Origin of the sequence: Microcystis sp. LE19-8.1F (assembly GCF_027531715.1) — a bacterium.
GTDB lineage: Bacteria > Cyanobacteriota > Cyanobacteriia > Cyanobacteriales > Microcystaceae > Microcystis > Microcystis wesenbergii_A.
The window spans coordinates 1-41,395 of sequence record NZ_JAPZSO010000018.1 but is presented as its reverse complement, the minus strand read 5'-3'; the positions used below and the strand labels follow the sequence as shown (position 1 = coordinate 41,395).

At 44.9% G+C, this 41,395-nt stretch carries 49 protein-coding genes and 3 pseudogenes; 24 read left to right on the top strand and 28 right to left on the bottom strand.

Annotated features, from left to right (window positions below; genetic code table 11):
- A pseudogene (locus O9334_RS02535) lies at positions 1 to 140 on the top strand (IS4 family transposase); the annotation flags it as partial.
- A 312-nt stretch (positions 141 to 452) separates the two neighbouring features.
- Here O9334_RS02535 and O9334_RS02530 read toward each other — a convergent pair.
- Positions 453 to 641, bottom strand: a pseudogene (locus O9334_RS02530) (hypothetical protein).
- 114 nt (positions 642 to 755) lie between these two features.
- Here O9334_RS02530 and O9334_RS02525 point away from each other — a divergent pair.
- The 8 genes from O9334_RS02525 to O9334_RS02490 all read left to right on the top strand — a co-directional run bounded on the left by O9334_RS02525 (position 756) and on the right by O9334_RS02490 (position 5,806).
- Positions 756 to 1,205 carry a DUF6933 domain-containing protein gene (locus O9334_RS02525; RefSeq protein ID WP_287999137.1) on the top strand — a complete coding sequence of 150 codons (450 nt, stop codon included), beginning with the start codon at positions 756 to 758 and terminating at the stop codon, positions 1,203 to 1,205.
- A gap of 19 nt (positions 1,206 to 1,224) precedes the next feature.
- A complete protein-coding gene (locus O9334_RS02520; RefSeq protein ID WP_287999134.1) occupies positions 1,225 to 2,415 on the top strand; it encodes a tyrosine-type recombinase/integrase in 1,191 nt (396 codons plus the stop codon).
- A 107-nt stretch (positions 2,416 to 2,522) separates the two neighbouring features.
- Positions 2,523 to 2,762 carry a YlcI/YnfO family protein gene (locus O9334_RS02515; RefSeq protein WP_287999131.1) on the top strand — a complete coding sequence of 80 codons (240 nt, stop codon included), beginning with the start codon at positions 2,523 to 2,525 and terminating at the stop codon, positions 2,760 to 2,762.
- Entirely contained in the window at positions 2,755 to 3,192 is a 438-nt protein-coding gene (locus tag O9334_RS02510; RefSeq protein ID WP_186814402.1) for a type II toxin-antitoxin system VapC family toxin, read from the top strand. Before O9334_RS02515 ends, O9334_RS02510 begins: the two co-directional genes overlap by 8 nt.
- Positions 3,176 to 4,081, top strand: a complete 906-nt coding sequence (locus O9334_RS02505; RefSeq protein ID WP_287999128.1) for a hypothetical protein — start codon at positions 3,176 to 3,178, stop codon at positions 4,079 to 4,081. Before O9334_RS02510 ends, O9334_RS02505 begins: the two co-directional genes overlap by 17 nt.
- Before the next feature lie 396 nt (positions 4,082 to 4,477).
- Positions 4,478 to 4,786 (top strand): nucleotidyltransferase family protein, encoded by a 309-nt coding sequence (locus tag O9334_RS02500; protein WP_024968661.1) that lies wholly within the window; start codon positions 4,478 to 4,480, stop codon positions 4,784 to 4,786.
- A complete protein-coding gene (locus O9334_RS02495) occupies positions 4,773 to 5,120 on the top strand; it encodes a HepT-like ribonuclease domain-containing protein (RefSeq protein WP_024968660.1) in 348 nt (115 codons plus the stop codon). The genes O9334_RS02500 and O9334_RS02495 overlap by 14 nt, the downstream gene beginning before the upstream one ends.
- A gap of 275 nt (positions 5,121 to 5,395) precedes the next feature.
- Positions 5,396 to 5,806: a helix-turn-helix domain-containing protein gene (locus tag O9334_RS02490; RefSeq protein WP_228020755.1), complete on the top strand. Its 411-nt coding sequence runs from the start codon at positions 5,396 to 5,398 to the stop codon at positions 5,804 to 5,806.
- A 158-nt stretch (positions 5,807 to 5,964) separates the two neighbouring features.
- Here the strand turns inward: O9334_RS02490 and O9334_RS02485 are convergent, their stop codons facing one another.
- Positions 5,965 to 8,778 carry a DEAD/DEAH box helicase gene (locus O9334_RS02485; RefSeq protein WP_287999123.1) on the bottom strand — a complete coding sequence of 938 codons (2,814 nt, stop codon included), beginning with the start codon at positions 8,776 to 8,778 and terminating at the stop codon, positions 5,965 to 5,967.
- Between the two features lie 670 nt (positions 8,779 to 9,448).
- Here O9334_RS02485 and O9334_RS02480 point away from each other — a divergent pair.
- The 4 genes from O9334_RS02480 to O9334_RS02470 all read left to right on the top strand — a co-directional run bounded on the left by O9334_RS02480 (position 9,449) and on the right by O9334_RS02470 (position 11,808).
- The gene (locus O9334_RS02480) at positions 9,449 to 9,733 is read left to right on the top strand and encodes an AbrB/MazE/SpoVT family DNA-binding domain-containing protein (RefSeq protein ID WP_103672855.1); all 285 of its coding nucleotides are present in this window, start codon (positions 9,449 to 9,451) and stop codon (positions 9,731 to 9,733) included.
- Positions 9,730 to 10,167 carry a type II toxin-antitoxin system VapC family toxin gene (locus O9334_RS02475; protein ID WP_287999118.1) on the top strand — a complete coding sequence of 146 codons (438 nt, stop codon included), beginning with the start codon at positions 9,730 to 9,732 and terminating at the stop codon, positions 10,165 to 10,167. The genes O9334_RS02480 and O9334_RS02475 overlap by 4 nt, the downstream gene beginning before the upstream one ends.
- Positions 10,168 to 10,482: 315 nt before the next feature.
- Positions 10,483 to 10,902, top strand: a complete 420-nt coding sequence (locus O9334_RS22760) for a VHL beta domain-containing protein (protein ID WP_353737875.1) — start codon at positions 10,483 to 10,485, stop codon at positions 10,900 to 10,902.
- Positions 10,903 to 11,205: 303 nt separating this feature from the next.
- Positions 11,206 to 11,808, top strand: coding sequence for a heme-binding protein (locus O9334_RS02470; RefSeq protein WP_287999116.1), 603 nt, complete (start codon positions 11,206 to 11,208; stop codon positions 11,806 to 11,808).
- A 2-nt stretch (positions 11,809 to 11,810) separates the two neighbouring features.
- On the opposite strand, the gene O9334_RS02465 is transcribed toward O9334_RS02470, so the two are convergent.
- From O9334_RS02465 to O9334_RS02355, 23 genes are all read right to left on the bottom strand, one after another.
- On the bottom strand, positions 11,811 to 12,284 hold the full coding sequence (locus O9334_RS02465; protein ID WP_287999113.1) for a DUF29 domain-containing protein: 474 nt from the start codon (positions 12,282 to 12,284) through the stop codon (positions 11,811 to 11,813).
- A 98-nt stretch (positions 12,285 to 12,382) separates the two neighbouring features.
- Positions 12,383 to 12,646 carry a hypothetical protein gene (locus O9334_RS02460; protein ID WP_287999110.1) on the bottom strand — a complete coding sequence of 88 codons (264 nt, stop codon included), beginning with the start codon at positions 12,644 to 12,646 and terminating at the stop codon, positions 12,383 to 12,385.
- Between the two features lie 67 nt (positions 12,647 to 12,713).
- Positions 12,714 to 13,235 carry a prepilin-type N-terminal cleavage/methylation domain-containing protein gene (locus O9334_RS02455; RefSeq protein WP_287999107.1) on the bottom strand — a complete coding sequence of 174 codons (522 nt, stop codon included), beginning with the start codon at positions 13,233 to 13,235 and terminating at the stop codon, positions 12,714 to 12,716.
- 200 nt (positions 13,236 to 13,435) lie between these two features.
- Entirely contained in the window at positions 13,436 to 13,615 is a 180-nt protein-coding gene (locus O9334_RS02450; RefSeq protein WP_287999104.1) for a hypothetical protein, read from the bottom strand.
- A 100-nt stretch (positions 13,616 to 13,715) separates the two neighbouring features.
- The gene (locus O9334_RS02445) at positions 13,716 to 14,075 is read right to left on the bottom strand and encodes a DUF6876 family protein (protein ID WP_287999101.1); all 360 of its coding nucleotides are present in this window, start codon (positions 14,073 to 14,075) and stop codon (positions 13,716 to 13,718) included.
- 454 nt (positions 14,076 to 14,529) lie between these two features.
- Entirely contained in the window at positions 14,530 to 15,126 is a 597-nt protein-coding gene (locus O9334_RS02440; RefSeq protein WP_287999098.1) for a hypothetical protein, read from the bottom strand.
- 88 nt (positions 15,127 to 15,214) lie between these two features.
- Positions 15,215 to 15,349 carry a hypothetical protein gene (locus O9334_RS02435; RefSeq protein ID WP_287999096.1) on the bottom strand — a complete coding sequence of 45 codons (135 nt, stop codon included), beginning with the start codon at positions 15,347 to 15,349 and terminating at the stop codon, positions 15,215 to 15,217.
- A gap of 183 nt (positions 15,350 to 15,532) precedes the next feature.
- The gene (locus O9334_RS02430) at positions 15,533 to 15,751 is read right to left on the bottom strand and encodes a hypothetical protein (RefSeq protein WP_287999093.1); all 219 of its coding nucleotides are present in this window, start codon (positions 15,749 to 15,751) and stop codon (positions 15,533 to 15,535) included.
- Positions 15,752 to 15,871: 120 nt separating this feature from the next.
- Positions 15,872 to 16,246 carry a hypothetical protein gene (locus O9334_RS02425; protein ID WP_287999090.1) on the bottom strand — a complete coding sequence of 125 codons (375 nt, stop codon included), beginning with the start codon at positions 16,244 to 16,246 and terminating at the stop codon, positions 15,872 to 15,874.
- Between the two features lie 413 nt (positions 16,247 to 16,659).
- On the bottom strand, positions 16,660 to 16,989 hold the full coding sequence (locus O9334_RS02420) for a hypothetical protein (protein WP_287999087.1): 330 nt from the start codon (positions 16,987 to 16,989) through the stop codon (positions 16,660 to 16,662).
- A gap of 6 nt (positions 16,990 to 16,995) precedes the next feature.
- The gene (locus O9334_RS02415) at positions 16,996 to 17,124 is read right to left on the bottom strand and encodes a hypothetical protein (protein WP_287999085.1); all 129 of its coding nucleotides are present in this window, start codon (positions 17,122 to 17,124) and stop codon (positions 16,996 to 16,998) included.
- 6 nt (positions 17,125 to 17,130) lie between these two features.
- Complete coding sequence (locus O9334_RS02410) at positions 17,131 to 18,171, bottom strand: DNA methyltransferase family protein (protein WP_287999082.1); 1,041 nt, start codon at positions 18,169 to 18,171, stop codon at positions 17,131 to 17,133.
- Between the two features lie 128 nt (positions 18,172 to 18,299).
- Positions 18,300 to 18,617, bottom strand: coding sequence for a hypothetical protein (locus O9334_RS02405; protein WP_287999079.1), 318 nt, complete (start codon positions 18,615 to 18,617; stop codon positions 18,300 to 18,302).
- 63 nt (positions 18,618 to 18,680) lie between these two features.
- Positions 18,681 to 19,046, bottom strand: coding sequence for a GIY-YIG nuclease family protein (locus O9334_RS02400; protein ID WP_287999076.1), 366 nt, complete (start codon positions 19,044 to 19,046; stop codon positions 18,681 to 18,683).
- A gap of 47 nt (positions 19,047 to 19,093) precedes the next feature.
- Positions 19,094 to 19,765: a hypothetical protein gene (locus O9334_RS02395; protein ID WP_287999074.1), complete on the bottom strand. Its 672-nt coding sequence runs from the start codon at positions 19,763 to 19,765 to the stop codon at positions 19,094 to 19,096.
- 123 nt (positions 19,766 to 19,888) lie between these two features.
- On the bottom strand, positions 19,889 to 20,788 hold the full coding sequence (locus O9334_RS02390) for an ArdC family protein (protein ID WP_287999071.1): 900 nt from the start codon (positions 20,786 to 20,788) through the stop codon (positions 19,889 to 19,891).
- 496 nt (positions 20,789 to 21,284) lie between these two features.
- Complete coding sequence (locus O9334_RS02385) at positions 21,285 to 21,953, bottom strand: hypothetical protein (protein WP_287999068.1); 669 nt, start codon at positions 21,951 to 21,953, stop codon at positions 21,285 to 21,287.
- 177 nt (positions 21,954 to 22,130) lie between these two features.
- Positions 22,131 to 22,604, bottom strand: coding sequence for a hypothetical protein (locus tag O9334_RS02380; RefSeq protein ID WP_287999065.1), 474 nt, complete (start codon positions 22,602 to 22,604; stop codon positions 22,131 to 22,133).
- 225 nt (positions 22,605 to 22,829) lie between these two features.
- Positions 22,830 to 23,201 carry a hypothetical protein gene (locus tag O9334_RS02375; protein WP_287999062.1) on the bottom strand — a complete coding sequence of 124 codons (372 nt, stop codon included), beginning with the start codon at positions 23,199 to 23,201 and terminating at the stop codon, positions 22,830 to 22,832.
- A gap of 62 nt (positions 23,202 to 23,263) precedes the next feature.
- Positions 23,264 to 24,346 carry a hypothetical protein gene (locus O9334_RS02370; protein ID WP_287999059.1) on the bottom strand — a complete coding sequence of 361 codons (1,083 nt, stop codon included), beginning with the start codon at positions 24,344 to 24,346 and terminating at the stop codon, positions 23,264 to 23,266.
- Between the two features lie 64 nt (positions 24,347 to 24,410).
- Positions 24,411 to 24,752 (bottom strand): DUF4326 domain-containing protein, encoded by a 342-nt coding sequence (locus O9334_RS02365; protein WP_287999056.1) that lies wholly within the window; start codon positions 24,750 to 24,752, stop codon positions 24,411 to 24,413.
- A gap of 1,488 nt (positions 24,753 to 26,240) precedes the next feature.
- On the bottom strand, positions 26,241 to 27,161 hold the full coding sequence (locus O9334_RS02360; protein ID WP_287999054.1) for a hypothetical protein: 921 nt from the start codon (positions 27,159 to 27,161) through the stop codon (positions 26,241 to 26,243).
- A 311-nt stretch (positions 27,162 to 27,472) separates the two neighbouring features.
- Positions 27,473 to 27,691 (bottom strand): hypothetical protein, encoded by a 219-nt coding sequence (locus O9334_RS02355; RefSeq protein ID WP_287999052.1) that lies wholly within the window; start codon positions 27,689 to 27,691, stop codon positions 27,473 to 27,475.
- Positions 27,692 to 27,821: 130 nt separating this feature from the next.
- Here O9334_RS02355 and O9334_RS02350 point away from each other — a divergent pair, with 130 nt between their 5' ends.
- The 7 genes from O9334_RS02350 (at position 27,822) to O9334_RS02320 (ending at position 36,494) form a co-directional block, all read left to right on the top strand.
- The gene (locus O9334_RS02350; RefSeq protein WP_287999050.1) at positions 27,822 to 28,418 is read left to right on the top strand and encodes a VOC family protein; all 597 of its coding nucleotides are present in this window, start codon (positions 27,822 to 27,824) and stop codon (positions 28,416 to 28,418) included.
- 607 nt (positions 28,419 to 29,025) lie between these two features.
- On the top strand, positions 29,026 to 30,342 hold the full coding sequence (locus tag O9334_RS02345; protein WP_287999048.1) for a radical SAM protein: 1,317 nt from the start codon (positions 29,026 to 29,028) through the stop codon (positions 30,340 to 30,342).
- A gap of 8 nt (positions 30,343 to 30,350) precedes the next feature.
- A complete protein-coding gene (locus tag O9334_RS02340) occupies positions 30,351 to 31,706 on the top strand; it encodes a Dyp-type peroxidase (RefSeq protein ID WP_287999045.1) in 1,356 nt (451 codons plus the stop codon).
- 4 nt (positions 31,707 to 31,710) lie between these two features.
- Positions 31,711 to 32,922 (top strand): hypothetical protein, encoded by a 1,212-nt coding sequence (locus O9334_RS02335; RefSeq protein ID WP_287999042.1) that lies wholly within the window; start codon positions 31,711 to 31,713, stop codon positions 32,920 to 32,922.
- Positions 32,923 to 33,249: 327 nt separating this feature from the next.
- Complete coding sequence (locus O9334_RS02330) at positions 33,250 to 33,618, top strand: hypothetical protein (protein ID WP_287999039.1); 369 nt, start codon at positions 33,250 to 33,252, stop codon at positions 33,616 to 33,618.
- A 199-nt stretch (positions 33,619 to 33,817) separates the two neighbouring features.
- The gene (locus tag O9334_RS02325) at positions 33,818 to 34,573 is read left to right on the top strand and encodes a hypothetical protein (RefSeq protein ID WP_287999036.1); all 756 of its coding nucleotides are present in this window, start codon (positions 33,818 to 33,820) and stop codon (positions 34,571 to 34,573) included.
- Between the two features lie 4 nt (positions 34,574 to 34,577).
- Entirely contained in the window at positions 34,578 to 36,494 is a 1,917-nt protein-coding gene (locus O9334_RS02320) for a GMC oxidoreductase (RefSeq protein WP_287999033.1), read from the top strand.
- 398 nt (positions 36,495 to 36,892) lie between these two features.
- Here the strand turns inward: O9334_RS02320 and O9334_RS02315 are convergent, their stop codons facing one another.
- Complete coding sequence (locus tag O9334_RS02315) at positions 36,893 to 38,566, bottom strand: GMC oxidoreductase (RefSeq protein ID WP_287999030.1); 1,674 nt, start codon at positions 38,564 to 38,566, stop codon at positions 36,893 to 36,895.
- Positions 38,567 to 38,772: 206 nt separating this feature from the next.
- On the opposite strand from O9334_RS02315, the gene O9334_RS02310 reads away from it, so the two are divergent.
- Complete coding sequence (locus tag O9334_RS02310; protein ID WP_287999027.1) at positions 38,773 to 38,958, top strand: hypothetical protein; 186 nt, start codon at positions 38,773 to 38,775, stop codon at positions 38,956 to 38,958.
- Positions 38,959 to 39,027: 69 nt separating this feature from the next.
- Positions 39,028 to 39,267 (top strand): DUF1830 domain-containing protein, encoded by a 240-nt coding sequence (locus O9334_RS22755; RefSeq protein WP_353737874.1) that lies wholly within the window; start codon positions 39,028 to 39,030, stop codon positions 39,265 to 39,267.
- Here O9334_RS22755 and O9334_RS02305 read toward each other — a convergent pair.
- A complete protein-coding gene (locus O9334_RS02305) occupies positions 39,201 to 39,431 on the bottom strand; it encodes a hypothetical protein (protein WP_162496093.1) in 231 nt (76 codons plus the stop codon). The two genes, O9334_RS22755 and O9334_RS02305, sit on opposite strands and share 67 nt — an antisense overlap.
- Positions 39,432 to 39,543: 112 nt before the next feature.
- On the opposite strand from O9334_RS02305, the gene O9334_RS02300 reads away from it, so the two are divergent.
- The gene (locus O9334_RS02300; protein WP_287999022.1) at positions 39,544 to 40,311 is read left to right on the top strand and encodes a cysteine dioxygenase; all 768 of its coding nucleotides are present in this window, start codon (positions 39,544 to 39,546) and stop codon (positions 40,309 to 40,311) included.
- A 16-nt stretch (positions 40,312 to 40,327) separates the two neighbouring features.
- Positions 40,328 to 40,927, top strand: coding sequence for a sigma-70 RNA polymerase sigma factor region 4 domain-containing protein (locus O9334_RS02295; RefSeq protein WP_287999020.1), 600 nt, complete (start codon positions 40,328 to 40,330; stop codon positions 40,925 to 40,927).
- Between the two features lie 94 nt (positions 40,928 to 41,021).
- On the opposite strand, the pseudogene O9334_RS02290 reads toward O9334_RS02295, so the two are convergent.
- Positions 41,022 to 41,258: pseudogene (locus tag O9334_RS02290) on the bottom strand (steroid 5-alpha reductase); the annotation flags it as partial.
- Between the last annotated feature and the right edge of the window lie 137 nt (positions 41,259 to 41,395).

Sequence of the window (41,395 nt, the reverse complement as noted above, 5' to 3'; positions counted from 1 at the left end):
TTCCTATCAAGAAACATGGTCGCCGAGCAAAAAGCCTCTTTCGGCTAGGTTTAGACCACCTTCGTCATCTTATTCTCAATCCTTCATTACCTAACTTTTCTCTTTTTCTCCAGTCCTTACATTTTTTGTCCTGTACTTAGAAAACGCTATTGACAATTAGCCAATTTTGTGAGCAGTATGGGCATTTCAAGTGAAGAAGGTTTTTGTTGATACGGCAGCTTGGTTCGTTAAGTGAGGGGAGAATCACTCGGACCGTGGACAAGACCTTATCGTTAGGCAGCGATCAATGACGAAAGATTAACGGAAACGTAAGAAAGTATCGAGAACGGCCAACTTTAATCAAGGTCAATATTCTGTTTAGATGTTAGTCACGACGATTGAAAATTGGTATATAATTCAACTAATTACAAATCGTTATCTTGAGGGGCTTTGCCATCGGGAGTGCAGATGACTTACCTATCCCAAAAACCTCTGATATTCGAGGATTTTTGACTCTTCGGGACTTGGTATGGTTCGATAGGGGAGCATAAATCGACTAAATCCTTATCTGGCAAGAGACTTAATTGATTAGTTTGTTCTAGATCAAAAACAATTGACAAAAATCGCTAAATGTTTTTCTCTATAAGGGTTCCATCCTTTATAGCCCCGTCCCTTGCATAATATAAACCGAAGAACCGTTAATCACGACTATTGAAAATTGGTATAATTTATTGATCCATTACTACTTTAGCTGATAATTAACTTTATTTTTAGAGATGAATCTAATTTTATCAAGTAAAGCGGCCGCAAGAATCCAAGCGGAAGTGAGGTCAAGAGAAGATTTTATCGCCGATATTAATACTTGGCGAATTGATGTCCTCGATCTCAGGAAGCGAGGTATTTTTTTCATTACTCAGGAAAAGAGTTTATACACCTTAATTTCTTCGTACAAGCAGGGAATTAAGGGAATTATCGCTCAAATTACCACCATTGACCTGCAAGAGGGCGATTCCCCTGAAATTCATTATCTCAAATCCGAGAATAGGAGTCTGGTAAGCTCCATGAATAACATAAAGAATTTAATCGCTAAATTAGATCAGTACAATGCGGTTGATAACGAAAGATTTGCAGAAATAATTAATCAGACTCCCTTTAAATATTTATCTTACCGTACCCCGACCGAATGTTACCAAAATCTCTTGAATCAATCGAAGGGAGTACAATAAAAAGGTCGTGTTTTAATCTGTGGAAGCCCGTTTAAATAGCATACCCGATCGTTCATCACGTCAAATGTTTTTCCTCTATTTTCTGATGCTATTTGACCCCGTTCGTCGTCATTCCCCGACCGTCGAGCGTCTGCGACCCCGTTTTCTGACAACGGGACGTTGTCGGGATGTCGAACATGATAATCTAGGTATCGTAAATCTACATTATCGCAACCCTAAATTCGTGTCAGCCACCGATCTAACCAGACGCGAGGATATCGCCCCCCTTCGACCTAGCTCAGGGCAAGCCCTCGACAACCCGGACGTATTAGCCCAACTGCTTGCGGCCAAGCGTTCGCCCCGGACGCGACACGCTTATGCGGGGGATTTAAAGGATTTCTTTGTCTTCGCCTTCGGTTGCGAGGAACCGACCCCGGGGGTAACGCAAGAATTCCTCTCCCTCGATCGGTTCGCTGCGCTCTCTTTGGTACTGCGCTATAAGGCTCACCTGCGGGACGAGCGGGGACTAGCGGAGGCGACGAGAAACCGGCGCTTATCGGCGATCAAGTCCCTGGTGAGATTGGCCAATCAACTGGGGCAATGCGATTTCAATCTGTCCGAGCTATCGGGGGACAAGGTGGTGCGTTACCGGGACACCACCGGGGTAAGCAAGGAAGTGTACCGCGACCTGTTGGCCGTTCCCGACCGCTCAACTCTCAAGGGGAAACGGGACTACGCCATCCTACGATTGCTCTGGGATAACGCCCTCCGGCGGGGGGAGATCGAGAGTGCGGATATTAAGGATCTCGATACCGAGGGTCGAACGTTGGCCATCTTCGGTAAGGGTCGGGGTCAACAGAAAGAAACCGTCAGTCTGTCGCGTCCGACCCTTGATGCGATCTTGGATTGGTTACGGGAGCGGCGGGAACTCGATATCCGTCAACCTCTTTTTATCGCCCTCGATCGCTGTAGTCGCGGTCATCGACTGACCGGCTCGGCGATCCATAAATTGGTGGCGAAAATCGCCGCTGCGGCCGGGGTGAACAAGAAAATGTCGCCCCACCGGGTGCGTCATTCGGGAATAACCGCCGCTCTCGACGCGACGGGCGGTGACGTGCGGCGGGTGCAGAAATTGAGCCGTCACGCTGATCTCAATACTTTAATGATCTACGATGACAACCGCAAAAACGTGCAGGGGGAAATCTCCGACCTGTTAGCGGGGTTGGTCTGAGCTTGGAGCAAAGCGCTGGTAGCCATATCTATCCTATAGGGCTGGCAAAATTCGCGTAAAATGTAACTAAACGGTGGTTATTGGAAATGGTTATGGAAAAGGAAGCGGTGACGATCCGATTCCCGTCTGAGTTGATGCGGCAGGCCAAGCGGCTCAAGTCTGGGAAAGAATCGTTTAACGAGCTAGTAGTGGAAGCCGTGGAGCGAGAGGTGAGGCGGCGTAAAGCCCTAGAAGCTCACGATACTATCCAGCGATTACGGGAACAGGTCAAACGGAGAACGGGAGTACACCCTGACCCGATCCCCCTGCTCCGTCAGTTGAGAGAGGGGGAATCGGAGCTTGAGTAGTTACTGTATCGATACCAGTGTTTTCATCAAATATTTGTGTCCCGACGAACAGGAAGGAGCGGCGACGGAATTGGTCGGCCGGGCGCTATCGGGTCGGATCGTCCTCCCCTGTTTCGCATGGGCCGAAATCGCTTCGGTTTTGCGGAAAAAAATCAGGAGTGGTCTGCTAACGGAAGGGGAGGCGGGTCAACTCTATAGTGCCTTCGGGGAATTACCGATCGATTATGTCGATGGGGAAGATATTCGAGAGAGGGCGTGGGAGATGGCCCGGATGTACGGTTTACTGACGTTGTACGATGCGGTTTTTCTGGCTGTAGCCGAGAGAGAGAGAGCCAATTACTGGACGGCTGACACGGTATTCTTGAAGGCTCTAGTTCCCAAACCGTCCTATGTGTTCGTTCTGGGTGGGGAGAATGAACGCGATGGCTAAAAGACGGTCGGAATGGACAGAAGACGAACTCGATGAAATGTTAGCTTCTGCGGGGCGCGGGGTAGAAGCGATCTCGCGTAGCGAGCGCTTTGCGATCGAGGTGGAGGTAATTCAATCCTCGCGACCGTTGAGCGAGGAGGAGGTCAGGGACAGGGAGCGGTTAGAGCGGACGGTAGAACGGGCTTTCTACCAGGCCGGTTCCGCCCTGCAAGAACTGCGAGATCGACGGTTGTACCGGGACGGGTACGACTCCTTCGAGGATTACTGTCGGGGGCGATTCGGTCACAGTCGTCAGAAGGCCAACTATTTAATTACGGGGGCGGCGATCTACCGAACCCTGAGTGCCGCTAACTGCCCGCTCCTACCATCGAGCGAGTATCAGGTGCGCCCCCTGGCCGTCCTTGCCCCGCAACAACAACCCACCGTCTGGAATGAGGCCGTAGCGGAAGCTGGGGGCAAAACTCCCGACCACCGAGTCGTTCGCGAGACGGTGGGTAAATACCGGGACAAAGGGAAAGCGAATGTTTTCGAGGTGGGGGAAGTGGTCGGTATCCTTGCCAAAGATAACCCGCGCCTGAAAGGGAAAAACAACTGTTGGGCGATCGTTACTGCCGTTCACCCGCGCTCCTGCGACCTGCGACTTCACGATGGGGCGATCGATCTGGTTAAAATCGAGTACCTCAAGGAGTTGGGCTACACCGAAGGGGACTGTCAGACGGTGCGGCGATTATGCGATCGATTGTCGAGACTGAGGGAAGGGGAAGAACTGGAAGATACCGCCCTTGCTTTCTTAGGAATCTTGGGGAAATTACAGCGACCTTACTTGAGCGAGTTGGAGGAAGGGATGCTGACCATGTTAGAGAAGTATTACGGGGTAGTGACCGATTGATTTTCGTCCTTGACTGGCGATCGTTCCCTCCGAATTACCGCGACCCCAGATCGAGGGACTACGAGCGGACGCGGGATCTAGGGGTGTTAGAATTGATAGACCGACCGCGTACCGGATCGCCATCTCTCTCTGCCCGCCATGAGTCAAAAGCCACCCTTCCCGCGACCCGAACTGGATTCCGCCCCGATTACCTTCGACCAATACGAAGCCTATACACCCGAAAAATTAGAGTTGTGGGAAGGTTTTAACCCCCCCTTTGCCTCTTGCCTCTTGCATGAGTGCCTTTCTTCACTAGGAAATTTATTTTGCACGACTACTTATTAATTAAGGCGATGGAGTTTTAAGTCACCCCTCTTAAATCTGAGATTTAAAAATCATCAATTAGGAGTTTTAACCATGAAAAAAACAACTCTTCCTATTAATTTATCTCAAGAAGAAATTAAACAATTTTGTCAGCGTCACTCGATCTGCAAGTTATCTTTATTTGGTTCAGTATTAAGGGATGATTTTACAAGAGAAAGTGATGTTGATGTTTTAGTAGAATTTGAACAAGGGAAGACTCCTGGTTTAGCTATTATTACGATGGAAGATGAGTTATCAAATATAATAAATCGCCAGATAGATTTAAGAACATCGGCAGATTTAAGCCGTTATTTTCGTGAGCAAGTCTTGGCAGAAGCTATAGTTATTTATGAGCAAAATTGATAATTTAACTCGGCTAAAACACATCAGAGATTCAGCAAAAGAGGCATTATCTTTTGTAAATAATCGCACCAGACAAGATTTAGATGACGATAGGATGTTATCTTTAGCTCTCGTAAGATTAATTGAAATAATGGGCGAAGCTGCTAATAATGTTTCTGAACCTTGCCAAGTTAAGTATTTTAAAATCCCTTGGCGACAAATCATCGGCATGAGAAATCGTATTGTTCATGCTTATTTTGATATTGACTTAGATATTGTCTGGCAAGTAATCACTCAAGATTTAGGTTTACTTTTGATTGAAGTTGAAAAGGCAATTAAAGAATTGGAAGCGTAAATTATGGGAACAGGAAACAGTTTCGAGCCAATAGACCTCTTAGACCTCTTGCAAAAGTCTTAATTCGATCCTTGTACAGCAACATTTTTGAAGATTATCAACTACTAATAAATAATTAACTGAAAGTCCCTCCCATTATTGTTTCTATCGTTTGTTTTCGGATTTATGCAAGAGGTCTATTAAAGCGATATATCTTCAAGCTCGCAGGAAGTCTGATACAAAAGGCAGTTTAGCACTTGCCCGTATGTCAGATTTGACATATTATGGGATAATAAATGCAAAACAAAAATGATAAAGATATCGTTTGGTTGAGTGGAGAGGTGAAAACTCCTGGGAGATCGGACATGGATTTAGCTAAACGTCAACGTTTAGAAGCGGCGGGCTGGAAGGTGGGAACAGTAGAGGAATTTCTAGAGCTTACGCCCGTAGAATCCGAGCTTATCGAACTCAAACTAGCCCTCGGGAGAAAATTAAAAGAAATTAGAAAAAGTCAAAACATTTCTCAAAAAGAGTTAGCAAAAAGAATGGAATCGAGCCAGTCACGAGTGGCGAAAATTGAATCGGGTGATCCCTCGGTTTCACTTGACCTGATAACCCGCGCCCTTTGTTTATCGGGGGTCACACGTCGGCAGATTGCGGAGGCAATTATTAGCTCGGATGTTAGTTCCGAAGACGATTTCGTGTAGCGAGCGCTTTGCGTTCGCCCACAGTTACCGTGAACTGGTTTCTTCCCCATAAATTGAGTAATTGAACCGTTAGTCAATCGACACTTCGAGACGATACAGGAACGCTTAGGAAGTTGGCCACTCGTTGCCTTGTTCTTCAAACCTTGAGTGAGGAAACTTCACTCGATCGAGGACGCGCTTTCCCCGATCGCTTTCAATAAAAACAGTCCCAAATCCCGATTCAACCCCTCGTTTCGTTGGGGACAACCGTGTTGGGTCAGGCAACGGGGACACCCGTACTCACAATCACAGGCTTCAACCAGCGCCCGCGCTTTGTCTGCCAGTCGGGGTAGGTTCTGAAAAATCGCTTCCGTCGCCCCGTTGCCACCGTCGCAAGTATCGAAGAAATAACCGACGCTTCGTTTATCCTCCCGCTCGACCACGAAATTGACATCCGATCGCGAGGAAAGTACCAGTAGAGGGACGGCGAAGATCAGTTGATGCCCCATACTGTGTAGGGCTAACCAATCTGGTGCGCTCGTCCAGAGGTGTTTGAGGGTGTCGGGAATGTTATCACCGTAGCGATCGTTAAGGTTCTTTCTAAGACGGGCGACTTCCTCGCGGATAGCGGTCGTGACTCCAGGATTGAGTTCGATTTTTAAGACGGGAGCTTCGTAGCCGGTGCGGTACGGGGTCGGAAAAGTGATTTTCTGCTCCACATCGGTGATCTCGGCCGTTCGTAGAGAGCGGTGACATTGCGGGCAGCTTTTGCCCTTGAGGGGCAGATGATAGCCCGAACAGTGAGGATTGGTGCAAGTAAGACGGTACTGGCGTTTTAAGCGTTGATAACCCGTGACCGAGGAGGTGATTTCCCCCCAGTGCAGACGTATTCTGAGCCGTGCGTCGGGGAACGGGGTCGAGAGAATCTTCGGTTCTGCCAGTAGCGTTCTGGGGGCTACTGTTAGGTCGGTTTCTGGTTGGGTCGAGAGATCGCTATCGCAACCGAGAGGTTCTAACGATGCGGTGCGGTTCTCTTCGTTCAGTTCGCGGCACTGGTACACCACCCGTCGGCCGTCCCCGTCGATTGCGGTATAGAGTGCATCGGGGAAGACCTCACGGTGGGCTAACTCCAAACCCATCTCCTCGATCGTCTCCTTAGTGGTCAGGTCTATTAATTTGACCGCTTGCTGGGGGTTGCCGCGAAGGTTGACCGAGTGGTGGGGCATTCCGACGGCGTGCAAAAAACCGTTCGCTTTCAGAAAAAGCTTGTTCTGCCGTAATAATTCATCGGCCAGCCGTCCGCCTACCTCTCCGAAACGGGGTAGTACCTCACTTACCCCTAATCCGCTCTCGGCACAACAGCAGAGCAGGTGTTTGGCCAGCAGGGTCGGGTAGTCGGGATTGAAGGCGACATTTTCTACTCCGTCCGATAGTAATCGCTCCGGATAGGTTCCGTAGTAGTGATCGAGAGGATCATCGGCGATCGGTAGGAAGATAACCAGACCGCTTCGCCGTCGTCCGACCCGGCCGATCCTTTGCCGGAAAGACATGATCGAACCGGGATAACCGCGGATAATGCAACAATCGAGTTCGGGGAGGTCGATTCCCGCTTCCAGTGCCGATGTGGAGAGGAGAACCCTAATCTCCCCGGTTTCTAACTGTTGGATTAGGCGACGACGTTGTTCGGACTGCATGGAACCGTAAAAGGGTGCTACCCGTCGCGCTAACCCAGCGTTTCCCCAGTTTTCGGCTTCTTTAGCGAGCAGTTTCAGCAAGTTCTTGACGGTGGTGCGCGAGTAACAGAAAACGATACCGCTCAGTTCTTGTTGGAGAAGGGAGAGGACGATCCGCACCGTGTCGGGATTGGGGGAAGTCGTCGGTGCGAGGGAAAGGAAAGTTTTGGACGCGGCGGTTCCCTGACCCGTATCCATTGCTTTTAGCCGTTTCGGTTCGTCGGCACGACCCCCAAAACGCTCCAATAACTCGACGGGATTTCCGAGCGTGGCCGAAGTGCAGATAAATTGTAAGCGATCGCTATTGCCGCCGACACTATCGACCGCCCGCCGGAGACGGCGGGTAAGGTTGGCGAAATGCGCCCCGAACGCGCCGGTGTAGGTGTGAGCTTCGTCGATCACCACCCAACGTAGGGAACGCAAGAAATCTCGCCATCCCTGCCCTTGACTTCCCCCGCGTATTTTCTCTAGCTGGTAATGGAGTAAATCGGGACTGACCGCTAGAATCCGGGGAATATCGGGATAAAACAATTTCCATCGTTCGGACTGCGAGGTATCCCCCGTCATCTGTCCGATTTTCAAACTAGCGTTCGGTGGCAACACCTCGTTCAGGGTTTGTAACTTCCTGGTCTGGTCGAAGGCCAGAGCTTTGAGGGGAAAGAGATAGAGAGCGGTCGGTTCCGGCGACCTGAGACAAGATTCGAGAATGGCGAGGTTATAACAGAGCGTCTTGCCAGAAGCTGTGGGGGTGGCGATGACGATATCCTTGCCCTGTCGCAATAAGGTCAGGGCTTCCAGTTGATGTTCGTAGAGCGAATCGATCCCGATTTTAGCTAGAGCGGTTGTTAGCACGGGCGGAACATCGGCGGGGATCGGGTGTAACCGTCCCTTAATGGCGGGAATGACGGTGATGTAAGTCAATCTTTCCGCTAATTCGGTAGCAATCGCCCGAAATTCGGGTTTCTTGAGACGTTGAATAGCTGCCAGAATCGCGGGGGTCGATGGAGAGGACTCGGACGGTGTTATCTCGGCCAAAACTAACTCGCCCGAAGCGATCGATTCTTGCCAGTTTGGGAACTGTAGGGGGACAGAATAGCCCGGAAACTTGACGATCAATCGATTGCCCAACCAGCCCGTCACTTTTCCCGTGCCGTATTGCGGCGAAGTGACCGATTTACCGACACCGAGAGCGTCGGGTAGGGGTTGACCCAATTTTTGACCGGCACGGAGCAGGGCTGCGGGATCGAGGGGCTGGTTCATGGTTTTTTTCGGTATTGGATTTTATCTTGAACGTTGGGTAATATCCCCGATTTTACAAAAGGGATTATAGCCGATTAAAATATAACTATTCTTCTAAATTAATTATATATTATTGTCGAGACTTAACTAATTTTATTTTCTCGAAAAAATTATGTTTTTCTCCGATAAAAAAATTGTTAAAACTCTTTAGATATGATTTCAAAACTCCTTTATTTAATCAGCATAAACTATCTCTTTGTCATTGAGAATACATTTGTCTTGACTTGTGATCTCCCGGGCAGTTTAAATAGGAATAATCGCAAAATTGGCGATGCTATTTCCTGTTATCAACCCATCGACCGTCCGAAAATGCTTGTCATAGCTAAATAAAGCCAGATTATTGTAGAGCGGTCGCTGCGATCCACATATAGTTAGTGGGAATCGGATTTCCCTTTTTCCTCAAGCCAGAATAAACTCTAGCGTAATATTCGCCGGTATCGCAATCGATCTCGCGTAGCGAGCGCTTTGCGTTCGCAAAACAGTTAATTTTGGATATTTCCCAAAATTGCTTAAGTTCCCTTCAGTTATCGAAGATTTGGGTTAAAACCCCGTCGTTTTACGACGGCTTTTCCTGATTTTTGTCGAATTATTTTAGGGGTTTTAAGAGCTACAGGAGAAATATAGCGGTATAATGAAGATAAAAGAATTCAAGATAATTGCCATGGAATTAGTGACGCTCGATCGAAGTAGATGTATTCAAATTCCTGAAACTTTGCTGGAACAACTAGGCATTGAATATGATAGTCAATTTCAGGTAGAAGTTCAAGATGGTAAGCTAGTCTTAAATCCAATTAAGGAAGAGCCAAAGGTTTATTACGAGAATGATGTTTTGGTTGTTGACAGCCAATTGCTAGTTAATACTGAAGCTTTTATCGAGGAGCTTAGACAAGAAAGAATGAATGAGCTAATGTTGTGATTAAAGTTTTATTCGATACGTCGGTTTTGGTTGCATCTATTTTAGTCAACCATGAACAGCACTCAGCTTGTATTTCTTGGTTAACCAGAGTTAAACGAGGAGAAATTCAGGGTTATATTGGAACTCATACTCTTGCAGAACTCTACGCAATTTTATCGGCTTTTCCCGCCAAACCTCGTCTATCTCCTCAATTGGTACAACAATTAATTAAAGAAAATTTAGATTCCTTTGAGATTATTTCCTTAACAAGCGATGATTATAAAGCTGTAATTAATCTTATGGTAACTTTAAATTTAAGAGGAGGAGCGATTTATGATGCTTTAATTGCTTATGGTTCATTAAAAGCGGAAGTCGATCATTTATTAACTTTGAATGTCAAGCATTTTATCCGTTTTGGCGGGAGAATAGAGAAAATTTCTATGGAACCGCGATAACCTAACTAGCATATTATAGCGGTAAGCTCTTGAGTGAGATACAGACCAAGCTTTGCCTAGCATGGTTTATAGCTCGTGATACTGTACCTCATACGACTGCACACCGCTATAAACATCGCCTTCATTATGTCATAATCACGAAAAAAGACAATTAACCCTAAAAAGCCCATGCTATTAAAATGGTTGAAAATTACAGGATTGAGCTTGATAATATGGTTCTTCGTTACTTGGTATGGTTCGATAGGGTGGCATAAATAAACTAAATCCTTATCTGGCAAGAGATTTAATTGATTAGTTCGCTCCAGATCGCAAACAATTGACAAAAATCGCCAAACGTTTTTCTCTATAAGGGTTCCGTCCCTTATAACCCCCGTACATTGCATAACACAAACCGAAGAACCGATAATATGGAATTTATGTTATTCGGCTGAGAGTCAAACCAGTGCAGAAATCTTACGTCCAAGAAGTTGCAGAGTAGAAAGTGAGTTACGTTCGCTTAATAGTAATGTATCAACTTATATTCAGGTGATTAATAGAAGTTCTTCTTCTGTTAAGGTGTACTGGATAGATTTCAATGGCAAACGTCAGCATTATTTTGACCTTGACCCCTTACAATCCCGTGACCAGCAAACTTATGTAACTCATACTTGGCTTATTGCTCAGTCTGGAGCGAACCAACCTTGTATACATATATTCCTACCAATTCCCCAAAAAGGAATTATTATTATAGATTGAGATGTTACAGTTACTCCAGAGAAAACACTGAAGAAGTAGTGCTAATAACTCAAGAACAAAGTCAATATGGGAACTCTCTACTCGCCCTTAGAAATCCGTGAAATCGAAACATCATATTTCGCTGTACGCGTCTGGGTTGAACGGCTCTCTACTCGCGCTTAGAAATCCGTTGAATGGAAACTAACCAGTAAGATTCGTCAGCCGATGGATTCAAAGTCTCTCTACTCGCGCTTAGAAATCAGTTGAGCGGTCAACGGAAGTCAACTCGTCCCACAATAGAGAGGTCATCGCGCCCGATTCCCCATGAAACTACCTTACCTATTGATACCGCTCGGCTTCATCGCCCTAACCGCTCTAGTGATCGGGGTCTATCAAGCTTCTAGCGCTCCCCTACCCGCAGGATTTCCGACCCCGACCCCGAACGGACGGATCGAGGTGAAGAACTATCCCGCTTATCGCGCCGCTACTTACCGCTATCGGGGTCAACTTTCCGAGGCGGCGAACCGGTCGTTTTATCCCCTGTACCAACACATCAGTTCCAACGAGATATCGATGACCGCACCCGTTGAAACCCGTTACCCCGCAGACACGGGAGCGACATCGGGAGAGGCCGAAGTTTCCTTTCTCTACCGCGACACCAACACTTACCCGAAAGAGGTGGCCGATAATATTCGGATTGAGGATGTACCACCCATGACGGTGGTGAGCTTGGGATTACAGGGAGGTTACGATTTTGACAGTTACCAACAGGGATTGACCCGACTGAACGAATGGCTGGCAGAACATCCGAGCTACCGGGCGATCGGTTCCCCCCGTCGCTTTTTCTATGACGGTCCCTACGTTCCCGATCTCCTGAAACGGAGCGAGATACAGATACCCGTCGAGGCGGTATCGTCGAATCGTTGAACTCATGGCCAATCCTGACTGGTATCGCAGAGGAAATGGTCGGTTATGATGTCCTCGAAGGTGAAAGGACAGTGAGAGGGAAAAGTCCGTATCGGTAAGTCCGTGTCTCGCAAAGCTAAATCGACTCCGGCCTCGAAAGCATCGGATAAAGCCGTCGGTATCCGGGATTTTAAACTAGGATTGCCCTGTAGATGCCGTCTGATCGCTCGTCTCTGTTCTCTAATCGTCAAAAACCAACTACGAGAACGTTTATCTGGCTGATATTCCCATTTGAGAAGATGTCCTACCAAAACGGTTAGACGGCTCACCAGTTCTCGATATTCTTGTTTACCCAAGGAAATTACTTCCTCCCGCAAGTTTTGCCAGTCCAGAGCTTCTACTTGTCGGGTGGCCAGAGCTTTCGCTTGTAGCTCTGTCCAGCCGTAGAAGTCGGATTCATACAGGGCATTCGCTCGATCTGACTTATTGGAACTCATATCTGACCATATTTGTACTGGAACTAGATAATACGTTGATTAACATTTTGATTATGACAAAATGGCTATTTGGCGGGGAATGTCCCCACCAATAAAGTTTACCAACTGCCACAGCAGTGACGATACTCGTCATAGATTTCGTGCTGTCGATCGAGGGCGGCGATTTCCTCCTCTTCTTGCCGTTGCCGAACGGTACTATCGATGGCGGCCTTCAAGATAGCGTTATCGCCGTGAGCGAGTCTGAGGGTATAGAGTTCGACTGGGGATAGAGGAAAGAGGGTTCGTGTTAGCAGGGTGAGGTCGAGGGTGGGAAGCTGAGGGAATTGTCGGGAGAGGTCGGCCAATAGAGTTTGTTCTGTCATCGTCGTGTTTCTTGAATGATTTACACCCGATGGCGTTAGCCTTTTCTCCCGTCTTTTTTTTTCTTTTTCATCTCTGGCATCGGTTGTCTTCGCGGATATCCCATGAACCATCGACACGGAATAAAAATAGACAGCGTTTGGCGGTCGTTCCCTGGGCGGTCAGTGTCAGTCGCCCTAATTGCCCCCAAGAACCGCCCATGCCGCCCTTTGTATCGGCCCAACTAACCCGGTAGATCGTGCCGTCGTTTCCCCCTGGTCCCCTGACCCTTCTCAGGGTCGAATTGGCGGTGTCGATGTTGACCCCGTCCGTCAGAGACTGCCATTCGCTGACCGTCTCGCAATCGTCGCCGGCTATCTTGGCCACCTCGATCCGTCCGTCGTCTTTCATGCAGAGGGCGGTGGGGGTGGTTCCACTTCCCATAGCATCAAAACGGGTAAACTTCCAATGTTGGGAAAGTTCAAAGGTGGCCATATCTAGGCGTAGTTCCGCTATTAATCTCGAAAATATAGAAAAACCGATCAGCAGCAGGATAGTGATCAGGGTTAAGGTGACGAGCAGTTCGATAAGGGTGTGGCCAGATTGACGCATGGTGTTAACTCCCGTTGGTTTTCGACCGCACTCGACCTTTTTCTGTTTTCTTATTTTTTTATTTGTCGTTTCTCAACCGAGCTTTGTCTGAAAATAGCCAGCGATCGTTTCCTTTCGACAAAAAAGGCGATAGTCGCAGTGACCATCGCCGAACTGGGAAAAAATAGTTTACTACCCGCACAAGATTTATTTTTATTTAATTATTCCCATCTTTTTTTAATGTCTGATAATTTTGTAGATTGAGCGGTATAATTTTCGTAGTTTTCTAATGTGATTCCAGAGCCGAAAACAACGAATACTCGTGTTGAGTTTTCAGAGATTCTTTTGACAATTCCTTTTTCTCCAGTGGGAATATAAGTAACTTTATCTCCTGGTTTCATGGTTTGCTACTGGGTTTAGTTTTAATTAGTGATTGCTTTAAATGGTTAACAGTTATTAGAAAAAAACTGATAACTGTTAACCAATTTTAGTCCTGAATTGTTAATATTCTGATGGCAGCAGTAGAACCCCATCGGCTAGATAGAGGGTGACTGACTCCAGGGGAAAATCTGTATAGGAGATTTCCTGGCTTAGTGCGATATTGCCTTCGTCTCGTTCACAGGTAAGGGAAGCAGAATGGTCGGAATTGACCCTTAGCTTCCAAAATTGAATCCTCTGTAACATCGGATCTTTTTTAACTTTAAGGGATATTTGCCAGGAGGCGATCGCATCGATGAGCCAATAGGCTTTGGCTTCTTGGACTAGGTAATGTACCCCATCCGTATAGAGGAGTCCCATTGAGTGCTTGTAATAGTTTTCGGTTCCGGTAAACTGTTCGAGATTCAGGTTTTTAGCCGTCATAATTTTGTTCAATTTGTTTTCATTCTTGGCGAAAGCATTTTTATTATTATTTTTCTCTTCTGAATTTGTTTTTATTCATTTTTAACTGTTGCGAACTATATCTCTTATGCTGAGTTAAAATCTTAAGTAAATTCGACAATAAATATTCTCTCCCAAAGGCTTTATAAGTAACGAGAATACGGTCTGGCAAAACGTGCAAATAGCAATTTAACTTACTGGATTCCCTGAACTTTTTATAAGTCATTAAAAGACAATCATAAACAATCCATATACTCTTTTACCCTTGATAAATTCTGTTGTTTTATTTTTCATTTTTACTCCTGTTTAACAAAGTAGTGACTCGATGAGATCGCTTTTGCATCGAGTCAAATAAAAGCGGTGAAGTCAGTTGTTAATTATCGGTTACTTGGCTTAAAATAATCGCATTGCCTCCGTTTTATTCGGTGATTAGTTATCAAATCAGGACAGGACAGGAGAAATAATGGGAGGACAAGGAGCGGTAGCCTTCCATCTCTAAGGAAGCGTCGATCATAGTTTCCGCCGCTTCTCGCTTGATATAGACCCAGCGAGGAGAGAGGTATTTTTGTCCATCCCAGGTATAAGTAACAAGAGAGACTTCTTCTTGCCAGTGATTAGCTTGGCGGATGCACTCAGGAGTGTTATGGCGCGGATAATGCTCGAACCACAAAATCGTCCCGTCCAAGTGAAAGTCGCGGCGGATAAAAGTTGCTAGGTTTTCGCTGCTATTTGTGATGGACGTGCCGCTGTCTGGCTCATCCAAATCGCTAAACACAACGAAGTGACAGTTGTTGCCATTCCAGATGCGGATTCTGGCTTTCGAGTCCCACTGGAAGTTGTGACGGTCTGGGTAGCCAAAACCTTTCCAGATGCCAATCAGGTCAATGTAGGGTTGTCTTAATCTCATCTCAATAGTTTCCGTAATAGTGATATTCTGCGCTATATTGTTTGTTCCTGTTTGTCCTAAGACTGTTGGCTGTTTCTCGGTTTCAGGTTTTAGCAGTCTGCTTAAGGGATTTGTTTGATTATTCATAGCTCCTAGTTCAATTATTTTCACCTCTGGCGAGAGCATTCTTGTTATTTTAAGTTATCTTTTTTGTATAATCTTCATCTGTTTCTAATTAACGTAAATTTTTAAAAATTCTAACAGCTTTTCTTCCAAAGGATTCAGGGAAGGGCAGTTCAACTTGCCCAATATTTTCAGAATTGATTGAGATGACGAGCAGTTCGATAAGGGTGTGGCTGGATTGACGCATGGTGTTAACTTCCGTTGGTTTTCGACCGTACTCGACCGTTTTTCTTTTTTTTCTTTTCCTATTTTTTGTATTCGTCGTCTCCCGACCGAGTTTTCTCTGTATCTGGCGATTGTTTCCCTCAGTTAAAAAAGGCGATAGTCGCAGTGACCATCGCCCAAGGGCAGAAAAAGTTTGATTTACCGATTAGAAATGAAGAGGATCATCGCTGGGTTGCCAATTATCCGAAATTTCTGGCTCATCTGGGTCGGGGTCGTCTTCTATTTCCGGTTCGGGACGGTAGATCGAGGCGTGAATACCTGGCGGTAAATCTTGGGTTGGATCGTAATAATCGTCGGGAAATTGTTTATATAGACGATAATCACGGAGGGTGTTAAGATAACTATCGAAAGTGTCGTTATCCATCGATTTTCTCGGAATAGTTTACACCCCGCTCCGATAGTTTTTGTTATTTAATTTTTCTTTTATTTCTCCCTTCACCGAAGCAAAAAAAAGGAGAGGAAAACTCCTCTCCCATCACGTTAATTAACCTGCGTTCCAGTCTTGGGGAATGCTGTTATAGGAACCATATTTTTCTTCCCGAGCGCGACGGCGTTCCCAACTGCGTTTGTTGGCATCGATCAAGTCCTGCAAAGTCATATTGAATTTGCGAAGTGCATAATCCAGCAGTTGTTCGAGCGTATAGGTGGGTTTGTCAGGAGTGCCGAACGCTTCGGTGAATTTCTGTTTGAAGTCATCCCAACTGAAATCCTCGCCGTTGCGTTTCCGAGATAGCATACCCTGACGTTCCCGGATGGCATAGTACACTTGGGCATAAACCCGTTCTGAATGATCGGGGACGGCGAAATTACCGAGGGCTTCATCGGATACAGAAATAACGGTTGTTTTCGGGACTGGCATGATTATTTCTCCAATTTCTAATAGTTTTCGCCCGCAATACCGTCTTTTTCTGTGATTTATACTGTTTTTATCTGTTTATCTGTTGTTTTTATCTTTTTGAGCGTTTAAACTAGACAGGGCTGGTTTACCTTGAAAAAGTTTAGTCAGTCGTTGATCGAGCGAATCGTTCTGAGTGCTTCCAAAAGGCAAAATAAGGTAAGTACCTAGGCAAAATTAATTACACATATCTAACCCCGCTCTTGCCTCTTGCCTCTTGCCTCTTGCCTATCTTCACTAGGAAATTAATTTTGCACGACTACTTACTGAAGTGTTCACCGAGGGAATAACAGGATAAGATTTTCATAGTTTAAGACCTCTGTATGAATTTTCTCGACTAATACAGAGGTTTTCTTCAATCTTCTCTTTTTTTCTCTTTAAATCGGGTCTTCAAGCCACAAGCCGCAAAATTCGCAATGGCGCTCGTCCCATGCCGCACCACAATCGGGACAACGGGGAGCTTTGTACGCGGTCGTGACCCGCCAGCGCCAGTAATTATCAAAAAAAATCGCCTCGATCGCCGTGACGGGTTCAGGTATGCGGTTGCCAATGCGATAAGGACAGTAAATGTGAAAGGTTTTCTGGTTGTCGGCATCGTAACCGACCCATATTCGGGCGTTGTCGGTCGTTCCCGTGACCGTCTGGATGACCCGAACGGTATTCGGTGGCGGTTGTTCGAGAAATTTTTCCGTGAAGGTGTTGTTCATGATTTTTCACAAATCGTTTTCACCCGGTTGGTTTTTTGGCTGTTTTTGCCCTTGTTGTGGATACCGTCCCCCGATTTCATTGCTATAGCCCGTCCGATTGCGGAAATAGGACGCTCCCGTTCCGAAAGCGTCCATTGTGGGCTATTTTGCCAGTACCAACAGCCTTGTTCTTACTCCCGTTGGTCGATCGCTTTCTAGAAATGCGTTATCAGGTAAAGCCTCATCGAGGACGGTTTTATCGGCCAACCAATTACGGAACTGTTGATAATTTCGGTCTTTGCGAAAGCTGACGGATTCTGGGGCGATCGTTACCAGTCTTCCCCCTTCGGTTAGACGGTTATAGGCGTGGGTGATATGGGAAATTTCCAGCCCTTTGCCGAAGGGAGGGTTCATCAGAATGCGATCGTAATTTCCCGTGACATCGAAGCAATTGAAGGCGATGATATTGAACCCTTTCAATTGGAGAATTTGCCGGAGTTCGGCTTGCAGTTCACAGACATCCAAGTTGACCCGTACCGATTCCCGAATCGCTTCGGCGATCGATCCCTTGCCTGCACTCGGTTCCCAAACGTTCATACCGTTACGGAGCATGGCCAATTTGACCATCCGTTGGCAGATAAGCCGGGGAGTGGGAAAATAACCGCGGATATTCCGTCCGATCAGCGCTCTTTCCAGTTTCTGTATCTGGATGAGAGTGGGGTCTTCTGGTACGGGATTGTCGAGGGACTGTAAAGCGGTAATTGCCAGCTTAATTCGATCGAGACTATTCAGGTGCGCCCGTTCCAGTTTGCCGTACCAATAAGAATTGCTATCGGTAAGTACGCGGTGGATATCTTCATCTCGCCAAAGGTGATAACAGAAAGAATACAGGACTTCTAACTGGGTTTTCGTCGTTATCCGTTGGAGAATGTCGGGCAACGTTCCTGTTTCTGCTTCGTGGGCCATGACCCGCAGCCAAGACTGAATCCGTTGTAGTTGTTTTCCGTCCTCTCTCATCGAGGCGACGATGCCGGCCCGTCGTCGGGTGGGGCGTTGATGGGAGATCGCTGGGTCGAGTTTTTTGTCAATCTGGGATTGGAGACTAGCGGCTAATTCCCTTAGCTTTTGCGCTTTGCGGGGATCGGGATAGCGAAGTTGGGTCGGTAAGGGATCGGGGGGAAGATCGAAGATGGATAGTTGCATATCGGTTGCTCTCCATGTTTTTCACCCCCGTTCCAGCTATTTTTTTCTCTCCAATTGTTCTTTAGGTCTGACCATGTTTGACTACTTATAACCAGAAAAAGCTGTCAGATGACAGCTTTCTCTACGTTTTATAGCTCTTCTAATTCTTCGATCAGTTGAGGACTAAGTTTGCACAATGTTGCGGTCAAATTTCCGAAGCGAATCTGTTGGATAGGAATCACGACTCTGGCTCCCGCTAGAATCTCGACAATTCCCTGATTTTCGGAATAGTCTTTCAAATAGCAATGATTCGGTTCTGGTTCGATACCGTAATCTATCAAATTAACCGTTGCCTTTGCGATCTGTTCTCCGTTATTGGCATCGACTAAATAAATCGCTGGAAAACCACCTTTCAGATATTTACTGACGATAACTCGGCAATTCCATTGTTTGAAGATTATATTCATTGTTTTTTCCTTGATAGGTTTTTACCCCCCATTCAAATCATTTCAATTTCTCGATATTTTCGATCAAGACGCTGAAGATGTCGATCGAGAACCGTGTTTGAAACTAGAGATCAGGGGTGTTCCTCCCATCTGGTTGCCGTATTTACGGGCGTTGGGATTGCAGAAAGGACAGAGACGGGCGTGGGCGTGACGGCGTTTGAGGTAACGTTCCACCCTTCTACCGCCGTTCCACGTCCGGACGCAGATAAAGTCGATATTCTGTCGGGCGAAAGCGGCGGTTATTTTTGCACCCCGTCCTGCGGCGTGTTCCGCTAGTCTTTGTTTCAGGCTCCGGCTGGTACTACCTAGATAGTGTTGTGCGTGTCCGGTCGGTTTGGTGAGATCGCCAATTTCTCCGAGATAATGCAATAAATAAACTTTAGAGGCCAAGGGGTTTCTCCGAATGGTTTTCAACCCTTGGCGCAAGCTTTTGAAGATTATTTACTTTCTTTAAATTGGGCGAATATTTGGAAATTATCGGTCAGGTTATTGCGGTGTAACCACTGATAATAGTCTGTCCATTCCTGAACATCGGAAAAGCGCGTATAATATTCCCGTCCCTCGACCACTAAATGCCATTCTTGCCAATCGACCTGCGATTGGACGGGACGGGGTAATCCTGGTACGATCACATCGGGGAAAGTATCTTGAAAGGGAAGCGTTCCCTCGAAAGGTCGTTTCCACTCTTCTCCCCGATAATTGATAGCCATTTCGGTTAAATAATCTTTGACGAGCCGTTCTCCGTGAGCGAGAATGTCGATATATTTCTCGAAAGAGAGTTTGCCCTGTTCCAATAATTTCTGCATTCTGCCATCGTGAATATATTGATGGCAGCTGTGACAGAGCGCACAGACTTCTTTCATCTCCACCCGTCCCGTACCGTAGTCGATGTCATAGACCTCGTGTGCTTCCAGCCAACGGTGATACTTAGCCGACGTTTTATTTATCCCGCAAGCCCAACAGTGATAGTCCTGTTCGGCGTAGGCTAATTGTCGTTGTGCGTTCCACCACTTTTGACCGAGGATCGTGCGGGGATTGATACCGTGTAACGGTTTGGGGATATTGGGGTGTAGCAGTAATTCGGGACGGGGAAAGCGATTGTTAGTCATGTTCTTTCTCTCGATAGTTTTCACCCCGCAGTCAGCTTTTTCGTTCTCTTTTTTCTCGATATTTTTTCATCTTCTCGATGGAAAGGGGCGATCGATAACGTTTATTTCGATCGCCTGTTGTCCTTAACTGGCTTTTTCTAGTTGTTGAACTGCCGTCAAATATTGAGTCGCTTCCATTGCTAAACGAGCTGCATCGAAAAAGGCTTTTTTGTCATCTTTTAGGATTTTAAGCCAAAAGTCGAGATAACTGGCGTGATGTTCCAGTTTGGTATCGATACCCAGATGATTGCAGACCATCGCGGCTCCGATCTCGGCGATCAATTCCTCGAAAGCGTAGGACCAGGAGCCGAACTTATTTTTGAGCGGACGGTTGCAACGTTTTTGATGTCCCGTCCAATGTACCAACTCGTGCAGGTAAGTGGCGTAATAGGCGGCGGCGTTGGAGAAAGTTTCGTATTCGGGTAATCGGATCGTGTCCGTGGCGATATGGTACATGGCGACGTTGCCCCCGAATTGGGTTTTTGGCAGGTGTTGTTGGATAAATTGTTCAATTTCTGGCAAACGGAGTTCGCTATTTCCCGAAATAGTCACCTTTCTTTGGCGGATGAGAGAATCGATCTTCACGTCACTATTCGAGTCATCGATGCAGTCGACATTGAAGACGTTATGGAACTTAAAAGCCTTGTAATATTGACGTTCGACCTCTCCCGTCTCTGGGTTTTCGGTTTCTTTGACATTCGTGCCGCCCCATCGTAACCAAGTCGATTTCGAGCCGTTCTTGACCGTCCATCCCACCTGTTTAGCCTGAATGAAGCTGACGAAAAATGGATGTTCCCATTGATTTATGGTCGAGTCGATGCCGCAGAGTATGGGGTTAATGCCCGTGTATTGATGACCGGTGATCAGGTTCTGGTAGGGGGTCGCGTGCCACGATTTCGTCCATGGTTTTACTCCCTGTTCGATCAGGCCGATTAGTTTGTCGGTGATGAGTTGGAATTTATCGATCGCTTGCGGTTTGGACATGGGTTGTACCTCGTTGGTTTTTACCCCATGCCGAAGGATTTTCTGAGACTTTTATTGTAGTTTTAATTCTTGGTTCTTCGTTACTTGTTATGGTTCGATAGGGGGGCATAAATGGACTAAATCCTTATCTGACAAGAGATTTAATTGATTAGTTCGCTCTAGATCGAAAACAATTAACAATCATGGTTTTCAATCTACCAATCTGGTGATTTTCAAGATTAGATAGCATCATAAATATCTATTATTATAACATAATTTTTGTTTATTTCTTTGAATAACAGGTCGGATTAAGGCTAATTTTCTAATCATTGTGTAAAAGAATAGGGTTTAGTTTATCCCGAAATCAGATTCTTTGACAAAACAAAAACTGTTCAATAGATTTTATTCAGTCGATTGACTGTGGTTAAAAAGTACAAATTATTCAATGAATATCAATTATCTACAGGTGAAACGCAGAAACGCACCCCCAGAATGAGGGTGCGAGAGAGATCAGGAATTAACGACCTCGGCGTGGGGATTTAGCTGGGGGCAATGCTGGCTGGTTGCTTTCGGGCAGTTCACCCAACGAGCGAGCGATAAGGGCGTTGACATCTCCTGCGCTCCAACCGTCAACGCAGGTCAACAGTCGGGTGCTTTCCAAGTCGATCAGTTGCTCGCCGTATTCGTTGAGAAAAGCGTCGATCATTTCCAGTTGCTTTTTCTCCTCGTCGGATTGACGTGTGCGCCAGTTAAAGCAGACGGAATAATAAGGTCCCTCCGCACCGACTTCTTTCTGAAAACTGAGGGTGAAGATACCGAGTGCGGGTTCACCGTTATTCATAGCCGCTTGCACGGTATTGAACAGGGCGGAAATGCTCTGTTTTTTGATATACCCGACACAGACGGTATTGGGGGGCAGAATTTCGGCGGGTACATTAGGGGCCGGGATAAAAAATAGCTGAATCCACAGCACGTTATCGGTTTTTCCTAGAGTACCGAAATATTTCGATACTTTGATGATATTTATGTCGATTTTGTCCTCTGGATTGGACTTGCGATGTTGCGGGTCGGAACCTCCGACGAAGATGCCGCCTCCCCCGTCTTTACAGTTGAAACGAACCGAGTAGGGAACATCGGGAAGACAAATGGAGTTAGCGGGACGACTACCGAATACCTTAAATGTCATGGTTTTGACCTCTATGTTAATTTTTTTCCACCTAATGTGATAGCTTTTAAATTTTCTAAGTTTTTAAGATTTTTTCGTTTTTATTGATATTTTTATGATTTATTTTCTTGAATTTGAGCCAATTATAAAAAGCGAGAGAAATCTCCCCCGCTTGTCCGATTAAATCTAGCTAGTGGTTTACTTTAATCTGACGCTGAGAAGCGGTTCGAGAGTGGTCAGTTGACGTTCTAAGTCTGCATATTCAGCTTGATAGGTTCGTCCCTCATCGGTTTGTTGCAGTCTGACGAGACGGGATCGTAAAAGGGCGATCTCCCTTTCCATGCTGGCGATCTCCTCTTGGTTTTGATGTTGGGCTTTCTCAGCTTCCAACTCGATCAATTCCTTAAGCGATTCGAGGTCGGCATGGTTTTCGGGTTTTGGCTTCTGGGAACGTAATTGGAGAATAATATCGATGGTATCGGTGCGGTACACTACCCGTTTGCCGTTGGCCGTCGCACCCTCATTGATGATCGACAACGCCTGTTCGATCGCCATCGGTTCGATTTCTTCTAGTTTGGCCGAAAGTGCGGCCATCTGCCAGCGGATATCGGCGTATTCATGTAGAATGTTCGAGGTTTGAACGGTTGGGGTCGGAATTATCGGTTGGTTCATGGTGTTTAACCCTAGATTTACACCTCCCCGCTTGGCGAAGATTCTTATCTCTTTTGTGTTCTTCCCTTATTTTTCCGGTTCTGGGTGGGTGGGTGGGCGTGAGCGAGGAGAGGCGGGGGAGTGGTACAGAAAAAACGCGGGAATAAGGATAACCCCCCCGTCCGACGAGCGAGCAAATCGGGGAGTAGAGAAGAAAAACCCCGATCGAGTGATCGGGGATAAGCGTTAGATGGTTTCGAGGGTGAAAGTACGGTAGGGGTTGACATAATTACCTGGCAGACCCCAAGCTTTGAGGAAACCGAGACAGGTGAGCGTTTTATCCTCGCTGCCGTCCCAAACCGCGAAGACCCGCTCACCTCGATCACATAACCAAAGTAGTGGCTCGTCAACGAGCAGTACGCGGTCGGCGCGGAAAAGATTATCAAGGGGAAAGTCATCGATCGATTCGGCTTCGATTGAGAAGACCAGACCTCGATCGTTTTCTAGGAACAGGGTTGTCAGGAAACGGGTATAACCGAGGTGAAGAGCCTCCTGGATGAGAGACTTGAGAATAGGTATTTGTTCGGCATCTTGCCAGAAAAAGATAGCGGTTCGCATGGTTTTTTCAGTATGATGGACTGGAGAGGACTTCCACTCCCCTCCAATCCTATTAAGGAAACCTAGGTGTGAATGCTCGTGATACCGATCTGGGCATCCACATCATCCAAGAATTCTGGATTATTTTTCAGCCACTCCTCGGCTTCCCGTTTTCGGTCGGTTTTGCGCTTGCTTGATTTATTGGAAATCTTAGGAGATTTCTGACGCTCCTTGAGCTTAGGTTCGTCGCTGTCGGTCGTTGCGTCGATCTCATCGTTGAGGCGACGGGTGACGAGTTGACCCTCCGTTTCCATCTTGCGCCGTTCGTAGTGGTTTTGGTTGATTTCCAAGAGGCGCTGTTTAACTCGCTGACGGGCGTGTTGACGGCTCTTCGTTGATTCGATGCCGAGAAAACCTTCTGGGTCGTCCATAAACTCTTTGATACCGAGATTCAAGCGGGCGGCTAGGGCTAGAACTTGGCTGAATAGCTCCGTTTTTTTAGAGTTCATTACCACTACTTGCCCGAAGGGGTCGAAGTGGATGTCGCCTTTCCAACTGGTTTCCCCTCGTACTTGCCGGACAATGACTTCGGGAAGACCTTGAGTGCGGAGGGTGAGGATGCGTTCCTCCGACCGAAAACTTCCTTCGATCATGATGCCCTCGTACTCTAACTTACAGCTGGTGACACCCTTACCGATCGGTTCGACGCGGGGTTCGTCTTGGTGTTTGTCGTCCCCCAAGATCGCGCTTTTCCAATTGGTGAGTGCAAATTCCAATAATTCATCGGTTGCCTGTTTGATATCCTTAAGGGTTTTGAGTTCGGCGATCTTTTCGAGATCGAATGCGGCATCGAAAAGCTCGCGGAATCGATTCCACATATAGGCGTTGAGACGATCATAATCCCATTCGTCTTTGGTATAGGAACCATCGGAAGCGCGATGACCCGGTGCGACCTTAAACTGATCGAGTTCACCTTTCGTTAGCGCTTCATAGAAAATTGCGCGTTTATCCCGTTCGTGCCAAGCAATCAAGCGCAATCCGTAGAAGAGTTGCTTGTAGTCATAGAGCGCTTGATTGATAAATTTCTGCGCTTCTGCGGCCAGCTTGACTCGCTCGTTAGTTTTCGGTGCGTACAGTCCTAGTTCTTTGGGGTTAATGAATGTCATAATCGTGACCTCCTGTTTGTTTTCATCGCATAGTTATTTGTTCTTTTTTTTCTTTCCTTTTCTTTCAAACTATGCCCTCCTTGATCATCCATTCAATGCAAGATTTCACCACATCTCCATGACACTTTAACGGTTTGCACCAGCAAGCTAACTGCACCGTTTCTCCTTTTTTAACTCGTTCCGCAATCCGAACTAACTCATCAAAAACCTCGCCGCGTTTTTGCACTTCCTGCCAGAGCCATTGCCGATACTTCGCAACCACTTCTTCGCGATTACCGTCCTGCCCGATTACAAAGCGATTCTGCAAAACGCTACCCTTCAATAAATACGATTTATTAGCTCGACCGATATAGATTTTCGAGTTACCTAAAAACCCGCTATTTTTACCGTTAATGACTTCAAACATAGCCGATACCTCCTAAATATTTTCTCTCTCAGCTACTTTTTTCTTAACGTAGGGAGTCAAGGGCGGCGGAATAAAAAAAACAAAAAACTTTTTCCGCTTTTCCGCCGTTCCATCGTCAGATGGAATGGTATATTTTCGTTAGGGAATACGGTTTTTGATTTAGAACTTCTTAGGTTAAGGAACTGGTCACGCGTTTTCTTAGCGAACACGGTTTCCGGTAGAATTTCTTAGTGAGGAACGAGCTTAGAAATTCTTGGGAAAGCCTGTTTGCTTAGAAAACCGTGAAACCTTAGAAGTTCTTCAAAAAGCCTATTTCCTTACGAAAATAACCACCCTTGACCCCGTAGTTAAAATAGGATTGCTGAGAGAAGGCTTCCCCCCTGGGGGGGACGGGAGGGGGGGACAAAGAAACCGCGATCAGCACCTTCGTAGCAGAGGGGTGTGGGGATACTTCCCCACATAAACAACCGACCAAAGGGAGAACCGCTTTTAGATCGCTCGGATTCAAGAGGTTAACTCATTGTGAGCGTTCTGGTCGTTATGTTTGAGGGTGATTTTCGCTGCTATCTGGCGATCGTATTTTGTCGGTTCACCGCCAAAAAAAAAGCCCCGACCGAAAGCCGAGGCAGAAAGAAAGAGCTAGAACGGCAGAGACACCCACCAGCCCGAACCGACCGAAATCAGACCCCAATCAGCCGGAACCGAGACACCCGCAGGCAACCAAACGCAACAAGGAACACCCAACCCCAACGCCAGCGCCAGAGAAGCCCAAGAACCCGAACCCAACCCGCAGAAACAAGAGCGCGAGTCAGCCGAAGGAACCAACCCCGCCGGACAAGCGCGACCCGGAAACGAGAACAGGACACCGCCCTCAGCCGCCAAAGCCCGCACGAACCGCACCGACCGACCAGCGAACGCCGACCGACCCGAACCCGACACGCGAAACACCCGACAACCCGGAACCGAAGCACGCACCGCACCGTCCACACCGCGAGCGCAACCGACCAGCACCACAGCACCCGCCGGCAGACCAGACAGCGCCGAACCCAAGACCGCAGGAACGACCGAACGCGACCCCGAAAAACCAACGACCGGACAAGACAGAGCCGAAGAAACAGCAACACAAAACACGGGACACCTCCCAAAACAAACACACACAACAGGTTCTTCCTACCCCTTCGTTTGTCTTTGTTTTCTTCGATGAGGCCAGTGTCAAGGGTGGCGATCGGGGTCTGGGGTGTCCCCAGATAAAAAACCCGCGTAGCGACCACTATCGCCACTCGCGCAGCCCTTGACACGGGTTATTAAAGGGGTATAATAGAAAACCTGTGTGTGTGAACCCACCGGTGAGCTTTATGCTGGCTTCCGGGGCGGCGGGTGGGGTGGCGGGGTGGGTGGTCGGCGCAAGTGAGAAGGTGCGGGGGCATACTCACACAAAAGCGATGGGCGAAAGAGAACTCCCCCGCCCGCCGAACGCGCAATTTCCCTTTATTTTGTTACAGGAATCTGGTACTCCTTCCTGTTTTCTCGATCTCGTCGTGGCCATCCTTCCCTGATTGCCTTTTTCCGCAAGCCTTCGATCGATTTTGGCAAATCCTTCCGGCCTTGATCTAATATTTCCTTCAAGGTTTGCCATTCTTCCCTGATCGCCTTTTTTCGCAATAGTATTTCTTCCAAGGTTACTGGCTCTTTACTATCATCTAATTTAGTATCTAAGTTATCATCTAAACTCTCATCTGGCCTATCGTTAAAAATCTCGCTGTAGCTTTCTAGGCTATCATCTAAATTAGTATCTAAATTAGTATCTAAGTTTTCATATAGCCTTGCCTCTATAGCTTTTATCGTTGATGCGATCAAGGTAATGATCGAAAGAGGATATCTTTTATCCATAATTACTGCTAAATTAGTATCTACTTTAGTATTTAACTTGGTATCTAAGCTCTTATCTAAGCTCTCATCTGGGCTATCGTTGAAAATCTCGCTATAGCTTTCATATAGACTACTATCTAGGCTATCATCTAAATTAGCATCTAAATTAGTATCTAAGTTCTCATCTAGCCTTGCCTCTATAGCTTTTATCTGATGATCGATCTTGATCGATTTATCTCTAATATCCTTGATGTCGCTGTTTGTGGCTAATGTCCAGTTATCAAGGCGATTTTTTATTTTTTCTATTTGATCATCGATCGCGATCGATCTATCTTTCATTTCCCGATCAATATCGTTTATCCGATTATCAAAATCTAAGAGCCACTTAGAGATTGATTTTTCAGTAGCATCTAATCTATCCCCTAAGCTTTTCTCTATTAAGATTCTGAGCTTATCATCTAAGTTATTATCTAAGCTCACATCTAAGCTTGCATCTAATTGATCGATCAGGAATTGCTTGGCTGCTAGATTCTCGGTCAAGTCCGGGTATAGCGATCGAATTTTGTCCAGATAGCGATCGCTGATTGAAAAGCTAATTACTTTACTCATAGCATTTAATCTAAGATGATAGCTTTATTATACATCTAATAAGCTTAGATGCAAGTCTCTGGCTCCCCCCCTCCCCAAAAGCGGGGGGAGGACGACGGCGCGGCGGGGAGGGGGGGCAGGGGGGGGAGGGGATGCCAGGGTGGGGGAGGCTGTGGCGGATCCTTTTCTCTTTGATTGCTAGATAAATCTCACGGCTTCTCGGATATTTTCTTCTGAAACTTCCAGATATAAAGCTAAAGTTCCTAAGCTTGAATGGCCAGAGATTTTCTGGATCGTTCCCCCGATAGCGATCGCGAAAAGTCGAATAATTGTAAATTTTTGCTAAGGGTGGGGTCAGACAGAGGAATCATTGCTAGAGTAAGCTTAATTGTCAGGAATTTAGTTAACCAAGGTTTTTGGCAAGATGCTAGTCTGGCTAACACGCTTTTGGGCGTGATATGGGGAAAAGTTCTGGCGATCACGCCTAAATGAGGTGATATACCGAAAGTTGACCTATATTGTTACTTTCAAGAGTGTTATACAGAAACTTTCCGTATAATATGTAGTTAGGCAGACAAGGTCATCTAATGATTATTATGAGGATTTGAATTTATGCCAGACTTAGGGTTAAAAAATCTAGCCCATGTTCACATCATTGTTCCTGACCTAGATGAAGCTGCGGAGTTTTATCGAGAGGTGATGGGCTTTCTAGAAATGCAGAGCCATCATGGGCTTGTTAATCGAGGACTTGCTACCTATTACGGTTTCCAAGAAATATGGGATCGGTTAAATATCAGCCTTAGATTTTTGGTTTTTCCTGAAGTACTGACGATAAAGCTTGTTCAAATCAAGACTATTGGCTATGGGGGAAGTGCTTCTTTGCCAACTCTCAGTAGTCAGGTTCCGTACCTTTACGGCAATGTTGGACCTGGGCCGATCTCCGTTGTTGCAAAAGATATTGATGCAACTTACAGAATTTTAAGCAATTATGCATCTGATTATTCAGCAAAATTCAAGCTCACTTTACTCAGTGAACCAGTGTTTTTATCACCACTTTTACCAAGTCAAACTGGTGCTACAGAACATAGCCAATTGCGTGGTCAGGATAGAATTCTTAGTGACCTTGCAGAGAAATTTCCGCAGCGTGCAAAATTTCAACTAATTGACCCTTTTGGTGTGAGGTGGGAATTTAATAATGATATTGATTAACTCATGCTGTGTTTTTTGAAATGCATTAATTACATACATTGTTGCTAAGGAGAAAATTAAATGGGTTGGACATGGAGAGGAGACAGTGCCGAGACACTTCTCACACAGTATCCTGAATTGGCAAACATACAAAGTCTAACGCAGCGTTGGCCATCACTTGCTGAAGCAGCTGAACGACTTAGAGTGTCTGGACAGCTTCCTAACGTATTGCCAGAAAATTCGGAGAACCCTCAAGAAAATCAACCAGAGAACCCACAGAATGGATAATTATCCTCTCTGAGGAGGCTTGTGACTTCAAAGTACACAAGTGGTGCTTTGAAGAGTGGATAAACTCTGCATTTTGGCGGCAGTGTAGCTGTTCTTGCTTAGTGGTGCAGAAAACTTTTTTGAGTCTTACGGTGTAGGGACTGCACAGCCAAAATGGCGGCTGAAATTCATTGCCCTCGTTGGAGTTTTTGGGAAAGCCTAAAATCATCGTCTCACCAATAATCCTTCATTCATAAGAGTTTAAAGACTTTTCTCAACCACTAAGGAGCTACATTTTTATAACTGAAAAGCTTTGTATAAATGAATTCAGTATCTTCCTCTAGCTCAAAAGTTAATTACTATGGACTTTAATCCACTTACTGATTTTAAGGAGACTGTTTATGCAGTGCCTCCACCTTTTGATATCTCTTTGTCCTTAGCACAAGAGGTAATTGGAAGTGCTCTTACGAAAAGCCCATTAGGTGAAGTAGCTATCTATATTCATGTTCCTTTCTGTATTAACCTTTGCCAATTCTGTGGTTTTGTCAAAGAAAAGCTTTCTTCTAACGATCAAATTTATTTTTTTGTTCAATTGCTTCGACAAGAAATTCAATTGGTTTCAAGTCGATTACAAACCTCAATAGCAGTTAGTGCAATTTATTTCGGTGGAGGTACTGCTAGTTTACTTTCTGCTGCTGATGTTGGATCAATATTGGACTTACTCAGCCAAAATTTTACCCTCAAAGCTTCCTGTGAGTTAAGCTTTGAGGGCGAGGCACAGACATTACTCAAGAAAGGTTTCCTTGAGGATCTTCGCGCACTTGGTTTCTGTCGTATCTCGTTTGGTGTTCAAGTCTGGGACGATGGATATCGACACCTCCTAAATTTACGCACTTCTAGAGATCAACTCCAACTTGCTGCCAATAAATCAACAAAACTATTTGATGAAGTAGCTTGTGACTATATTTACGGATTACCAGGAACTGACGAAACATTTCTCATTGCAGATTTACAGGGCTTTCTGTCGCTTGATTGTAATGTTGTAGAAGCATTTCAGTTTGAACGGATAGATGCATCGCCATTTTTTATTGAAGCTTTGATAAAAAACGGAATCATTCCGCTCTCTTTCAATGAACAGGCTAAACAACATAATATAGCTACTGAAATCTTCTCGAGGAAAAATATATGCCGCTATTCTTTTTCCCTATTTAACCATAGAAATCATAATCCCAAAGTAGAATATTATTCTTCATATTATGGTTGGGGTGGACGCTCCGTATTAGGATTTGGAAGAGGTTCCCAATCCTTCTACAATGGTGTGATGTGGGGGAACAATCTTTCACCAAAAGAACATGAGCAATGCATATCCAAAAATCTATTTCCATCTACTTCTATTGCTGAATATTCACTGTTTGGCAAAGAGTTAATTACATGGCCCCGCAGAGGGGAGATTGAATATAGAACTGTTTCTAAATATAGTGATGCTGATTATCAAGAGAAACTTTCTAAGTTAATTGATGCAAAGTATGTCGAAAAAGGTACTACCGCTTATTTTGTAGCAGAACATGCCTGGTCATTAGTACCCCTAATGTTGCAAACTTTACTTCCAGATACGTTTACGGAGAGATTCTTGGAAATCTTTCAGGCACGAGAACAGCGTTTAACAACATACCTTTAAAAACGATTATGGCAGTACGATATCAAGGCTTAGATCCAAATTCTCCTGAACATAGAACAATCTTAACGAACACTCAGGCTGGTATCTTAAAGAGTCATGGAAGAGATTATTCAGCTTTTGTATTCATTAGAGCTACTGCTGTTTCAAGTATTGATGAAATCGCTCCTTTAGTAGATTTTCACCCGCAATCGGCAGCACAACAGTATGATATTGCACGACAAGTAGCAGCAGGTGACGATCCTAACCAACTGTTTAAATCTATACTTTTCTCGGCTACTGGTCTCAAGAAGTTAAGTATTCCACCTCGTTTCTTTCCAAGAGATATAGGCTTCCGACGTGGGATGAAATATGCTTCACGATCGGTGCTTCGCGATCCTCCCGTTGATGAATGGGATTCTTTTTTTCAAAAAGACATTGATATTCTTGTAATTATTGCAAGTCAAGATAGACAAATCATACAACGTGAAATATCTAGTTTTATTGATTGTGTTTCTTCTGTTTTTAAAGATGGTTTTGAAAGCCACATTATTTGGTCAAGAACACCACGAAATCACCAAAATAATGCGACAGATGTTTTTGGCTTTGTAGACGGAATAAGTCAGCCACTTTTCTTTAAATATGATGTAGATGCCTATTTTCAAGATAATCCAATGGTGAGTTGGGATCCCTCGATCAATCCCATGAACTTAGTTCTTTTGAAAGATCCAGTTATATCTAATGGATTTGGAAGCTATGCAGTCTTCCGTCAATTACAACAGGATCGTCAACAATTTGAAAAGGCTACCCAGTCGATTGTCAACCAATTAAGTATTTCACCAGATTATGCTGAAGCCCAAATTTTTGGACGTTTTCGAGATGGCACGCCTTTAATTTCCTCTCCTAATCCAGTTGATCCGGCAAAAGAAATTCGTGACTTTACTTATGATCGGGATTCCGATGGAGCAAAATGTCCATTTCATGCTCATATACGTAAGGTAAATGTTCGTTCAGGAGAGGAAGATTTTATTTTTCGGCAGATTGCCCGACGAGGAGTACCGTATCAAACAAATACTTCACCCTCTGAAGAAGGACTTCTCTTTCTATGTTATCAGCAGGATATTGGAAGGCAGTTTGAATTCCTGCAATCTTCTTGGGTGAATGAACCTAAATTTCCTCCAAGGAAAGGGGATTTAGGGGTAGATCCAGTGGCTTTCACTAAGTCTAATAGCCAGACAAAGGGACAGATATGGAGATCCAAATGGGGTCAGTCATCTCCTTCGATTCAGTTCTCTATAAATAGCTTTGTGAATGTTAGAGGTGGCGAATATTTATATTGTCCTCCCCCAACGTTTATTTCAGCAGTATTAGCAGCTTCACGAGGGTAAGCTAATGAACTTAAATGAATTACTTCATAAATCAATTCATGCATTTTCGATAGGAGACTATTTTGGTGCAATTACCGCTGCCGAAAAGGGATTAAAGTTATATCCTTATATCTCATCACTACATGAGATACGATCAAGAGCTTATCGACTTATTCGCAATACTGATAAATATATTAATTCTTTAAAGGATTGGCACTATCACCTCCCTTGGGTTGCAGAGGTATGCTTTCAAATAGCATCTGAACTTATATGTCTAGCTCAGACATTAGAGGCTCAGAAATGGTTAGATCTTGGATTATCCTTACTTGAGATTGCTGCAGAGTCACGAAAACTCCCCTATAGTAATATTTCATACGCTCGACTCAAACATGATAGCTTACAGCTTGATTACCTGGTCAGATTCGATGTCCTTGACAAACAGGAATATCAAGAAGTCCTAAGTTTTTATGGTTATTTAATACAGAAGTATTTTCCAAATGGATATTCTGAAGAGCGGATTATAACTCTGGCACAAGATGAACTTATGGGAATCGCACCGTTTTACCGACGCTGTTTATATATTTATCCAGAAAAAATTCCGCAATCTATTTTCAATAACAATATTGACCTTGTTTCTATTTCCGACGAATTCAATCATTCTGGATTATCCGTAATTGATAATTTTTTATCTGACGAGACATTCGATGAATTACGGCAATATCTTCTCTTCTCAACAATCTGGCATAATGACTCACAGAAAGGACTTTCATATCTTGGAGCATATCAAGATACAGGAGGACTTTCTTTACTTATTTCAACTATAGATGAACATATACGTAAGGCATTCAGCTCTATCATAGGTACATCAAAACTGGAACAAGTATGGTCTTATAAGAATGTTTATGGTTCAAAGGCAGTTGGCACACATGCTGACTTTTCATCTGTCAATATAAATCTCTGGATGACTCCTGATAAGTTCTGTCATAATTCGCGTGGTGGTCTTATCGTTTACAAACAGAATGCTCCTATAGATTGGAATTTTTCTAAATACAATGACGATGAAAGCGGAATAGCTCAATTATTAGAGAATGTTGATTCTACAGTTATTCCCTATCGTGCTAACAGGGCAGTTATTTTTGATTCGTCACTCTTCCATTGTTCTGATGAATGCCAGTTTGAAGATTCCTATGAAGGGCTACGAATAAACTTAACGCTTCTATATGGTAGAAGAGATTGATAGATTCGGGAACGTTTTCAACTCAACCGCATCTCAATATCTAGGTAGCGTACCCCACAATTTGATTTTACTACCTGATACGTTGAGACAATTGTTGCGGGATAAATTTAGGGTTAAAATTTAGGAGTAGAGTTAATCCTCATTTAAGTACATATCGCCTAACCAGCGCTTGCACAGGACGGTCGATATATACTGGCACTGAGCTATACTTTATTTACCGCCTGTGAAGCGCAAGCCGTTAGTTTCTTGAGAGGCAGAAACAGTCAATTTGAAATATAGTTACCCGATGGTGCTTCAGTTTACCCACTGCAAACAAAAGGAAAACATATGAATATCGAAGAGCTCAAGCAGGAAACGATGATGCGACTCAGTATTACTGATCGCTCTGTAGTCGATTACATCACGGAGGAACTGCTGATCCAGTACCTGGACGCAAAAGCAGTAAAGGAGGTGAAGAGACAGTCTGTCGATGAAAACGGTTATCCTGTCGAGAACCAGAGCTATGTCGATTATGGGCACAGTTTAGTGTTCACGAGAGAGTATACCTACTACTCCAACGGTCCTCAGGGATCGAATTACAAGTGTGGAGATCAAGATCAATGGCAGTGGCGTAACGATGTGGGTGATGAGTTTACCCCGATAGCATTGTGTCGTGGCAATGATTACTATTACAAGCTATACTGCCCATCTTGCTAGCTGAATAGATCTCTTATTGCCTAACAAGGGCTTGCAGCGGATGGACTCAAAACTCTGGTGATGCCTCGAAAAACCTTGTCACCGCTGAAGCCCAAGCCGTTATACAGCCTCAACTATCGGTGGGGCGTGTCCGAGAGGCAATCTTTTTTAGGGTAGTATCTGAGAGGATTAATTATGCTAGAGGGATGTAAATAAACTAATGACTATTGCCGACTTTAAAGTAATCCTGATTCAACTAGCAGAAAATCTGATTCCCATCAATGACTGGCTAGAGTCAAAGCAATTTAATCCTCATGAGCTAAATTGGTGGGCTGACACAGATATTTCAAGCAGTACTTTAACATTGCCTTGGAGAAGTAACTCTACAGAATCTTTATTTCATACTCTGCTTGTTGAAGACTTTCTCCACTTTATAAGTTCAACATCCCAACAAGAAACTACCATTGTGGAGTTAAGTTCTTTAGCGACTAACCCATTAGAAAAATGTCCTATAGGGAATGTTGAGACTTGGCGCAAGACAAAGGGACTAGAGGAAGATCCAAGTTTCGCTGGTACAAGCGCATTTAATTTTTCTGTCGATTCATCTGGTAATGCTTTGCAACGAGAACTATTTTATGAAAGCGTTTTGCCAGTATTCCAAGAGGCTTTAGATAATACGATTTCTGATTCGGTTCCTTACTCTCAAGTAATAAGCGATCTATGGGACGACAAGGTTAGTGGTTGGTCGTCAAATACTATTAAGTCATCGATTTTCTTAAAACAGTTTCTAGCTGACTTGATCATAGTTTCGTTTCGTAGTGGTGTAAAAGACGACCCGATTTTTATGCTATGGAGACGATTAATACCTATTGAATGTGGTGAGCATAGACGCTCTGGCAATAAATTCGGTGAAGCACAGATTCAGTTGGCAGTAACGCAGATTCAAGAACTCATATTCAGTCGCTTAAAAGCTTAACCTAATGAAAAAATATGATTTTGTGATTGTAGGAACTGGCGGTGGTGGTGGAGCCATTGCATGGATGCTTGCTAAAGCTGGTTATCGTGTATGTGTTCTAGAGCAGGGACCTGATCTCTATGACTCCATACGTACTAAAGCTGCTAATTTCGATAATCGCTCTCACGATGAATATAGATTTCGTTTAGAACGCCCCGATCCTAAGAGACGACCACGCGGTGATTATGTAACATTTAGACAAACAATTGATGAAAAGGCAAAACCTTTAGGAAAACTCGGAGGTTGGACTGGAACTGCTGTAGGAGGAGGTTCACTGTTGTGGGGGGCATGGGCAATTAGACCTCTTCCAATTGACTTCCGTTTAAATAGTTTCTTTAAAAGTACTGGTAGGGATAATGCCCTAAAAGAGGCAGGTTATCATGTCGAAGATTGGAGCATTGCCTACGAGGAACTGAAGCCTTACTTTACAGTGGCTGAAATTCTCTTTGCAGTATGTGGCGATAGAAAACAGCTTGAAAGAAACATCAGTAATGCAGATTGGTTTCGCAACTTATCTGGGAACCCGAACATTGGGACAGAAAAGGAGTTCAGTCTGAATTTACCTTTTGCTTCTCCACCTTATCCAGAAACGCCTGTAGGAGCCTTGTTTAAATGGATATCTGAAAATGATGAATTTCCTGGCGGCATGGTTCCTTTGCCTACTGCACTTGTTCATCCTTGGTCAGGTGGTTTTTCTCCTATTCCAGCCTTAGAAAAAGCATTTGTACAAGGTGATTTTCCCAATGATTTTGGACTAGATTCTCAAAATCCTCTATGGTCACAGCAAGTTCGTGATGCTTGTAACATGTGTGGTTTTTGCGGAGAATACTTGTGTTGGGGCGGACGCAACCCGAAATCAGGTAGTGCTTCTACTTTTTTTGCAGAAATCACTTCTGGTGATTACGATGTAGAAATTTTCCCTAATTCTAAAGCTTATGAAATATCCTATGATCATCGCCTTCGGCGAGCAACAGGCGTAAAATATTTAGATGTTAGTAATCCAAATTCGCCTATTCCTAAATCAGTTCTAGGCGATAATGTCATAGTTTCGTGTGGGGCTATCCAATCAACTCGCTTACTACTTATGTCGGGTGGACGTAGCGGACTAAGTAATAGCAATGGCTTACTTGGTAGATTTGCAACTTTTCATCTTTTTGGTTTTGGCGCACGTTGCATATTACCAGAGGATTTTCAAGGTTTTCTTCATGGCGAGTTTGGTCACACAGGTACGCTGACATCTTTCGATCACTATCTGCTACATGATCAAGAAAGTGGATCATGGCATAAAGGTGGAATAATAACTTCCATAGCCAAGAAAAATCCTATGGAAAACTTAGTTAACCAAGCTTCTAAAGTTCGTGGTTTAGATTTACTTCAAAAAGCTGAACAACATGCTCGTACCGTCGAACTTCGTTTTACTGGTGACGATTTGCCACAATACAGTACTCGTGTTGACTTAGATCCTTACTATGTTGACGAATTTGGGTTGCCAGTAGCAAGAGTTACGAGACGTTTAGGGGCAGAAGAAGAGAATGTGTTTAGGTTAGCAGAGCCGCGCGTTAGGGAAATGTTTCTACCTCTACAAAAGCTAGGTGTAGATCTTGATGATCCAAATCAGTTCTCATTTAGGCGTGCAGAAGTTGATCTTTTTGGCGATCATCAAATGGGTACTTGTCGGATGGGAGAAGATCCTAGAACTTCAGTAGTTGATCGTTTTTGTCGCCTTCACGAAGTTCCTAATGTATTCGTCGTTGATACGAGCTTTATGCCAACTGGTCTTGGTGTGAATCCTATGATAACGACAGTTGCAAATGCTTTACGAGTTGGAAGTTGGATAATCAATCAGGATAAAAAAGGAGGATCATTGACTGCAAAAGAATAAAACTTCGTCATAACTAAGAGGAAAGAGCTACATCCAAAACGGCTGTATAACAACCCCGCTGCACCGGAACGAATTTAAGTTATCGTTGAGTTGCAAAGGTTGTCTGCGTCCGGTGAGCGGGAACGTTAGCCGTAGGGTGCGTTCCCTGATGTCACTCCTAATGCTCTAGCGATCGATTTTAAGGAACGCACCATGCACAACTATCCCCCAATAGCGATCGCTAAATAAATCCCACAGCATCCCGGATATTCTGCGCCGGACGCTGTGGGTGCTGATGCCTTTAAATTTAGCCCTGCCCGTCCGCGAAACCCGCAAATTTAAGTTTTGCTTGTAGTCCCTTAGATTGGTAGGATAGAGCGGCGATCGGTCACGAAATATTCAGAGCATTGTTGATTCTTTTAACCCAAATGGTCGGAAAGTCTTAAAGCCAATCCTGCCAGAGCGAGTACGGGGTTAGCGGCGGTGCTGATGGGCATAACGGACATATCGCAAACGTATAGTCCCGTAGTGCCTCGAACTTTCAGGTCTTCATCGACAACCGAATCGTTATTGAAATTGGCATTACGGTTAGCTTTCCAGGGCATCCGCAAAGTGCCGCAGGCGTGGTGAACAGTACCCCACCCAAAAGGCCATTGTTTACCGTCGCCCTCGCCATATTCTCCTGTGTTGAAGTTCACGTCGTTGAACTCGGCAAAAATGCGATTTCTTGTTTGATTAAGTAGAGCGAAAAACTCATTTTTGCTTTTATTCCAGCCTGCAAGAGCCGGGAAACGAGAACCCAACAAATCATCTAGATTTGAAAAACGTTTGAAGCGGATTTCGGGCGTGTAGTTATCGTTAGCGTGGGAGAAAATGCCATTCTCATCATCGAGACAGTTTCCAAAGCTAAACTTGATGTCAACACGGGTTCTGCTAGTATCGTCAACCACGGGTTCGGCAGAAGGATCGTTGTTTCTCAGATGCCAATATTCATGATTAACATTCATTTCTATATTGAAGGGGTAGATCACTTGACCGTTAGCATCTCGATTTCCCCGCGAGTAGAAGATAATTTTAGCGTGGTCTTGACGACTGAGGGGAATTAGTGAAGCGTTTCTTCCCAGAGACGACACATAGGCTTGGGATTCTCCTGTCACGGGATGGTCGGTTAAGCCAAAACCCACCTGTTTACGAATTTTATCGGGTAGATTTTGATAGACGGTAGAACGATGGAGTAGTTTCGGGCTTTCCGTAGAACCTGCGGCGATGATTACCTTGGGGGAATAAAAACTGAGCTGCTCTCCCGTAATCGTGTTAGTGGTTTTAACTTCATACCAGTCAAAAGGGACGTTCTGAACCGCTTCTACGAAACTATTCAGTTTGATAAATAGACCTTTCCCGTTTTGATCGACACCGGGGGTCAGTCCAACCTGGTTAATCAGCAGTTCGGCGGTGTTGAACACTCCCGTGGGTTCTGCAAAGAATTGATCTCGTGGTGTGCCGTCGGGATCGAGATAGGGTTGATGGACGGCGCGAGGTGTTTGTTTTATTTCAAAATCTGAATTAAGAGAACTGGATTGAAAATAGCTCACCAACTTTTTTGCTTTATCCCCCAGCGATGACGATAGATTCATCCTGTCATTAGCCAATCGGAAATACTTCGATTCCAAGTCTTGACGTACATTATCCGGGAAAAACTCCATCTCCCAACTTTGAGCTTGTGGAATCAGTCCCGACCAAAAAATAGAACGCCCGCCAAAACATAATTGGGGTTTAGAACCGATAAAATGGGAACCGCTAGGTGATTGCTTGAAATTATCTACGCCAAAGTGGGGGGCTACCGAACCGTTAGGGATGCGACTGATGTTATAGACATGGGTTGGATAGATAAAGGAGCCGGCATCCAAAACCAGAATGCGATGACTTTGCCCCAATCGATCAGCTAGGTCGTCTGCTAAGATGCCCCCTCCTATTCCAGAACCGATGATAATGAAGTCAAAATCTTTATTGCTGCCGTCATAATCTCGGATCAAGCGGGTGTGAGCTTGAGGTTTTTCCGTCACTAGATTTGCATAGTTGTTCTGAAATGGCATTCGTCTTACCCTTGGCTTTTAAAAGTTAGTTTAGTTACCAAAATACAATCAATTACTTTTTTGATCGCTATAGGGAAACTCTGATTCCAATCATATAGCTGACCCACCAATACGTCTAGTTGTCGAAAACTTTAGATAAAATTTTCAGCGGACTGTCACAAAAGGGAAATAATTACTCTATTTAATACAAGCGTTAGGACAGGACAATGAGACAAGAAACTTGGTGGATAGAGCGAGAAATCGAAGTTCTCAGTCAGAAAGTGCGACACTTCGATAGTGTCGAGAGCGATCCCGATCAACTGAGATATATTCGTCAGACCCTGACGGGATTAAATCGGCAACTTTCGCCTGCGGATACGGAAAGTGAGGTCTTATCAAGATTTGTCGATTAAGGCAATCTCGATCGCTCACAAATTCACGATTTTTGTCCTAATCAGATATATAGATTTGTGGAGGTAGCTATGATTCGATTTTTCCCCCTTGCCTCGTCTTCCAAAGTTCAATGTACCTATCATAATGAGAGCGATCGCTTTCAAATTATCCGGGTCATAGAAGAAGGGCAATGGCTCGAACGAACGCTTGCGGCTGGTCAGCGACTGAAATTCGAGGCTTACCGCAATAGTCATGTCGATATCTATATTGCTGATATGGCCATGATGGTATTGAGTGATCGTCTTTCTTGTGAGGGATTGATAGATTGAACGGGCGATCGAGAAATAGCGGGGACGGAACCGCCATCCTTTTGTCCCCGAAAAAATTGCCGTCCGCCCGTCACAATCCGTCGGGACGGTACTCTAAATCTTGTCAACGCGACAATAACGCGCACTGTGTCGTAAACTTCTGTATGTAATATGGCCTCAACCAACGGAAAATTTTATTGGGGGTCTAGCCCCAGACCCGAACGAGAAGATATTCTCGAAATCGTCTATAGGTACTCTTCTTGCCGAGTAAACGATGATTTTGATCAAGAAAAGGAGATGCAAGTTCTGGATATTATCCAAAAGTCTTTTTCCAATCCTGAGCTATTCGATTGGGTCAACCGAGTTGATGAATTGATCGAATGGCAATTAGAGCGGGGAAAAGTACCCGAAGAAAAAGTCATTCAAGAAATTTTAGCAATTCAAAAGCTAGTTATCGATTTAAATCTTCACCCTTGCGAACCTTTAAAGTTTAGCGAGTTTAGCGAAATCGTCAAAAATTTCTGCCGACATATCTTCGATATCAAACAATACTTTAGCGAATCGGACTATATAATTTTCAATCCCCAAAAATTTTTGAGAAATCTGATCGCGAAAAGCGAGTCGTTAACCGTTTATGCGATCGGTTGGCTTCCCGGTCAATCTACGGACATCCATCATCACGGTTACGATCTCGATGCCATTCTCGTCCTCGAAGGACGCTTAACACATTGGCTGTGGGAACCTGCCGTCGATCCAGCGGCGGCCACCCCCGTCCCACAATACTTTACCGCCGGCGATATTATCACGATTGATCGCCACCAATGTCACAAAATCGCAAACACGACCTCTATTAATCTAAAAACGATTCACATTCGTTTGAGAGATGCCACCGTGGATAACTTTCAAGATGAAGGTGTCGGGTTTCGGGATGATCGCTGGTTTCGGGACGATCACTGGAATCGGCCTTTATCCGAGGAGAGCCATAAAAAGGACAGTAAGGGGGGTTGCTTGGTGATGTTGAAGGATATGTCGGAATACCGCTTGAATACTCTGTCTCGAACTTAATTTAGGATTATCGAATATGAGCGATAGTATCACTCTCTCTCCCGCAATATACCTATTTGTCGTTACGAGCCGCTATCGGCTGTACGACATCTGTCGGCAACACCGTCCCGACGATGACATTGATCGTCGGATGATCGCTCATATTAATCATCTTTTGCGTCATTATTCTCTCACACACAGATACGAAGCCGACGATATCTATAACGAGGTATTATGGCGCATTCAGCGACACATACTGGGGGGGGGAACGATCGATTCTCCTCTCCCCTATTGTAAAGCCGTGGCCAAGTCCGTTATCGTTAAGCACGTCAAAACAGAAATCAAGCTTCGTTTACTTCCCCCTCTTCTAGTCGAAAAGTCCCGTCTTTCAGACGGTGAACTCCTATTGGACAAATACGAAAAACCCCTGAATGAGGCTTTGCATAGATTAAAATTAGATCATCCTGAAGATTTTCGTTTGATCGAACTGTTTTATCTGCAAGAACTTAGCTGGGGAGAAATTACGGGTCAGTGCGGCGGGGTCAATTGTCAGGCCATGCGTAAACGAGGACAGAGAGCAAAAGAAAAGTTGAAGACGATTTTTGGCAAAATTTTAGAGGAGAAAGGTTCTTTCTAGCGTATTATCGTTATAAATAGTCTTTAACTTCAAATAACTGCCAGTTTTAAGACTTTTGGAGTCATTTGTCATCTTTACGAGAAATACCTAATGCTTAGGACTGAGGAGATTGACGAGCATCTGGACTAGATTTGATCAGCTTGGGTAATAGCAGTCCAGAGTTGGCTTTGTAAGCGTCGAATTCAGGATAGCGGGAAAGGGAGCGGTCTTTTTTAAGCATATTGGGGATGAAGACACCGGCGATGAATCCACCCAAAATCAGAAAAGGCAGCCAATGTTGGGCTAACAGGGCAAAACCGAGATAAATTAAAATCTCTCCCAAATAGTTGGGAGCATCTCACCTTTGCAATGAGCATAAATACTTAGTGGAAAAATAGGCTTTTCGAGGGTAATTCTTGTTTTAATTCTCCATGTACGCAGTCTTTAAAAGCCTCTATTTCGTTCCAAGACACGATTAAGAGTGGCTTT

Coding starts and splice junctions, on each gene's coding strand:
- O9334_RS02525 (WP_287999137.1), top strand. CDS start 756: ATGAATCTAATTTTATCAAGTAAAGCGGCCGCAAGAATCCAAGCGGAA.
- O9334_RS02505 (WP_287999128.1), top strand. CDS start 3,176: ATGAACGCGATGGCTAAAAGACGGTCGGAATGGACAGAAGACGAACTC.
- O9334_RS02500 (WP_024968661.1), top strand. CDS start 4,478: ATGAAAAAAACAACTCTTCCTATTAATTTATCTCAAGAAGAAATTAAA.
- O9334_RS02495 (WP_024968660.1), top strand. CDS start 4,773: ATGAGCAAAATTGATAATTTAACTCGGCTAAAACACATCAGAGATTCA.
- O9334_RS02490 (WP_228020755.1), top strand. CDS start 5,396: ATGCAAAACAAAAATGATAAAGATATCGTTTGGTTGAGTGGAGAGGTG.
- O9334_RS02485 (WP_287999123.1), bottom strand. CDS start 8,778: ATGAACCAGCCCCTCGATCCCGCAGCCCTGCTCCGTGCCGGTCAAAAA.
- O9334_RS02480 (WP_103672855.1), top strand. CDS start 9,449: ATGAAGATAAAAGAATTCAAGATAATTGCCATGGAATTAGTGACGCTC.
- O9334_RS02470 (WP_287999116.1), top strand. CDS start 11,206: ATGAAACTACCTTACCTATTGATACCGCTCGGCTTCATCGCCCTAACC.
- O9334_RS02465 (WP_287999113.1), bottom strand. CDS start 12,284: ATGAGTTCCAATAAGTCAGATCGAGCGAATGCCCTGTATGAATCCGAC.
- O9334_RS02460 (WP_287999110.1), bottom strand. CDS start 12,646: ATGACAGAACAAACTCTATTGGCCGACCTCTCCCGACAATTCCCTCAG.
- O9334_RS02455 (WP_287999107.1), bottom strand. CDS start 13,235: ATGCGTCAATCTGGCCACACCCTTATCGAACTGCTCGTCACCTTAACC.
- O9334_RS02450 (WP_287999104.1), bottom strand. CDS start 13,615: ATGAAACCAGGAGATAAAGTTACTTATATTCCCACTGGAGAAAAAGGA.
- O9334_RS02445 (WP_287999101.1), bottom strand. CDS start 14,075: ATGACGGCTAAAAACCTGAATCTCGAACAGTTTACCGGAACCGAAAAC.
- O9334_RS02440 (WP_287999098.1), bottom strand. CDS start 15,126: ATGAATAATCAAACAAATCCCTTAAGCAGACTGCTAAAACCTGAAACC.
- O9334_RS02435 (WP_287999096.1), bottom strand. CDS start 15,349: ATGCGTCAATCCAGCCACACCCTTATCGAACTGCTCGTCATCTCAATC.
- O9334_RS02430 (WP_287999093.1), bottom strand. CDS start 15,751: ATGGATAACGACACTTTCGATAGTTATCTTAACACCCTCCGTGATTAT.
- O9334_RS02425 (WP_287999090.1), bottom strand. CDS start 16,246: ATGCCAGTCCCGAAAACAACCGTTATTTCTGTATCCGATGAAGCCCTC.
- O9334_RS02420 (WP_287999087.1), bottom strand. CDS start 16,989: ATGAACAACACCTTCACGGAAAAATTTCTCGAACAACCGCCACCGAAT.
- O9334_RS02415 (WP_287999085.1), bottom strand. CDS start 17,124: ATGGACGCTTTCGGAACGGGAGCGTCCTATTTCCGCAATCGGACGGGC.
- O9334_RS02410 (WP_287999082.1), bottom strand. CDS start 18,171: ATGCAACTATCCATCTTCGATCTTCCCCCCGATCCCTTACCGACCCAA.
- O9334_RS02405 (WP_287999079.1), bottom strand. CDS start 18,617: ATGAATATAATCTTCAAACAATGGAATTGCCGAGTTATCGTCAGTAAA.
- O9334_RS02395 (WP_287999074.1), bottom strand. CDS start 19,765: ATGACTAACAATCGCTTTCCCCGTCCCGAATTACTGCTACACCCCAAT.
- O9334_RS02390 (WP_287999071.1), bottom strand. CDS start 20,788: ATGTCCAAACCGCAAGCGATCGATAAATTCCAACTCATCACCGACAAA.
- O9334_RS02385 (WP_287999068.1), bottom strand. CDS start 21,953: ATGACATTTAAGGTATTCGGTAGTCGTCCCGCTAACTCCATTTGTCTT.
- O9334_RS02380 (WP_287999065.1), bottom strand. CDS start 22,604: ATGAACCAACCGATAATTCCGACCCCAACCGTTCAAACCTCGAACATT.
- O9334_RS02375 (WP_287999062.1), bottom strand. CDS start 23,201: ATGCGAACCGCTATCTTTTTCTGGCAAGATGCCGAACAAATACCTATT.
- O9334_RS02370 (WP_287999059.1), bottom strand. CDS start 24,346: ATGACATTCATTAACCCCAAAGAACTAGGACTGTACGCACCGAAAACT.
- O9334_RS02365 (WP_287999056.1), bottom strand. CDS start 24,752: ATGTTTGAAGTCATTAACGGTAAAAATAGCGGGTTTTTAGGTAACTCG.
- O9334_RS02350 (WP_287999050.1), top strand. CDS start 27,822: ATGCCAGACTTAGGGTTAAAAAATCTAGCCCATGTTCACATCATTGTT.
- O9334_RS02345 (WP_287999048.1), top strand. CDS start 29,026: ATGGACTTTAATCCACTTACTGATTTTAAGGAGACTGTTTATGCAGTG.
- O9334_RS02340 (WP_287999045.1), top strand. CDS start 30,351: ATGGCAGTACGATATCAAGGCTTAGATCCAAATTCTCCTGAACATAGA.
- O9334_RS02335 (WP_287999042.1), top strand. CDS start 31,711: ATGAACTTAAATGAATTACTTCATAAATCAATTCATGCATTTTCGATA.
- O9334_RS02330 (WP_287999039.1), top strand. CDS start 33,250: ATGAATATCGAAGAGCTCAAGCAGGAAACGATGATGCGACTCAGTATT.
- O9334_RS02325 (WP_287999036.1), top strand. CDS start 33,818: ATGACTATTGCCGACTTTAAAGTAATCCTGATTCAACTAGCAGAAAAT.
- O9334_RS02320 (WP_287999033.1), top strand. CDS start 34,578: ATGAAAAAATATGATTTTGTGATTGTAGGAACTGGCGGTGGTGGTGGA.
- O9334_RS02315 (WP_287999030.1), bottom strand. CDS start 38,566: ATGCCATTTCAGAACAACTATGCAAATCTAGTGACGGAAAAACCTCAA.
- O9334_RS02310 (WP_287999027.1), top strand. CDS start 38,773: ATGAGACAAGAAACTTGGTGGATAGAGCGAGAAATCGAAGTTCTCAGT.
- O9334_RS22755 (WP_353737874.1), top strand. CDS start 39,028: ATGATTCGATTTTTCCCCCTTGCCTCGTCTTCCAAAGTTCAATGTACC.
- O9334_RS02300 (WP_287999022.1), top strand. CDS start 39,544: ATGCAAGTTCTGGATATTATCCAAAAGTCTTTTTCCAATCCTGAGCTA.
- O9334_RS02295 (WP_287999020.1), top strand. CDS start 40,328: ATGAGCGATAGTATCACTCTCTCTCCCGCAATATACCTATTTGTCGTT.